39 protein-coding genes, 1 tRNA gene and 1 pseudogene are annotated in these 44,547 nt (G+C 66.6%); 22 read left to right on the forward strand and 19 right to left on the reverse strand.

The features are described 5' to 3' along the window. Positions 1-489: 489 nt before the first annotated feature. Positions 490-1,650 carry an ABC transporter substrate-binding protein gene (locus tag KBY93_RS11190; RefSeq protein ID WP_255094487.1) on the forward strand — a complete coding sequence of 387 codons (1,161 nt, stop codon included), beginning with the start codon at positions 490-492 and terminating at the stop codon, positions 1,648-1,650. Positions 1,651-1,722: 72 nt separating this feature from the next. On the opposite strand, the gene KBY93_RS11195 is transcribed toward KBY93_RS11190, so the two are convergent. The 4 genes from KBY93_RS11195 to acpP all read right to left on the reverse strand — a co-directional run bounded on the left by KBY93_RS11195 (position 1,723) and on the right by acpP (position 6,435). Continuing rightward, positions 1,723-2,823 carry a glycosyltransferase family 2 protein gene (locus KBY93_RS11195; RefSeq protein ID WP_255094488.1) on the reverse strand — a complete coding sequence of 367 codons (1,101 nt, stop codon included), beginning with the start codon at positions 2,821-2,823 and terminating at the stop codon, positions 1,723-1,725. Positions 2,824-2,858: 35 nt separating this feature from the next. Next, positions 2,859-4,871 carry a transketolase gene (gene tkt / locus KBY93_RS11200; protein WP_255094489.1) on the reverse strand — a complete coding sequence of 671 codons (2,013 nt, stop codon included), beginning with the start codon at positions 4,869-4,871 and terminating at the stop codon, positions 2,859-2,861. Positions 4,872-4,936: 65 nt separating this feature from the next. After that, positions 4,937-6,184: a beta-ketoacyl-ACP synthase II gene (fabF, locus tag KBY93_RS11205; protein WP_255094490.1), complete on the reverse strand. Its 1,248-nt coding sequence runs from the start codon at positions 6,182-6,184 to the stop codon at positions 4,937-4,939. Positions 6,185-6,192: 8 nt separating this feature from the next. Continuing rightward, entirely contained in the window at positions 6,193-6,435 is a 243-nt protein-coding gene (gene acpP, locus KBY93_RS11210; RefSeq protein WP_006172464.1) for an acyl carrier protein, read from the reverse strand. Between the two features lie 148 nt (positions 6,436-6,583). Between acpP and psaC the strand changes: the two genes are divergently transcribed. From psaC to KBY93_RS11230, 4 genes are all read left to right on the forward strand, one after another. Continuing rightward, positions 6,584-6,829 carry a photosystem I iron-sulfur center protein PsaC gene (gene psaC / locus KBY93_RS11215; RefSeq protein ID WP_006172463.1) on the forward strand — a complete coding sequence of 82 codons (246 nt, stop codon included), beginning with the start codon at positions 6,584-6,586 and terminating at the stop codon, positions 6,827-6,829. A gap of 148 nt (positions 6,830-6,977) precedes the next feature. Continuing rightward, positions 6,978-8,903: a glutamine--fructose-6-phosphate transaminase (isomerizing) gene (glmS, locus tag KBY93_RS11220; RefSeq protein ID WP_255094491.1), complete on the forward strand. Its 1,926-nt coding sequence runs from the start codon at positions 6,978-6,980 to the stop codon at positions 8,901-8,903. Between the two features lie 29 nt (positions 8,904-8,932). Then, complete coding sequence (locus KBY93_RS11225; RefSeq protein ID WP_255094492.1) at positions 8,933-10,195, forward strand: hemolysin family protein; 1,263 nt, start codon at positions 8,933-8,935, stop codon at positions 10,193-10,195. Between the two features lie 102 nt (positions 10,196-10,297). Next, on the forward strand, positions 10,298-11,305 hold the full coding sequence (locus KBY93_RS11230; RefSeq protein ID WP_094555355.1) for a Gfo/Idh/MocA family protein: 1,008 nt from the start codon (positions 10,298-10,300) through the stop codon (positions 11,303-11,305). On the opposite strand, the gene KBY93_RS11235 is transcribed toward KBY93_RS11230, so the two are convergent. Beyond that, the gene (locus KBY93_RS11235; RefSeq protein ID WP_255094493.1) at positions 11,266-14,589 is read right to left on the reverse strand and encodes a glycoside hydrolase family 15 protein; all 3,324 of its coding nucleotides are present in this window, start codon (positions 14,587-14,589) and stop codon (positions 11,266-11,268) included. The genes KBY93_RS11230 and KBY93_RS11235 overlap by 40 nt on opposite strands. 94 nt (positions 14,590-14,683) lie before the next feature. Between KBY93_RS11235 and KBY93_RS11240 the strand changes: the two genes are divergently transcribed. Then, positions 14,684-15,415: a WecB/TagA/CpsF family glycosyltransferase gene (locus KBY93_RS11240; RefSeq protein ID WP_255094518.1), complete on the forward strand. Its 732-nt coding sequence runs from the start codon at positions 14,684-14,686 to the stop codon at positions 15,413-15,415. A 43-nt stretch (positions 15,416-15,458) separates the two neighbouring features. Here KBY93_RS11240 and KBY93_RS11245 read toward each other — a convergent pair whose 3' ends face one another. Continuing rightward, a complete protein-coding gene (locus KBY93_RS11245) occupies positions 15,459-15,611 on the reverse strand; it encodes a photosystem II reaction center protein K (protein ID WP_094555354.1) in 153 nt (50 codons plus the stop codon). A 34-nt stretch (positions 15,612-15,645) separates the two neighbouring features. Further along, positions 15,646-16,791 carry a tRNA guanosine(34) transglycosylase Tgt gene (gene tgt, locus KBY93_RS11250; RefSeq protein WP_255094494.1) on the reverse strand — a complete coding sequence of 382 codons (1,146 nt, stop codon included), beginning with the start codon at positions 16,789-16,791 and terminating at the stop codon, positions 15,646-15,648. 53 nt (positions 16,792-16,844) lie between these two features. Between tgt and cobS the strand changes: the two genes are divergently transcribed. Beyond that, positions 16,845-17,624, forward strand: a complete 780-nt coding sequence (gene cobS / locus KBY93_RS11255) for an adenosylcobinamide-GDP ribazoletransferase (protein ID WP_255094496.1) — start codon at positions 16,845-16,847, stop codon at positions 17,622-17,624. Here cobS and KBY93_RS11260 read toward each other — a convergent pair. Further along, entirely contained in the window at positions 17,621-18,736 is a 1,116-nt protein-coding gene (locus KBY93_RS11260; RefSeq protein WP_255094497.1) for a sensor histidine kinase KdpD, read from the reverse strand. The two genes, cobS and KBY93_RS11260, sit on opposite strands and share 4 nt — an antisense overlap. A 405-nt stretch (positions 18,737-19,141) precedes the next feature. Between KBY93_RS11260 and KBY93_RS11265 the strand changes: the two genes are divergently transcribed. Next, positions 19,142-19,513: a DUF3155 domain-containing protein gene (locus KBY93_RS11265; RefSeq protein WP_094555351.1), complete on the forward strand. Its 372-nt coding sequence runs from the start codon at positions 19,142-19,144 to the stop codon at positions 19,511-19,513. Between the two features lie 63 nt (positions 19,514-19,576). Here the strand turns inward: KBY93_RS11265 and KBY93_RS11270 are convergent, their stop codons facing one another. Continuing rightward, positions 19,577-20,182, reverse strand: coding sequence for an alpha/beta hydrolase (locus tag KBY93_RS11270; protein WP_255094498.1), 606 nt, complete (start codon positions 20,180-20,182; stop codon positions 19,577-19,579). A 137-nt stretch (positions 20,183-20,319) separates the two neighbouring features. Between KBY93_RS11270 and purH the strand changes: the two genes are divergently transcribed. Both purH and KBY93_RS11280 read left to right on the forward strand, forming a co-directional pair. Then, positions 20,320-21,873 (forward strand): bifunctional phosphoribosylaminoimidazolecarboxamide formyltransferase/IMP cyclohydrolase, encoded by a 1,554-nt coding sequence (purH, locus tag KBY93_RS11275; protein WP_255094499.1) that lies wholly within the window; start codon positions 20,320-20,322, stop codon positions 21,871-21,873. 85 nt (positions 21,874-21,958) lie between these two features. Continuing rightward, a complete protein-coding gene (locus KBY93_RS11280) occupies positions 21,959-22,417 on the forward strand; it encodes a DUF4079 domain-containing protein (RefSeq protein ID WP_255094500.1) in 459 nt (152 codons plus the stop codon). Positions 22,418-22,436: 19 nt separating this feature from the next. Here KBY93_RS11280 and KBY93_RS11285 read toward each other — a convergent pair whose 3' ends face one another. The 4 genes from KBY93_RS11285 to sfsA all read right to left on the reverse strand — a co-directional run bounded on the left by KBY93_RS11285 (position 22,437) and on the right by sfsA (position 26,994). Next, positions 22,437-23,102, reverse strand: a complete 666-nt coding sequence (locus tag KBY93_RS11285) for a DUF1997 domain-containing protein (RefSeq protein WP_255094519.1) — start codon at positions 23,100-23,102, stop codon at positions 22,437-22,439. Positions 23,103-23,296: 194 nt separating this feature from the next. Next, entirely contained in the window at positions 23,297-24,493 is a 1,197-nt protein-coding gene (locus KBY93_RS11290; RefSeq protein ID WP_255094501.1) for a 4-hydroxy-3-methylbut-2-enyl diphosphate reductase, read from the reverse strand. A gap of 126 nt (positions 24,494-24,619) precedes the next feature. Continuing rightward, on the reverse strand, positions 24,620-26,080 hold the full coding sequence (locus KBY93_RS11295) for an ammonium transporter (RefSeq protein ID WP_255094502.1): 1,461 nt from the start codon (positions 26,078-26,080) through the stop codon (positions 24,620-24,622). A 107-nt stretch (positions 26,081-26,187) separates the two neighbouring features. Next, positions 26,188-26,994, reverse strand: coding sequence for a DNA/RNA nuclease SfsA (gene sfsA, locus KBY93_RS11300; RefSeq protein ID WP_255094503.1), 807 nt, complete (start codon positions 26,992-26,994; stop codon positions 26,188-26,190). 124 nt (positions 26,995-27,118) lie between these two features. On the opposite strand from sfsA, the gene murJ reads away from it, so the two are divergent. Continuing rightward, entirely contained in the window at positions 27,119-28,732 is a 1,614-nt protein-coding gene (gene murJ / locus KBY93_RS11305; RefSeq protein ID WP_255094504.1) for a murein biosynthesis integral membrane protein MurJ, read from the forward strand. Here the strand turns inward: murJ and KBY93_RS11310 are convergent. From KBY93_RS11310 to KBY93_RS11320, 3 genes are all read right to left on the reverse strand, one after another. Beyond that, positions 28,716-28,982: a cytochrome-c oxidase gene (locus KBY93_RS11310; RefSeq protein WP_255094505.1), complete on the reverse strand. Its 267-nt coding sequence runs from the start codon at positions 28,980-28,982 to the stop codon at positions 28,716-28,718. The two genes, murJ and KBY93_RS11310, sit on opposite strands and share 17 nt — an antisense overlap. A 94-nt stretch (positions 28,983-29,076) precedes the next feature. Continuing rightward, positions 29,077-29,367 carry a DUF3181 family protein gene (locus KBY93_RS11315; RefSeq protein ID WP_094555338.1) on the reverse strand — a complete coding sequence of 97 codons (291 nt, stop codon included), beginning with the start codon at positions 29,365-29,367 and terminating at the stop codon, positions 29,077-29,079. Positions 29,368-29,382: 15 nt separating this feature from the next. Next, positions 29,383-29,640 carry a hypothetical protein gene (locus tag KBY93_RS11320; protein ID WP_255094507.1) on the reverse strand — a complete coding sequence of 86 codons (258 nt, stop codon included), beginning with the start codon at positions 29,638-29,640 and terminating at the stop codon, positions 29,383-29,385. Between the two features lie 96 nt (positions 29,641-29,736). On the opposite strand from KBY93_RS11320, the gene KBY93_RS11325 reads away from it, so the two are divergent. From KBY93_RS11325 to KBY93_RS11350, 6 genes are all read left to right on the forward strand, one after another. Then, positions 29,737-29,810 (forward strand) — tRNA-Arg (locus KBY93_RS11325). Positions 29,811-30,000: 190 nt separating this feature from the next. Further along, positions 30,001-31,290, forward strand: coding sequence for a serine hydroxymethyltransferase (gene glyA, locus KBY93_RS11330; RefSeq protein WP_255094520.1), 1,290 nt, complete (start codon positions 30,001-30,003; stop codon positions 31,288-31,290). 143 nt (positions 31,291-31,433) lie between these two features. Beyond that, the gene (locus KBY93_RS11335; RefSeq protein ID WP_255094522.1) at positions 31,434-32,579 is read left to right on the forward strand and encodes an MraY family glycosyltransferase; all 1,146 of its coding nucleotides are present in this window, start codon (positions 31,434-31,436) and stop codon (positions 32,577-32,579) included. Further along, positions 32,554-33,870 (forward strand): competence/damage-inducible protein A, encoded by a 1,317-nt coding sequence (locus tag KBY93_RS11340; protein WP_255094508.1) that lies wholly within the window; start codon positions 32,554-32,556, stop codon positions 33,868-33,870. Before KBY93_RS11335 ends, KBY93_RS11340 begins: the two co-directional genes overlap by 26 nt. A 29-nt stretch (positions 33,871-33,899) precedes the next feature. Continuing rightward, positions 33,900-35,375 (forward strand): 3-isopropylmalate dehydratase large subunit, encoded by a 1,476-nt coding sequence (leuC, locus tag KBY93_RS11345; RefSeq protein ID WP_255094523.1) that lies wholly within the window; start codon positions 33,900-33,902, stop codon positions 35,373-35,375. Next, complete coding sequence (locus KBY93_RS11350) at positions 35,372-36,016, forward strand: 3-isopropylmalate dehydratase small subunit 2 (protein ID WP_255094509.1); 645 nt, start codon at positions 35,372-35,374, stop codon at positions 36,014-36,016. The genes leuC and KBY93_RS11350 overlap by 4 nt, the downstream gene beginning before the upstream one ends. Positions 36,017-36,019: 3 nt before the next feature. On the opposite strand, the gene KBY93_RS11355 is transcribed toward KBY93_RS11350, so the two are convergent. Then, positions 36,020-39,217 (reverse strand): DUF3769 domain-containing protein, encoded by a 3,198-nt coding sequence (locus tag KBY93_RS11355; RefSeq protein WP_255094510.1) that lies wholly within the window; start codon positions 39,215-39,217, stop codon positions 36,020-36,022. Positions 39,218-39,318: 101 nt separating this feature from the next. Further along, positions 39,319-39,438 (reverse strand): photosystem II reaction center protein I, encoded by a 120-nt coding sequence (locus tag KBY93_RS11360; RefSeq protein ID WP_006172424.1) that lies wholly within the window; start codon positions 39,436-39,438, stop codon positions 39,319-39,321. Positions 39,439-39,539: 101 nt separating this feature from the next. On the opposite strand from KBY93_RS11360, the gene KBY93_RS11365 reads away from it, so the two are divergent. Beyond that, positions 39,540-42,539, forward strand: a complete 3,000-nt coding sequence (locus KBY93_RS11365) for an alpha-mannosidase (RefSeq protein ID WP_255094511.1) — start codon at positions 39,540-39,542, stop codon at positions 42,537-42,539. Here KBY93_RS11365 and psbN read toward each other — a convergent pair. Beyond that, positions 42,508-42,648, reverse strand: coding sequence for a photosystem II reaction center protein PsbN (psbN, locus tag KBY93_RS11370; protein ID WP_255094513.1), 141 nt, complete (start codon positions 42,646-42,648; stop codon positions 42,508-42,510). The two genes, KBY93_RS11365 and psbN, sit on opposite strands and share 32 nt — an antisense overlap. Before the next feature lie 185 nt (positions 42,649-42,833). Between psbN and psbH the strand changes: the two genes are divergently transcribed. The 4 genes and pseudogenes from psbH (at position 42,834) to KBY93_RS11390 (ending at position 44,423) form a co-directional block, all read left to right on the forward strand. Further along, positions 42,834-43,034 (forward strand): photosystem II reaction center phosphoprotein PsbH, encoded by a 201-nt coding sequence (gene psbH / locus KBY93_RS11375; RefSeq protein ID WP_094555330.1) that lies wholly within the window; start codon positions 42,834-42,836, stop codon positions 43,032-43,034. A 55-nt stretch (positions 43,035-43,089) separates the two neighbouring features. Further along, positions 43,090-43,257 (forward strand): annotated as a pseudogene (locus KBY93_RS16285) (TatA/E family twin arginine-targeting protein translocase); the annotation flags it as partial. A gap of 245 nt (positions 43,258-43,502) precedes the next feature. Continuing rightward, positions 43,503-44,129, forward strand: a complete 627-nt coding sequence (gene pth / locus KBY93_RS11385; RefSeq protein ID WP_255094515.1) for an aminoacyl-tRNA hydrolase — start codon at positions 43,503-43,505, stop codon at positions 44,127-44,129. 36 nt (positions 44,130-44,165) lie between these two features. Then, the gene (locus tag KBY93_RS11390) at positions 44,166-44,423 is read left to right on the forward strand and encodes a DUF3146 family protein (protein ID WP_255094516.1); all 258 of its coding nucleotides are present in this window, start codon (positions 44,166-44,168) and stop codon (positions 44,421-44,423) included. Positions 44,424-44,547 lie beyond the last annotated feature (124 nt).

The following is a 44,547-nucleotide window of genomic DNA, read 5'->3' on the forward strand; positions in this document are numbered from 1 at the left end:
TCGACTGGCGAACGAGCCTGCTGCTGGAGCCCAGGCTGCCCGCCAATCAACTCATCAGTTTCTGGCCATCTTGCATGACTCTGACTATGCTGGCTTTGAATCTGCCGCGCAGCGGCTTAGTCCAACAAGCCCCTCGAGTGGTCAGGCCTCCATCTACTTTCTGCTGCGCCACCCTATGCTCCTTGCCTGCCACTCAGGGGCAGCGTTAGGCAGTAACGCCATAAAAACGGACCCAAATTCTCGGAAACCCAAATGATCACTTCCAACACCCTCTATAGGGTCGTCCGGGTTCAGCATAATAACAAGACTGGCAGCGCTCATACAATCGAATTGGGAGTGCGGCAATACCTAGTTTGAGGTGGATGGGTCAGATCGAGCGGACTTCTTTGCTGACAGTGGGGGCGGCTTGCTCAAAGATCCCTCTCTTTCAAGGCATGCTTTTCCTGATTTGGATCGGGGCGAGCCTTGAGGCCTCGTCAGAATGACCCGATGGCACGAAACCGAGCTTTCAACATCGATGTGGGCATCAGAGGTGTGCTGGTGGGCTGGGGCTCCGCCCTGGTTCTGGCACTGGGGTTCCCCGTTTCTGCCGGAGCGTTGGCGCCAGTTTTGCGGGTGGGAGTGGTGGATGGGGCGCCTCCGTGCAGCTACCGGGACGCAGGTGCGTGGCGGGGGCTGGCAATTGATCTATGGAGCCGGATTGCCACGCGCGAGCGTCTTGCTTACGTGGTCACGGAGATGCCCTCGGTCCAGGAGATGTTGGAGGGCACCCGCGACGGCAGGCTGGATCTGGCGGTGGGCTGCCTCAACGTGTCGCCTGATCGGCTGGAGCGTTACCGCTTCAGTCTTCCCTTCCAGGAGGATGGGTTGGCGGTGATGGTAGTGCAAAGCCGGCTTGATCTAGGCCGCTCATTCCTGGCTGCGCTGCTGACACCCGCGCTGCTGCAGCTGTTGGGCGGCTACCTGCTGGCGATTGCGCTTCTGGCGCTGCTGACCTGGAAAGTGGAGCGCTACCCCCAGCAGCCCCAGACCCTCAGCGACGGGCGCGTTCGCAGCTTCAGCAAAGTGTTCCAGGTGCTCGCGACCGGGCCGGGCAGCAATACCCTCGTGGCAACCACCCGGGGGAACACCATCGTGCTGGTGGCCTACGTGGTGAGGATCGTCTCAGCCTCTCTGCTGGTGGGCTATCTGACCGTGAATGTGGCACGGGAGGTGCAGGGCACGGCAAGCGGAGGGATCCGTTCCGAGTCAGATCTGCGCGGCCTGCGGGTGGGAGTGCGCAGCGGCACGGTGAGCGAAGCGTTGCTGAAGGAACTAAACGCCGCCAACACGGGCCCGAAGGTATCGATCCTGCCCCTGACCAGCATTCGTTCGGGGGTCGATCTTCTGGTTTCCAGGAGAGTCGATGCGTTGCTGGGCGACAACCTGCAGCTGAGCTATCTGTTGATCAATTCTCCGTTGAAAGGCTTTCTGCCAAGCCTGGCCCTGCAGGGCATTCGGCCTGAATCCCAGGCGTTTGTCTTTGCCCCTGGATTGCCTGAGGCCACTGCTCAACGGATTGATCTGGCGATCAGTGAACTAAAGCGCAGTGGCGTGGTGAGCTCCCTGCGACAACAAGCCACGACTGTTGTCAGTACCCCAACCCGCTGAATCGATCAGCCACGTCCAAAAGTCTTGCTTTGCTCAGCCCGATTTCTCCCCGCAAACCTCTGCTGAGCGCAGCTAAGGAGTGTTCCACACGAAGCGTGATGACGCCGCATAGTTCCACACGAACACCACCAGAATGCCGGCTAGTTGTGCCCAGAAGGTGTTGCGGGACACCAGGTTGTAAAACGTGGAGGCCACGCCCACATTGGCAAGCACCGGCAGGGAGGCCACCAGCAGGAACTTGAGCAGGCCCTTCAGCAGCGCTGTTCCCTGTTGGCGTTGGAAGCGGAAGGTGAGTGCGTTGTTGATCAGGTAATTGGAGCTGGCAGCCACCACCACCGCAATCGGCAGTGCTTGCTTGAAGACCAGCCCCGCGGTGCCCATCAGCGCCTGTACCACCAGCATCTGAACCGCCACTCCGCTCAGGCCCACCAGGGCGAAGCTGATGGCTCGGCGGGGAATCGAGCGCAGCAGCAGGGTGTGCAGAATTGACACCCCCAGATCCCAGACGATCGCCAGATCCAGCTTGGAATCACCAGCCACCCGGGCCTGGAAGTGCAGGGGAATTTCACTCACCCGCAGTGAACCGCGGCTGATCGAGAGCAGTTCGTAGAGAAATTTGAATCCATTCACATCCACCCGCCGCACATAGCGCAGGGCGGCCTCGGGCCGCAGGGCAAAGAAGCCGCTCATGTAATCCGTGAGCCGGCGGTAGCCCGGAAGGCTGAAGCGGGCAATGGTGTTGGCCCAGGTGGAGTTGCGGGTCCGCTTCTCACTCAGGCCATGAATGGCCGCCTCGGCGTGGAAGCGGCTGCCCACCACCAGATCGCTGCCGCTGCTCAGGAGAGCCTCAACAGCGGCTTCCACCGCAGCAGGCTCGTGCTGGCCGTCGCAGTCCATGACCACGATCACATCGCCGGTGGCATCGAGAATGCCCTCCTTTATGGCGCTGGCCAGGCCGGCGCGCCCCACCCGGCGGATCAGGCGCACACCGGCCTGGCCATGGGCCAGCTGTTTGACCAGATCCGCTGTGCCGTCAGCCGAGTCGTCGTCCACGAAGAGCACTTCAAGATCGAAGCGTTGCTTCAGTGGCAGCAGTTCCTCCAGGATCCTGGCGACGTTCTGCCGTTCGTTGTAAGTCGGCAGAACGATCGACAGGCGTTCCGGGGTGTCCATTGGCCCTGAACCCTGGCTTGTGGAGGGGGGGGTGCTCAGAGCGCCTTGGCCTTGGCGACCACGTTCTCCACGGTGAAGCCGAACTGCTCCAGGCAGACCGGCCCAGGAGCGGAGGCGCCGAAGCGGTCGATCGAAACGGTGTCACCGTCGAGGCCGACGTACTTGTGCCAGCCGAAGGAGCCGGAGGCTTCCACCAACAGGCGTTTGCGCACCGCGGAGGGCAGCACCGACTCGCGGTAGCCGGCGTCCTGCTCCTCGAACAGCTCCACGCAGGGCATGGAGACCACACGCACGTTGTGGCCCTCGCCGCGCAACTCCTTGGCTGCTTTGACGCAGAGATCCAGTTCGGTGCCGGAGCCGATCAGGATCAGCTCGGGGCTGCCGTTGCTGTCTTCAAGGATGTAACCGCCCTTGGCCACATGCTCGGGAGCCGAGTTGGGCTGGTTCACCATCGCCTGGCGGCTGAGGGCCAGCACCGTGGGCCGCTTGCGGTTGGTTACGGCCACCTGGTAGGCGCCACTGGTTTCGTTGCCGTCGCCTGGGCGGATCACCAGCAGGTTGGGAATCGAGCGCAGCGAAGCAAGGGTCTCGACCGGCTGGTGGGTAGGTCCGTCTTCGCCGAGGCCGATCGAATCGTGGGTGAGCACGTAGATCACGCCCAGCTCACTCAGGGCCGAGAGGCGCATGGCGCCCACCATGTAGCCGGCAAACACCAGGAAGGTGCCTCCGTAGGGAATCAGGCCGCTGTCGTGGTAAGCGATGCCGTTCAGAATCGCCGCCATGGCGTGCTCGCGCACACCGAAATGCAGGTAGCGGTTGGCTTCGCTGCCCTTCTGGAAACTCTTCTCCCCTTTGATGTCGGTGAGGTTGGAGTGGGTGAGGTCGGCGGAGCCGCCGATCAGCTCGGGCAGATCGGGACCGATCGCATTGAGAACGTTGTATGAATACTGGCGGGTGGCCAGTCCCTTGTCGTCGGGGGTGAAGCGGGGGAGCTTGGCGTCCCAGCTCTGGGGCAGTTCGCCGCGCAGCATGCGCTCGAATTCAGCGGCTTCGGCGGGGTGCTGGCTGCGGTAGGCCGCCAGGGTGTTGTCCCACTCGGCTTCCAGTGCTGCGCCGCGTTCGCGGGCCTTGCGCCACTGCTCATAGGCCTCCTCAGGCACCTCGAACGGGCCATAGCTCCACCCCAGCGACTTGCGGGTGAGATCGGCTTCCTCAGCGCCAAGGGCTGCGCCGTGCACCCCGGCGGTGTCGGCCTTGTTGGGGGAGCCGTAGCCGATGGTGGTGGTGACCTTGATCAGGCTGGGCTTGTCGGTGACCGCCTTGGCAGCTGCGATCGCCAGGCCGATCGCCTCGATGTTGGTGTTGCCTTCGGCCACGTGCTGCACGTGCCAGCCGTAGGCCTCGTAGCGCTTGAGCACATCCTCGGTGAAGGAAACCTTGGTGCTGCCGTCGATCGTGATGTGGTTGTCGTCGTAGAGGGCGATCAGCTTGCCCAGGCCGAGGTGACCGGCCAGGGAGGCGGCTTCACCGGAGATACCCTCCTGGTGGCAGCCGTCGCCCATGATCACGTAGGTGTGGTGATCGACCAGCGTGGTCCCAGGGCGATTGAATTTCGCCGCCAGATGGGCCTCGGCGATCGCCAGCCCAACCGCGTTGGAGATCCCCTGACCCAGAGGACCGGTGGTTACCTCAACCCCGGGGGTTTCGAAGGTTTCGGGGTGGCCGGGGGTCTTGGAGCCCCACTGACGGAACTGCTTGATGTCTTCGATCGAAACGCTGTCGTAACCGCTCAGGTGCAGCAGCGCATACAGCAGCATGCAGCCGTGGCCGGCTGAGAGGACGAAGCGGTCGCGGTTGAACCACTTCGGGTTGGCCGGATTGTGGCGAAGGTGCTTATCCCACAGGGCATAGGCCATCGGTGCCGCGCCCATCGGCAGGCCGGGGTGCCCGGAGTTGGACTTGTTGATCGCGTCGATCGCCAGGAAGCGAATGCTGTTGACGCAAAGGTTGTCGACGGACAGGGTGTCCACTGTGGGGGCGGCGACCATGGTTGGGGGGAGGAGTGGGGGGAGTGAGGCGTTCCGGGCGGCCCAGAGCTGGCAGTGCCAGCTCTTCAGCGCATCCGACGGAAGGCAAGGCAGACGTTGTGACCGCCAAACCCGAACGAATTCGAGAGCACGACGTTCAGTTTCTGTTCCCGCGCCTGATTGGGCACGACATCCAGATCACAGGCCGGATCCGGATTTTGGTAATTGATGGTAGGTGGTACGAGGTTGTGGCCTATCGCCAGGACGGCGGCCACGGCCTCGATCCCACCGCTGCCGCCGAGCAGGTGACCGGTCATCGACTTGGTCGAACTGACGGGAATCCGGTACGCGTGCTCGCCCAGAGCTGCCTTGATCGCCGCGGTCTCGTTGCTGTCGTTGGCCTGGGTGCTGGTGCCGTGGGCATTGACGTAGTCGACCTGCTCTGGCTCCACCCGGGCATCGGCCATGGCCAGCCGCATCGCTTCGGCGCCACCGAGGCCCCCTGGAGTCGGGGAGGTGATGTGATGAGCGTCACAGGTCATGCCGTAGCCCACCACCTCGGCCAGGATCTCGACCCCGCGGGCGCGGGCATTCTCCAGGCTTTCGAGCACCAGGATTCCTGCGCCCTCACCGATCACGAAGCCGTTGCGTTCGGCGTCGAAGGGGCGGCTGGCGGTGGCGGGGTCGTCGTTGCGGAAGGAGAGGGCCTTGGCACTGGCGAAGCCAGCCACCCCCAGGGGAGTGATCGCCGACTCAGCTCCGCCGCACACCATGGCGTCGGCCAGGCCGAGCTGGATCAGGCGGAAGGCATCGCCGATGGCATTGGATCCAGCGGCGCAGGCCGTGGATACAGCGCTGCTGGGACCCTTGGCCCCGAGCGCGATGGCGGTCAGCCCGGCCGCCATGTTCGGAATCATCATCGGCACGCAGAACGGGCTGACCCGGTCCGGTCCCCGGTCGGCGAGCACATGGGCCTGGCTTTCCATCATCAGCAATCCGCCCACACCGGAGCCGATCGCCACACCGATGCGGTGCTGCGTGCTCTCGTCGATCAGGAGTTGCGCCTGCTCAACCGCCTGCTTGGAGGCCACGACACCGAACTGACAGAAACGGTCCCAGCGCTTGGTCTCCTTGCGATCCAGCACATCGCTTGGATCGAAGTTCTTCACCTCGGCCGCGAATCGGCAGGCATGCCGTGAGGCATCAAACAGAGTGATCGGCGCCACCCCGTTAGAGCCGAGCCGCAACCCGTCCCAGTACTGGGAGACGTCGTTGCCGATCGGTGTGACCGCGCCGAGGCCCGTGACCACGACACGGCGGAGACCCTCCACCATCGACACCCTCAGGCCTGCTTATCCAGGATGTACTTGACGGCGTCACCGACGGTGGTGATGCCTTCGGCCGACTCGTCTGGGATTTCGATGTCGAAGGCCTCTTCCAGGGCCATGACCAGTTCCACCGTGTCGAGCGAGTCCGCGCCCAGATCATTCTGGAAATTCGACTCCGGCTTCACTTCAGCGGCATCGACGCTGAGCTGCTCGGCAACGATCGAACGGACTTTCTCGAAGATCGCTTCCTGTGACATGGCCGGTGTGAGGGAGGCCGCATCCTACGGGTCGCCCTGAACGCCTCCCTGGTCCGTATGAAAAAGGGTGACGGCCTGAGGCCACTGACGGTGGGCTTCCAGACGGTTTGAGTACTTTGACCGGACGCCGTTCGCTCTCTGGCCGGGCATGTCCCATTCAGTCAAGATCTACGACACCTGCATCGGCTGCACCCAGTGCGTCCGTGCCTGCCCTCTCGACGTTCTCGAGATGGTTCCCTGGGACGGCTGCAAAGCTGGCCAGATCGCCTCATCGCCTCGCACCGAAGACTGCGTGGGTTGCAAGCGCTGCGAAACCGCTTGCCCCACTGATTTCCTGAGCATCCGCGTCTATCTCGGGGATGAAACCAGCCGGAGCATGGGCCTGGCCTACTGAGGCCTGCACCCGCTCTGAGCACGTCCGCCCGGCTTGTCCGGGCTTTTTTTTGGCCGCCGGCATCGCTCACTCCTTCCGCCGCAATGCCGGCGGGCTAGGCGCGCGGGCGGTGATCCTTTAGAAACAGCCGAAGTCCGGCCCATCAGCCATGTGCGGCATCGTTGCGGTCATCGGCTCCCGTGAGGCGGCTCCCCTGCTGCTGGAGGGTCTGCGCCAGCTCGAATACCGCGGCTACGACTCCGCTGGCATCGCCACCGTCCAGGCGCCGGAGCCCGGCAGCGGCCACCTGTCCGGGCGTCTCACCCTGCTGCGGGCCGAGGGCAAGCTCGTCAACCTCACGGGCCGCTATGAGGCCCAGGGGGCCCTGGGTCACTGCGGCATCGGCCACACCCGCTGGGCCACCCATGGCAAGCCGGAGGAGCGCAACGCCCACCCCCATCTCGATGGCAGCGGCAGTCTTGCCGTGGTTCAGAACGGCATCATCGAGAACCACCGTCTGCTCAGGGAGTCGCTGCAGGCGGAAGGAGTTCACTTCCGCTCCGACACCGACACCGAAGTGATCCCTCACCTGGTGGCCCGGAAGCTCGGGGAGCTTCAGCGCTCGGGCAGCCAGCCTTCGCCGCAGCTGTTGCTCCAGGCGGTGCAGCAGGTGCTGCCCCAGCTGCACGGGGCCTATGCCCTGGCGGTGGTCTGGGCCGATACGCCCGGAGCGGTGGTGGTGGCCCGCCGCCAGGCGCCGCTGGTGATCGGTCTGGGGGAGGGGGAATTCCTCTGCGCCAGCGACACTCCTGCCCTGGCGGGCTTCACCCGCACCATCCTTCCTCTTGAAGACGGCGAAACGGCCCTGCTCACCCCGCTGGGCATCGAGCTCTATGGGCCGGCGGCTGAGCGGGTGCAGCGCGCCCCCAGCCTGCTGCAGGGCACCGAGCACGTGGCGGACAAGCGCAGCTTCCGCCACTTCATGCATAAGGAGATCCACGAGCAGCCCGAGACGGCGGCGCTCTGGGTGGCCCGCCATCTGCCCACCGAGTCGCCGGGAGTGCCCGGCACCCCGTCGCTGGTGGCCCTGCCGCTTCAGGATCAGCTCTTCGACGGGGTGGAGCGGATCCAGATCCTGGCCTGCGGCACCAGTCGCCATGCTGCCCAGGTGGGGGCCTATCTGCTGGAGCAGCTCGCAGGACTGCCCACCGCGGTGCACTACGCCAGTGAATTCCGCTACGCGCCACCGCCGCTGGCGCCCCACACCCTCACCATCGGCGTGACCCAGTCGGGTGAGACCGCCGACACCCTGGCGGCGCTGCAGATGGAGCAGAAGCGCCGGGAGCTGATCGCTGATCCGGCTTTTGCTCCCCGACTGCTGGGCATCACCAACCGGCCGGAGAGCTCCCTGGGCCGGCTGGTGCCCCACCTGCTCGACATCGGCGCCGGCATAGAGGTGGGCGTGGCCGCCACCAAGACCTTCCTAGGTCAGCTGCTCGCCTTCTACGGCCTAGCCCTCTCATTCGCCGAGCGCCGCTCCAGCCGCTCCCCGGCCCAGCTGCTCGAGCTGGTGGCCGGGCTGCGGGCCCTGCCCGCCCAGCTGCAGACCCTGCTGGAAGAGCAGGATCTGCTCTGCGCCGAGCTGGCCCACCAGTTCGCCGACACCCAGGATGTGATCTTTCTGGGCCGTGGCATCAACTTCCCGATCGCCCTGGAAGGGGCCCTGAAGCTCAAGGAGATCAGCTACATCCATGCAGAGGGCTATCCGGCCGGTGAGATGAAGCACGGCCCCATCGCCCTGCTCGACGCCCGGGTGCCGGTGGTGTCGATCGCGGTGCCCGGCACTGTTTTCGACAAGGTGCTCTCCAACGCCCAGGAGGCGAAGGCGCGCGATGCCCGGCTGATCGGCGTGGCCCCACGCGGCCCCGACACGGAGATCTTCGATGTGCTGTTGCCGGTGCCTGAGGTGGATGAGCTGCTCAGCCCCCTGTTGACAGTGATTCCGATGCAACTTCTCTCTTACCATATCGCCGCCCACCGCGGCCTTGATGTGGATCAACCTCGCAATCTGGCCAAGAGCGTCACCGTGGAGTGAACCCCTACCCGCCCGCTGCTCTTCTTCCCATGCGCCTGCTCGTTCTGCTGCTGGCCTTGCTGGCGCTGTTGGCCTTTTTCGCCGCAAGCGAGTTCGCCCTGATTCACCTGCGGCCCAGCCGGGTCAAGGTGCTCGCCGCCGACGGTCACGGCGGCGCCCTCTCGGCGGAGCGGCTGCAGCAGCGCCTGCGCCGGGTGCTGGTCGCCACCCAGCTGGGGGCGGCCCTGGCCATGGTGGCCCTCGGCTGGGGTGGCCGCGGTCTGGCGGTGCGGCTCGATCCTGGGGCCGAGCGCCTCTGGGTCGATGTGCTGGTGTTTCTGGCCCTGGTGGGGCTGGCCACAGTCGTCGGTGGCGTGGCGCCCAAGGCCTGGGTGATGCACCGACCGGAGAGCTCGGCCCTGCAGCTTGCACCCTTGCTGGAGTGGGTGATCCGCACCCTCTGGCCCCTGGTGATTCTGGTGGAGCGTTTCGCCAATGGACTGCTGCGCCTGCTGGGGCTGCCCCGCAACTGGGATGAGCTGGTGCCCGCCCTCTCCGCCGGCGAGCTGGAAACCCTGATTGAATCCAACAGCGTCACCGGTCTGCTTCCGGATGAGCGCAGCATCCTCGAAGGGGTGTTCTCGTTGCGGGACACCCAGGTGCGTGAGGTGATGGTGCCCCGTTCCGGCATGGTCACCCTGCCTCTGGAAGTGACCTTCGCCGAGCTGATGGAGGTTGTGCACGCCACCGCCCATGCCCGTTTCCCCGTCATCGGTCAGTCGCTTGATGACGTGCGCGGTGTGCTGGACCTGCGCCGCCTGGCCGAACCGATTGCCAAGGGCCTCCTGCAGGGCGACACTCCCCTGGCTCCCTACATCACCCCGGTGGCGCGGGTGCAGGAAACGGTGTCCCTGGCGGTGCTGCTGCCGCTGATCCGCAGCGGCCAGCCCCTGCTGGTGGTGGTGGATGAACATGGCGGCACCGAGGGCCTGGTCACCGTCGCCGACCTCACCAGCGAGATCGTCGGCGATGAGGACGATCTGATCACCATCCGCCAGAACCTGCAGCGGCTGCAGGACGACACCTGGCTGGTGGCCGGCGATCTGGAGATCTTCGAGCTCAACCGCCAGCTCAATCTCTCCCTGCCGGAGGCCGACGGCCATCACACCCTGGCGGGCTTCATGCTGGAGCGGCTGCAGCACATCCCGGCCCCCGGCGAGAGCCTGCGCTGGAAGGGGCACCAGTTCGAGATCAGCGCCATGGACGGCCCCCGCATCGAGCGGGTTCAGATCACCCGTCGCGCCTCCGACTGAGACGACTCCTCACCAGCGCTGGAGCCGCCGGAGCGGATGATCATTGATAATGCCTGGACTGGAGCGGCTGGAGATCACGTTGGCGGGTGTGCTGGTGCGGCGATGAGCAGCGATCCCATCACCCCGGTCAAGGTGGGGGTCATCGGCATCGGCAACATGGGATGGCACCACGCCAGAGTCCTGAGCCTGCTGCGGGACGCCGAGCTGGTGGGGGTGGCGGATCCCGATCAACGTCGCGGTCAGCTGGCAGTTGAGCAATTCGGCTGCCGTTGGTTCGAGAACTTCGACGACCTGCTCCCCGAGGTCGAGGCGGTCTGCATCGCCGTTCCCACCCTGCTTCACCACCGGGTTGGCATGGCCTGCCTCCAGGCCGGCCTGCATGTGCTGATCGAGAAGCCGATCGCCGCCAGCCAGGAGGAGGCCAGCGAATTGATTCAGGCCGCGGAACTGGCGGGGCGCCAGCTTCAGGTGGGCCATATCGAGCGCTTCAACCCCGCCTTTCGCGAACTGCTCAAGGTGGTGGCGAACGAGGAAGTGGTGGTGCTGGAGGCACGCCGTCACAGCCCCCATGCCGACCGAGCCAACGATGTGTCGGTGGTGCTTGATCTGATGATCCACGACATCGACCTCGTGCTTGAGCTCGCCGGCTCCCAGGTGGTGCGGCTGGCGGCGGCGGGCGGGCGCAGTTCCGACGGCCCGATCGATTACGTCAATGCCACCCTCGGTTTCAGCAATGGGGTGGTGGCTAGCCTCACGGCCAGCAAGATGGCCCACCGCAAGATCCGCAGCCTCAGCGCCCATTGCCGCGCCAGCCTGGTGGAAACCGATTTCCTCAACCGCCGGCTGCACATCCACCGCCGCGCCCACGAGTGGGTGTCTGCTGACCACGGAGAATTGCTCTATCGCAACGATGGCTTCATCGAGGAAGTGAGCACCACCTCGATCGAGCCGCTCTATGCCGAGCTGGAACACTTCCTGCTCTGCCTGCGTGGCCGCGAGGTTCCAGCCGTAGATGGCCAGCAGGCCTCCAGGGCCCTGATGCTGGCCAACCTGATCGAGCTGGCGGTGGATCAGCCCTCGCTCTGCATGGCCCTCGACGCACCCATCTGAGCGGCCGTCTCTCCGTCCCCATCCCCAGTCTCGATTTCGGTGAGGTCGCGCAGGGCCAGGATCTGCCAGCGGCGGCAACGGGCCGGTGAGGAGGTGTAGAAGAGATCCCAGGCCGCTGACTTCTGCTTGGCGTAATCCTCTCCGCCCAGCTCCGGGTGGGTCTGTTGCCAGCCCACCCGCACCGCGTGGCCGATCACCACGTCGAGGGCCAGGTAGTCGTCGAAGCGCACCTGGGGGTTGGCACCCACGAACACCACCAGCGAGAGCAGGGTCTCGGTGCAGAGCTGGCGATATTCAGGAGCTTCGATCTTGCTCAGCAGGTGGTCCACCAGGGCCGCGAAGTTGCGCTCACCCGGGGTCTTTTCCGAGAGCAGGGGCTCGCTCTCAAGGCGGTTGCGCCGCTCCAGCTTGTCGCCGATCACCAGCCCGCGGCAATGGTGGAGCAGATCCCAGATGCCGGCGTAGAAGTCGCGAGGGACCCGCTGCAGGGCTCCCAGGCGCTGGCGGTGCTGCATCCAGCCACAGCCGCTGCCCAGGGGCAGGTCGTCGAGGGGATCGGGCACCTCCCAGCGCACCCGCCCGCTCAGGTGGAGCTGCTCCTTGCGGCGCAAGGCCTCGCGGGCATGGTCCACATCTGCCAGCACCGTGCGCAGGCGCCGTCGGATGGCGTGGGGCGGTAAATCGCAGAGTGCTTCGAAGGCGTCGTCGGCGGTGAGATCCAGCTCGGCCGCCAGCTCGCCGGTGAGCAGGAGCAGCAGCTGCCCCAGCTGGATCGTCAGGCTGCCGCTGAGCAGCGCCTGCTCGGAGCGGGCCAGCCCGTCGAGGGCCAGCAGCAGCTCCTGCTGCAGCATCCACTCACGGCCGTCTTCACCGCTGAAGCGGCGGATCATGGCCCCGATCATGGCGCTGCCCTGGGGCTGGCTGATCAGCGACTCGTGGGTGTAGTTGCGGCCCACCACCACCTGCTTCTGACGCACCAGGATGTCGGTTAGGGCATCCTCAAGCTGGGGATGCACAAGCTGCATCAGTCCGGCGCAGCGCCGCACCACGTTCCAGTCACCCTCGGCCAGGCCCCGGCGGTAGATCTCCTCCACCAGCGCCTGCAGCTTCAGCGGTCCGGCGCTGGATGGGCCCTGAAGAATCGCGCTGCGCCCCAGCCGCTGCACCAGTTGCTCCAGCACTTCCGCCTGCTCGGGCAGAGAGGTGCTGCGCCAGAGCAGATCCGCCAGTCCGGGTATGGCGATGTCCTCCAGTTCCTGTTCCTGCTGGATCGTGAGCGGCTTCTGGCTGGTGCTGTGGCGCAGCACTGGGGCGGCCGGCTGGCTGCGCCTCGCCAGGGGCTGCTCCTGGGGTGGCGGCAGCTCCTCCCAGCAGACCTGATCGATCAATCCTTCGAGACGATCGAGCTGCACAGGTACCCCTTCCACCAGACCGCTGCGCAGGGCTTCACCCATGCGGATCAAGGTGGCGGGATCACGCTGGAAGGGACTGGCCGCCAGGGGGATCAACAGCAGGGGCAGGCCATCGCCGCGCCACTGCCGCTGGAGCAGCCGAAGCTCACTGGTCACGGTGTCAACCAGCTGCTCGGGGTCGTCCGCCAGATAGAAAGTGCCCTCCTCCAGCACCGAGGGCAGGAACGCCATCATCTCGTCGCAGCTGCCGTTCTCGCCACTTCCAGCGGGGCTGCGATACACCAGGGCCGTCGCCATGGTTTCCATGCGCACCGGCGGATAGCCACTGAGGCCAAGCCTGGCGTTCGCCCCCACCGAGGCCATGCGTCGGCCCAGTTCCCTGGAGCTGGCCACCCGCACCGAACCTTGAGGGCGGGTCACCGGCAGGCCGGCTTGCTCCAGCGCCGCGGCAATGGTGTCGTTCTCAGGCACCAGGGCCACCAGCACCCGCTCAGCGCCGAGGGGGGCCGGCAGGCGGCGGTGGCTGGGATCGATGTCCTCCGGACTCAACAGACCGTTGAGCAGCAGGTCCCCCAGCCAGGTGAGGCTCTGGGTCCAGAGCAGAGGCACGTTCTCATTGGCGATCCGTTCCTGGGTCCCGGGATGGAGTCGTTCCGCCTCAATCGCTTCGGCCGGCACCAGGTAGAGCTCGGGCAGTTCGGGCACGCCATCGACTTCCACACTCACCGCCTCAAGGCGTCGCCGCCAGTGCCAGGCCTCGCTCCAGCGCTCCTCGCAGCAGGCCGTGACCAGCTCATAGGCGAAGAACAGGGGCCACTCGCACTCGATGCCCTCGAACTGGGCCAGTTCCTCCGGTTCGTAGTGGAGCCGTTCGTGGTCCTCCACCAGGGTCTGGTGGCCGTCGCGGCGAAAGCGCTTGTAGCCGTAGGCGCCGCCGAGATCCCGGCGGATCTTGCTGCGCGTGCGCTCCACCAGCTCCGGGTCATCCACCGCCCAGGCGGGGTAGCCGATCACGGAGAGGCAGGCGCTGTCCACCTCCTTGCTGGCCGACTCCCGCGGCAGCAGGGCCTGCAGTGCCCGCCGCAGCCGCACAATCGCCGGATGGGGGATGTGCAGGCAGAAGCTGCCGTCGCCATATGGGCCGTAGAGATCGAGGCCCTCCAGGGACTCCAGGGCCGCCTTGACCAGGCCGATCGAGCTGGCGTTGCGCTCCGGTTCGCCGTGGTTGCCCTTGTCGCCCCGCTCCCAGATGCCGTAGTCGGCGATCCTGTAGGCCCGAGCCACGTAATACACCAGGTTCTGCAGGAAATCCCGCTCATGGCTGCTCTGCACCACCACCAGCCCGGACCGGGTCAGCTGGGCCAGTTGCAGCAGATAAAGGGCCGTGGCGTCGAGCTGCAGATGCCCCCAGCCGTCGTCGGGCACCACCGGGTTGCCCGTGCCGGTGTCGAACTTGGCATGGATGGCGTCGAGCCGGTCGAGGCTGCGCTTGAAGCGCTCCACCTTCGGTGCTTGGCGCATCATGGCGCTGAGCAGGCCGCGCATCAGTTGCAGCACCCGCTGGTTCAGCTCATGGCTGCGGGTGCAGGGTCCCTTCAGGCGGCGGTGGGCCTGGGCCAGCCCCCAGACGCACTGAATCGAGTAGACGCAATCCCGCACCCAGGCATCGCCGTAGTTGCCGTGCACGGTGTTGGCTGTGCTCGCCGGCAGCAGTCCGCTGATCGGATGCTGACGGGCCAGCACCACCCGCTCGATCTGGCTGTCGAGGTGGCGAAGCAGCTCGTGGGCGTCTTCGTCGCTGAGCTGGCGGGCGCCCAGTTGCTCCTGCAGGGGCGGCTCCAGGCCCCCATCGCGGGTCCACTCGCTCGTCATGGTCGGCCTGGTTGCGAGGTTGATGGAGGGATCTGCCCTGCAGATGGGTACTCTCCCTAAATTCTCCCCTGTGATGCGAAGGGACCTGGCCGTGATGGTGACGGAAACTCAGGTTCCTGGGGGCCTGCGCTCGAAGGTGCTGGGACTGCCGGTCGATGTCTGCTCAGATGTGGCGGATGCCGCGATCGGGCTGCATGGCCGCGGCGGCGGTCAGATCGTCACCCTCAACGCCGAGATGACGATGGCAGCGCTCGAGGATCCTGCACTCGGGGATGTGATTCGAGCCGCTGAGCTGGTCATCCCCGATGGGGCGGGGGTGGTCTGGGCCCTGGGGCGGCAGGGGCACCGGGTGAGACGCAGTCCGGGCATCGAGCTGGCTGATCGGCTGCTGGTTGAGGCTGCCGAGCGGGGATGGCGGGTGGCCCTGGTGGGGGCATCACCCACGGTGATGGAGCGTCTGCGGGAGCGCATGCTGCAGCGACTGCCGGCACTCGATCTGGTCGCCGCGGTACACGGCTATCAAGCCGATGCGGCCTGGCCGGGGCTGGAAGCCACGTTGCAAGCCAGCCAGCTCGATCTGGTGCTGGTGGCGCTGGGGGTCCCTCGCCAGGAAACCTGGATCCAGCGGCTGCATCAGGGCCAGGGCGGCCTCTGGATGGGGGTGGGCGGCAGTTTCGATGTCTGGGCAGGAACCAAAAAAAGGGCCCCCGCCTGGATGGGAGCCCTGCAGATTGAATGGTTGTACCGGTTGATCCAGGAACCGAGCCGTTGGCGGCGGATGCTGGCGCTGCCGGCTTTTGCCTGGGCTGTGCTGCGGGGCGGCTGAGGCGCTGCCCAAGAGGTGTGGTGTGCCTGCCTGATGCGACGGCTCAGCGGAAGCCGACGGATGCCTGCCAGACGAAAGCCAGCAGCAGGAAGAACAGGGGGATGATCGGCAGGATGTCGACCAGTGGGCCGAAGGCCTGATAGGCCTCGGGAAGTTCGGCCAGGGTGGTGGCGGAGATCAGCGCGGAGAAGACCATCCCTGAACGGCGAAAACGTGATATGGGCTGGACGCTACCACGTGTGAGCGGCCCCGGAGCCGGGCTCCCAGGGAGTGAAATCCTCTGCAAAGCAGCCCTCGCGGATGGCCGTCGCCATGGCTGTGCTGAAGCGAATCAGCTGGGTGAGGTTATGCAGGCTGAGCAGGATCCGGCCGAGCAGTTCGTTGCTGCGGAACAGGTGATGCAGATAAGCCCGGCTGTGACCGGTGCAGGCCGGGCAGGCGCAGCTGGCATCGAGCGGGGTGTGGTCGTGGCGGAAACGGGCGTTGCGCAGATTCCAGCGTTCGCCCCCCACCAGGGCGGTGCCGTGGCGGCCCAGGCGGGTGGGCAGCACGCAGTCGAACAGGTCGATGCCCTGGGCCACGGCGATCGCCATCTCCCGCAAGCTGCCCACACCCATCAGATAGCGGGGACGATCGCTGGGCAGCAGGGGCGCAACCTGGCGCACGATCCTGTGCATGGCCTCCACCGGCTCCCCCACGCTCACGCCGCCGATGGCGATACCGGGCAGGTCCATGGCACTCACCGTCCGTGCCGCCTGCTCGCGCAGGTGGGGGAAGGTGCCCCCCTGGACAATGCCGAACAGCGCCTGGTCGCTGCGGTCATGGGTGGCGATGCAACGCTCCAGCCAGGCGTGGGTGCGGCGGCAGGCCTCGCCCACGTCGTTTTCGCTGGCGGGATAGGGCGGACACTGATCGAAGGCCATGGCCACATCGGCCCCGAGCGCCATCTGGATCTGCATCGAACGCTCCGGTGTGAGGCTGATGCGGGCGCCGTCGCGGGGCGAGCGGAACACCACTCCCTCATCGTTGATGACATTGATGTTGCCGAGGCTGAACACCTGGAATCCACCCGAATCGGTGAGCAGGGGCCCATCCCAGCCCATGAAGCGGTGCAGCCCGCCGGCTTCGGCCACGATCCCCTCGCCGGGCTGGAGGTGCAGGTGATACGTGTTGGCGAGCACCATCTGGGCGCCGGTGGCCGCCAGCTGGGCCGGGGTCACACCCTTCACGGTGCCCAGGGTGCCCACCGGCATGAAGCGGGGCGTTTCCACGCGGCCATGGGGCGTGTGAAAGACGCCGCAGCGGGCCTGGGTACAGGGGCACTGGGCCGTGATCTCGAACCGGAAGGGGTCGGCCGCTGCGGCGGAGCGGGTCACGGCGACTGGAACGGTTCGGTGTTGAACTTAGTTCGTTCGCCCTGGAGTGGGCGATGAGGCCCCTTACGGCGCCTCCCTGGCTGCGCGATCTGGCCGGGGCCTGGATCTTCTACACGGTGCTGCCCGCCTGGCCACGGTTGCAGCCCCGCTTTGAGCGGATTGCCCGCTTCGCCCCGTGGATCGGCCTGCTGCAGGGCCTGCTGCAGGGCCTGCTCTGGTGCCTGGCGGAACCCTGGCTCCCGGGAGGGGCCCGCGTAGCTCTGGTTCTGGCCCTTGGCCTCTGGCTGACGGGCGGCATCCACGCCGATGGGGTGATGGACACGGCCGATGGCCTGGCGGCCGGCGAGCGGGCCCTGGAGGCGATGGACGACAGCCGGGTCGGGGCCAGTGGGGTGCTGGCCCTGGTTCAGGTGCTGTTGCTGCGGACGGCCGCGCTGCTCACCCTGGCGGAGTTGAACCTCGGTCCCCTGGTGGCTCTCGGCCTGGTCTGGGCCGGGGTGTGGGGCCGCATCGCCCCGTTGTTTGCCATGCACCTCTTCCCCTACCTGCGGCCCGCCGGCACGGCCGCGTTTCATCAGCGGCACTGGCTCGGCCTCGGCCGGGAGCTCAGGCCAGCGCTGGTGTTGCTGGTGCCGCTCACGCTGGTGGGTGCGTCGATGGGTTGGCCCTGGCAGGGCTTGCTGGGCCTGCTGCCGGCGTGGCTGGTGCCGCTGGGGCTGGGCCGCCGCCTGGGGGGTCACAGCGGTGACAGCTATGGCGCCTGCGTGGAATGGGTGGAGAGCCTGACCCTGCTGCTGCTGGCCCTGGCTGCCCTCGTGGCTGGGGCGGGCTAGGCGCTGGGCGGCAGCTCCAGCAGGAAGGCGTTGCCGGCGTCTGGGAGATCGCTGGCAGCGAGGTTGGGGGGGCAGAGCAGACTCAGTTCACCGCCCATGCTGCGGGCCAGATCCCTGGCCAGGGCCAGCCCCAGTCCCGTGCCAGGGAGGGCCTGGCCCCGCTCCCCCCGGATCCCCCGTCCGAAGATCGCCTCCCGCTCGTCCGGCGAGATCGCCCCTCCGCCATCCCAGACCGTGAGCCTGGGGCTTCCGCCAGACGCCATGGCGGTGTGCAGTCCCACGCTGCTGCCTTCGGGGCTGTAGCGGAAGGCGTTCTCCAGCAGGTTGGCCAGAATTTCGGCCACGGCGGCGCTGTCGCCCCGCCAGTCCGGCAACGAGCTGGGGCCCTGCCAGGGGCGGCCCTGCAGGGCCGCGGTGGCGGCTGCGCGCTGCAGCAGGGGCTCGATCCGCTCCTGCAGGGGTGCGGCGTTGCCGCTCTGGAGGGACGGCGGCAGCAGCAGGGGGCCTGAACTCTGGGGGCCGGACTGGAGCGCCGCTGGATCCGTGAGCCCGTCGATCGCTTCGATGTAACGGTGCAGCTGCTGCCCTTCCACCAGCAGGTTCTCCACCAGCGCGCGGTTCTCGGGATCGCCCTCGAGGCGTCGTTTGAGTAGCTGGGCAAAGGTGCGCAGGGCGGCCAGTGGGTTGCGCATCTGGTGCACCAGCAGGCGCAACTGCTGCTGCTGCCGCTCCAGCTGCTCGCTCAGCCGTTGGTGCTCCAGATCCAGCAGCAGGGCCTCGGTGAGGACCTGGGCCGCCGCCTGCAGCCGTGGATGGAGGTTGGCCGGCCAGGCACTCCCAGCCAGTTCCACCCGCAGGGCGCCCAGCAGGGTGCTCTGGTGGCGCAGGGGCAGCCAGCGGCGCTGCTCACTGGGCAGCAGCAGGCTCGCGTCTTCCTCTACGGGGGGAAGGGCCATGCGTTGTGGAGGCCAGTGGCCTGTCGGCATCAGAGCCGGCTTGCCGTCAGCGCGGGGAATGGCCAGATAGACCACCAGAGAGCGGATGTCGCTGCGGTCGGAGAACTGCTCTAGCTGCAAGCGCAGCAAGGTCAGGAAACGCGGCGACACCTGCATCGTGGCCTGGCCGGGAAAGCCTGCAAAAAAAAGTTCAGGGAACCGTGGTTGAAATCTGGGATTTTGCCTTAAGATTTACGTATCGACCACTACTTCGCGGTCCGCGAGCGGACCTCCAGATGCAGGGGCGAACGCATCGGTTGCACTTTTCTGCAAACGAGGCTACAGCAGAGAGAGACCCGTCCCTCCGCTGTTCGGAGGCATTCCCTGGGATGCCTCCGAGTTGCTTCTTATCTGGCGATTCCCTGAGCAGCTGCCAGCAGCCGCCCCAGGAATTCCGCTCCCGGTAGCCAGATGTCTGGACGTGCCTGCGCTTCCCCAGGGAGCGCTCAGCAGGTTTGTCTCGTCCTGCGAGACCGCCCCATCCTCTCCATCCCTCTCCATCTCCCCCTAGGGAGTTGTTTCATGTCCAAGAAGCGCAAGCGGATCAGTCGCCGTCGTCTCGCCGGTCAGCGCGTGCTTGCCCACGTGCCCACCCACAACCTTGAGACCGGAGAGCACAAGCCGGTCACCGCTGCCCGCCGCTACATCGCCGAAACCGGCCTTGAAGCGCCCGCACTGCTCAACGTCCGCCGCAACGAGCACACCACCGATCGTTTCTTCTGGGGTGAGAAGGGCCTTTTCAGCGCCCAGTACGCCGAGGAGAACCACTTTCTGTTCCCCTCCCTGCGCCTGATCGTCGATCAGGTCGGTGAGGACAACCTCTTCGCCGGCCTTGAGTCCACTGGCTCCGACGACTGGGAAGAGATGGAAGAGTACGAATACGCCTTCGTCTGAGGTCTGCTCCTGGGGCACCGACCCGATCAACCCCTGTGGATCCATGGATCCACAGGGGTTTGTTTATGGGCGTGGCTGCGGCCAGTGCCTCTGCAGGAAGGAGCGCAGAGCCGGGAACAGGGCCGGGTCAATGTTGTGGCCCCCTGGGAAGCCCAGTAACTCACTCTCCCCGCCGGCGCTCCGCCAGAGCCGCTGCAGCTCTTCGCTGGCGCCGTAGGGCACCACCGGGTCCGCTCGGCCGTGGGTAAGCAGGATCGGCGGTAAGGGGGATTGCGGGCTCCAGCCGGGGTGGGGATAGCCGCTGCAGCCGATCACCCCGGCCACCGGCAGATCGCCAGCCACATCCAGGGCCATGGCAGCGCCCTGGGAGAAGCCGAGAACAATGGTCTGCTCCAGGGGCAGGCTGTCCGCCAGGGCCTCCAGCCGCTGGCGCAGCAGCAGCCTGGCCTCCGCCAGGCCCGGCCACTCCGGCTGCTGCAGGTCATACCACTGGCGCCCGACTCCGTAGGGGTGGGGTTCGGGGGCGCGCAGGCTGATCACCCCTGTATCGCGGCTGGCGAGTTCCTCCCCCAGATCCAGCAGGTCGTCGGCATCGGCGCCCCAGCCATGCAGCAGCACCAGCCGTTGCTCGGAGGTGGCGGGTCCGCTGATCAGAAGGTCATCCGTCATGGCACTGGGGCTACTGGCGCGCTCGGGTGTTGGGTGCCGGCGTCAGGGCCGGAGCTGGGGCCATGGTGCTCTGCGGTTGGTGCTGTTGGGGTGCTGCTGCTGCGTAAGTTGTGGCCAGCACGCCATCACGACCTTCCATGGCCCCCACCGCGCTGCTGAGTGTGTCGGACAAGCAGGGCTTGGTGGAACTCGCCACGGCCCTGCACCACCGCCATGGCTACAGCCTGCTCTCAAGTGGCGGCACCGCGGCCACCCTGGCCGCCGCCGGCCTGCCGGTGACACGCGTGGCTGATCACACCGGATCGCCGGAAATTCTCGGCGGCCGGGTCAAGACCCTGCATCCGCGCATTCACGGCGGCATCCTGGCCCGCCGGGAGGATCCAGCCCACCGAGCTGATCTGGAGTCCCAGGCGATCACCCCAATCGATGTGGTGGTGGTGAACCTCTATCCCTTCCGCGAAACGGTGGCCGACCCAGCCGTCTCCTGGGAGACGGCTGTGGAAACGATTGACATCGGTGGCCCGGCCATGGTCCGTGCCGCCGCCAAGAACCATGCTGACGTGGCGGTGCTCACTGACCCCGGCCAGTACGGCGACTTCCTCGCGGCTCTGGCCGACGGTCGTGTCGATGCCTCCCTGCGCCGCCAGCTCGCCCTTGAGGCCTTCCGTCACACCGCCAGTTACGACAGCGCCATCAGCGGCTGGCTGGCGGAGAAACTGGAGCCTGCGGAGGCGGAGCAGGAGCTCCCTCTGCGGCTGGAGTTGCCCTTGCGCCAGCCCCTGCGCTATGGCGAGAATCCCCACCAGCAGGCCGGCTGGTACAGCGAGCCCGGGGCGGGCTGGGGCGGGGCCCGGCAGCTGCAGGGCAAGGAGCTCAGCTTCAACAACCTGCTCGACCTCGATGCCGCCCTGGCCACCGTGAGGGAGTTCGGCTACGGCGCCGACGTCAAACCCGCGGCTGTTGTGGTGAAACACACCAACCCCTGCGGTGCGGCCGTGGGCAGAAGCGCTTCCGAGGCCCTGCAGCGGGCCCTGGAGGCGGATTCGGTCTCTGCCTTCGGAGGCATCGTCGCCCTCAACACTGGGGTCGATGGGGCAAGTGCCGAGCGGCTCACCAGCCTGTTCCTGGAATGCGTTGTGGCGCCCGGTTACAGCGAGGAGGCCCTCGCGCGGTTGGGGGCCAAGGCCAACCTGCGTCTGCTGGAGCTGCCCGCGGCGGCAGTGGCGCTGGCGCCGCGGCGCCAGCTGCGCACCGTGCTCGGCGGCCTCCTGTCCCAGGACCTCGATGACCAGCCCGTCAGCGAAGCCGATTGGCAGGTGGTCAGTAAGCGGCCGCCCAGCCCGGCCGAGCTCGACGACCTGCGTTTCGCCTGGCGCCTAGTGCGCCATGTGCGCTCCAACGCGATCGTGGTGGCCAGGGCCGGGGTCAGCCTGGGGATCGGTGCCGGCCAGATGAACAGGGTCGGCTCAGCCAGGCTCGCCCTGGAGTCGGCTGGAGTTTCCAGCAAGGGAGCGGTGCTCGCCAGTGATGGTTTCTTTCCCTTCGCTGACACCGTGCGGCTGGCGGCGGAGCATGGGATCACCGCGGTGATCCAGCCGGGCGGCAGCATGCGCGACGGGGAGTCGATCCAGGCTTGTGACCAGCTCGATCTGGCGATGATCTGCACCGGCCGCCGGCACTTCCTGCACTGAACGGACGCGCTGCCGGCACGAAACGGCACAGCACAGGGAGACTATGGAACAGTAGTTTCGCTGCCAATGGCTCTACTCCGTGACCATGCCTGACACTCTTCCCTTCTTCCTCAATTTCCTGCACCCGTTGCTGATGTGGGCGTTGCTGGCCCTCTCCGGCTATGCCCTGTTCCTGGGCATCAAGGCCAAGAAGACCCGCACCGCCGATGCGGAGCAGCGCAAGGAGCTGATCAAGGGTAAGTTCGGTCAGCGCCACTTCCAGATCGGCTCGATCGTGCTGGCGGTGACGGTGCTCGGCAGCTTCGGCGGCATGGCCGTCACCTACCTCAACAACGGCAAGCTGTTCGTGAGTCCTCACCTGCTGGTGGGCATCGGCATGGTCTGCCTGATCGCCGTGGCAGCCTCCCTCTCGCCGCTGATCCTCAAGGGCAATCTGGTTGCCCGCAAAGCCCACGTCGGTCTGAACATGACCCTGATGACCCTGTTCCTCTGGCAGGCAGTCACTGGCATGCAGATCGTCAACAAGATCTGGACCGATCGCTGAGGCCCTGCTCAGAAGGTTGTCAGAAGGGGGCTCGGCGTCGGGGCGGGCATTCCAGCTCGTGGGTGGCGTGAAAGTCTTCCTGGACCTTCCAGGTGAGCTTGCGCGAGATCTGACGCACGATCTGACGCAGCAGGTGATCGCCGCTGGATTGGACCAGCTTGTCGGGAAGCAGGCCGATCACCGCTGGCAGCCGGATCCACACGCACAGGTCGAGTTCCCAGCGCACCTGGGTGAGGATGCCGGCCTCTGTCCCTGAATCAGGCTCGACCTCTGAATCCTGCTCCAGCTGCAGGGCGGCGTTGAATTCGACGTCGTAGATCTCCTGCAGGCTGGCGTCAGGGGCGCTCAAGGCCGCTGTGACGATGCGATAGATGCCTTCGCTCTGGGGCAGGAGCTCCAGCCCGATGGTGGGTTCCACCTCAAAGCCGAAATTGCCGAAGCGCCCCAGGGTCAGGGCATAGCCATTTGGCCCGAGCGGTTGCACCGTCATCGGGGCCGCGCAACGGCGGAACCAGCCATCGTGGTGGTCGAGATAGGTGGCTACGGAGTGGGACGGTGCCCGCATCTCCATGACATCGGCGAAGCGGCTGCTGTACCGGCGAACCCGAAGATCGTCGCTGTGGCGCAGGGGCAGGGCTTCTGCTGGCGGGCACTGAGCAGACTCCGGATCCTGGGCAAAGGCCACGGTTGTCGAGGCGTCGCGGGACAGAGCGGTGCTCAAAACTGTTCGATCTCCTCGAGGCCCAAGCAAGTACCCCGTGATGGCGGGAGACGATGAATCAATGTAACTGCAGTTTGCGTGGGCGACCGGGGCCGTTGTGACAGCCACGGAGCTGAGGGTTGGAAGGGGCTCCGTTCAGCCGCTCCCCGCATTCGCCTTCAGTTGCCGCAAAGCTCCATGAGGTGGCGGATCACGTCCTCAACCACCCGGTCGGGAGTAGAGGCGCCTGAGGTGATGCCCACGCGCAGGGGGCCCTCCGGCAGGAAAGGCGCCACCACCTCCAGATCGCCGCCAAGGGGCATGTGCTCGATGCGGTTGCCGGGCCCGATCCGCTCGGGTGTGTCGATGTGGAAGGAGCGGATGCCGCGGCTGATGGCGATCTCCTGCAGGTGTGTGGTGTTCGAGGAGTTGTACCCGCCGATGACGACCATCAGATCGAGCGGTTCATCCACCAGGGAGAACATGGCGTCCTGCCGTTCCTGGGTGGCGTCGCAGATGGTGTTGAAGGCCAGGAAGTGGTCGTTGAGCTCAGCCGGGCCGTAGCGCTGCAGCATGGTGCGCTCGAACATGCGCCCGATTTCCTCGGTTTCACTCTTGAGCATCGTCGTCTGATTGGCCACACCGACGCGCACCAGATCCAGGTCGGGATCGAAGCCCGGGGAGGACGCCTTGGCGAAGTGGGTGATGAAGGCCTCGCGGTCGCCCTTGCCCAGGATGTAATCGCAGACCATCTGGGCCTCGGCCAGATCCAGCACCACCAGATAAGTGCCGGCGAAGGAGCTGGTGGCGAGGGTTTCTTCGTGTTTCACCTTGCCGTGGATGATCGAGCTGAAGGCGTGCTTCTTGTGCTTCTCCACTGTGTTCCACACCTTCGAGACCCAGGGGCAGGTGGTGTCGACGATGTGACAGCCGCGCTCGTTCAGGAGCTGCATTTCCTGCACGGTGGCACCGAAGGCGGGCAGGATCACCACATCACCGACGCCCACCTCTGAGAAGTCCTTGACCCCTTCCTCGACGCGGATGAACAACACGTTCATGTCGCGCAGATGCGCGTTCACCGAGGGATTGTGGATGATTTCGTTGGTGATCCAGATCCGCTCGCTGGGGTAGTGCCGCCGGGTTTCGTAGGCCATTGCCACGGCGCGTTCCACGCCCCAGCAGAAGCCGAAGGCTTCAGCCAGGCGCACAGTGAGACGGCCATGGCGCAGCTCGTAGCCGTTGTCCCGCAGACCGGCGATCAGATCGCTCTGATAGGCCTGCTCGAGACTCCCTGCCACCTGCTCACCCAGACCGAAACCGCGGCGGTTGTAGCGCTCGGAGTGGTGCAGCGAGCGTTTGAAGGCGCGGGTGTCCATGGCGTCGCCGCAAGGCATGCAGGCGCCGACTCTATGGGCTGAGGGCCATGATCGGGCGGAAAAAAAGCCCCGGTGGGAACCGGGGCCAGTCACGACCATGCGGTCGGAACGGGAAGAGCCAGGGGCTCAGTTCGTCGTGGAGGCGAAGTCGGGATAGGCCTCCATCCCGTGCTCGGAGATATCGAGACCTTCGATCTCTTCTCTCTCTGTGACGCGGATGCCTCCGGAGAGACCTCCAAGGACAGACCAAATGATCCAGGAGGTGACCAGGGTGAATATCACGTAGGTGAGGGAACCAAGGATCTGAAGACCGAGCTGGGCAAAACCCTTGCCAAGGAGCAGGCCCTTGTCTGTGCTGAACAGACCTACGGCGAGGGTTCCCCAGATGCCGCAGGTGCCGTGCACCGACCAGGCACCGACCGGATCATCAATGCCGAGGCTGTCAACGAAACTGACGGAGAACACCACCAGGGTGCCGGCAATGAACCCAACCACCCAGGCGGCCGGCATCGAAAATCCATCGCAGCCAGCGGTGATCCCGACCAGACCGGCCAGGATGCCGTTGATCGTCATGGTGAGGTCGGGTTTGCCTGAATGCAGCTGGGAGAAGATTGTTCCAGCAATGCCCCCACCTGCGGCCCCGAGGGTCGTGGTCACGGCGATGTAGGGAACTGTTTCGTTCATAGACAGGACAGATCCCGGGTTGAAGCCGTACCAGCCGATCCAGAGGATCAGGCAGCCCAGAGTGGCAATCGCCAGGTTGTGGCCAGGAATGGCCTGGGTCTTGCCACCTTCGAATTTACCGATTCTGGGTCCCAGGATCATCGCTCCGGCTAGACCAGCGCAAGCACCAACGGTGTGGACCAAGGTGGAACCGGCGAAATCGATGAAGCCGATCTGGTTTAGCCAGCCGGCTGCATTCCACTTCCAGCTGCCCGCAATCGGATAGATGAGGGCCACCAGCACCAGCGAGAAGATCACGAACTCGCCGAACTTGATCCGCTCAGCCACCAGACCCGAAACGATCGTGGCGGAGGTGCCTGCGAAGGCCACCTGGAAGAGAAAATCGACTGACGGCACCAGGGAGGCGTTCTTGACCATGTCCGCTGTGACGGTTGGGTCGAAGAAGAGGCCGAGTGGTCCTCCTTTGCCATAGAAGAGCCAACCGGGAATCACCGGCTCGCCGTACATCAGCGAGAAGCCGATCAGCCAGTAGGCGCTCGCCGCCAAAGCGAACACGATCAGGTTCTTGGCGAGAATGTTGGTGGCGTTCTTCTGGCGGCAGAGACCGGCTTCGACCATGGCGAAGCCGGCGTTCATGAAGATCACCAGGATGGCGGCGATCAGCAGCCAGACATTGTTGATCAGGAAGGCCGGGGTGAGCTCAGGAAGCTCGGCAGCGTGGGCGGAGAGGTTAAACACCCCGAGGCCGAAAAGGGCCAGGGGCACACAGGCCAGCCAGGTGAGCGTGCGGGAATTGGAGAGCCCGCGGATGCTGCGCAGCAGCAGTTCGGGAGCCTCAAGCAGACTCGCCTCCTGAAGACGCCGCGGCCGGCGTCGCCCAGGGGCGTGAGGAGCAACTGTCATGGAGCGGAACGTCGCACAGGATTTTGCGGAGAGAGGATGGATCACGCCCAAGGGCGTTCCTACATGGCAAAAGTGCACGGTGCGGCACCAATCGCTGGTGGCGTTCGCTACAAAACCTCTGATCCGTTTGCGTTGGGAGGTGCCGGGGGTTCGCTGGGGATCAACTCGGCCACGCCGAGCCAGCTCACGCCCTCGGCGCTGAAGCGGTAGCGCAGGGGCAGTACCTCAACCCCTGCCGCCAGGGCCTCCCGGAACAACTCGCCGTAGCGGGGATCGGCCGAATCCCCCGGCGCGAAGGCCGTCACGTCGGCGCGGCTCAGGCAGGGAACGAGCAGGCCGCGGGCTTCTGGTCCAACGGCCATCAGCTCACGCAGGTGCTTCTGACCCCTCTCGGTGACCGTATCCGGGAACAGAGCCAGCTCCCCCCGGCTCCAGGTGGTGTTCTTGACCTCCAGGTAGATCGGCCGCGGGTCGGCGGCGGCGTCGGCAGGGCTCAGCAGCAGATCGATCCGGCTGCGACGGTTCTGCCCGTAGGGCACCTCGGCGCGGATCGAGTCGATCGGTCCCAGCCATGGCTCCAGGCAGCCCGCTTCGATCGTGGCCCGCACCAGCCGGTTGGGCAGGGCCGTGTTCACCCCCACCCAGCAGTCCTGGCCGTCACTGCCCGTCACCAGGGCCTGCTCCCAGCTCCAGGCCAGCTTGCGCTCGGGCCTGGGGTCGTGGCGCAGGCGCACTCGTTCTCCTGGAAGGAGCACCCCGGTCATGGGTCCGGTGTTGGGGCAATGGGCGGTCACCACCTGGCCGTCAGCCAGCTCCACATCGGCCAGGAAGCGTTTGTAGCGGCGCAGCAGCACCCCCTCCACCAGGTTCTGCATCGGCAGGATCAGGCTGGGGCAGGGCTTCGGATCCGGCATCAACTCGGGTGCTGGCCAGGGGGGCTGGCTCAGTCGCCCATATGCTGCCGCTCGGCCGGTCGCTATGGCTGCGGGCGGCGGGGTGGAGAATCCCCCGATGGATGGGGCCCAACGGCCTGACTGGATGGCGAAATCCCTGCGGCGCATCGCCCTGATCGTGGCGCTGGCCACGGCCCTGAGCAAGGTGGCCGGTCTGCTGCGACAGCTGGTGATCGCCGCCGCCTTCGGGGTGGGAGCCGCCTACGACGCCTACAACTACGCCTACGTACTGCCCGGTTTCCTGCTGATCCTGCTGGGGGGCATCAACGGGCCGTTCCACAGCGCCATGGTGAGCGTGCTGGCCCGCCGCCCCCGCGAAGAGGGAGCCCATGTGCTGGCAGCGATCAACACCCTGGTGGGGGTTGGTCTGCTTGGTGTGACCGTGCTGCTGGTGGTCGGAGCCGATCCGCTGATTTCCCTGGTGGGGCCGGGGCTGGGGGACGAGCGCCACGCCATCGCCGTGCTGCAGTTGCGCTGGATGGCGCCGATGGCCCTGTTTTCGGGCTTGATCGGCCTGGGCTTTGGGGCTCTCAATGCCGCCGACGTGTTCTGGCTGCCATCGGTGAGCCCGCTGGTGTCGAGCGTGGCGATGATCGGCGGCATCGGCATTCTCTGGTGGCAGCTGGGCCCGGCGATCACCCTGCCCGCCACGGCGGTGATCGGCGGCGTGGTGCTCGCACTCACCACCACCCTGGGGGCGCTGCTGCAGTGGCTGATCCAGCTGCCCGCCCTGGCGAAGGAGGGGCTGAATCGGTTTCAGCTCGTCTGGGATTGGCAGCACCCTGGCGTCAGGGAGGTGCTTCAGGTGATGGGTCCGGCCACGCTCTCCTCGGGGATGCTCCAGATCAATGTGTTCACCAGTCTGTTCTTCGCCTCGGGGATGGTGGGTGCGGCGGCCGGCCTGGGTTACGCCAACCTGCTGGTGCAGACACCGCTGGGCTTGATCTCGAACGCCTTGCTCGTGCCGCTGCTGCCGGTGTTCTCCCGGCTGACGGCCCCAGCCGACCGATCTGCCCTGGTCGGCCGCATCCGCCAGGGCCTGATGCTCTCGAACGCCAGCATGCTGCCGCTGGGGGCCCTGATGGTGGGTCTGGCCGGTCCGATCGTGGCCCTGATCTACAAACGGGGGGCCTTCGACCTGGGTGCGGCCCAGCTGGTGACGAGCCTGCTGATCGCCTACGGGATCGGCATGCCTGCCTACCTCGGCCGTGATGTGATCGTGCGCGTCTTCTATGCCCTCGGTGATGGCAACACGCCATTCCGCTTCTCCCTGGCCGGGATCGGCTTCAACGTGATCTTCTGCTGGTTGTTCGTCGGGGGCCCCACCCCCTGGGGGCTCCAGCTCCCGGCGTTCAACTTCGGCGCTGCCGGGCTGGTGATGGCCACGGTGGCGGTGAATGTGCTCACCTGCGCCGGATTGCTGCTGGCGCTGCAACGGCGCCTTGGCAGCCTGCCCCTGCGGGCCTGGGGGCGGGACAGCCTGCTGCTGCTGCTGGCCGCCCTGGCGGGGGGTCTGGCCGCCTGGGTGCTCTCCAGCTATGTGGCCTGGCCAGGCGGACTGCTGGGCCAGCTGCTTCAGTGCGCGCTGAGTGCCGGCCTGGGGCTGACTCTCTACGGCCTGATCGCCAGCTGGGCAGGGGTGCCCGAGGCCCGTGATCTGGTCCTGCAGGTGCGCACGCGCCTCAGCCGGGGTTCCTGAGGGTCACCCGGCGCTCCTCACGCACCTGAACCGGGATCTCAAGGTGGCTGCGTCCGAGCATCTGGGGGCCATCCACCGAGAAGATCCGGGCCTCGATACCGAAATCACGAAAGGCATTCTCCAGTTCCTGGATCAGGGCCTTCTCCACCTGGGCCTCGGCGTCGACGACCTTGCCGATCAAGCGGCCGCCCAGGGGGCCGATGCGCTGACGGACCACCTCTCGGGCATTGGTGACCTCAATGACCAGCATCCAACGCCTGCAATGGGTTTGAACCTTATCTGCTGCGCAACGTCCAGGCCGGCACTGTCGTGCTTCTTCAGCCGCTGCCACCCATCAATGGGGCTCAGCGCCCCAAGTTCTCAAGGACGTCCTCGAGATCACGCAACTGCCCCGGGGGGAGCAGACGGGCCAGGGGCAGGCGGCTGGAGCCTCCGCCGATCGGCACCTGGACCGCTTCAAGGGCCTGGCGGGCGCAGACGCCGGGCCCCTGATCGAGCCGGGCGGCGCATTCGATCGCCAGGGTCATCGCCAGACCGGCATCGCCCAGGTAGAGATGCCAGCTGGCCACCTGGATATAGAGGCGGTCAGCCAGGGCCAGGCTCAGCTCCTCGAGTTCAGGTCCCGTCAGGCTCACTGGACTTGGCTGCGCTCAGACCTCACCTTGGTCGAGGGTCTGGCTTCGTGGGCGCAGCCGCAACACGATGATGAGGTGCAGCAGCCAGCCCGCCCCCCAGGTCAGGCTCAGCCAGCTCAGGTGAACCCAGGGATGACGCAGCCCCTGCACGAACCACAGACCCGTGTTCAAGGCAGCGAACAGGCCGCCATGGAGGCAGAGGTTCACCACCCGCTCGTAGTGGCGGTAGGTGGGGTCGGCGGGGTCGGCGGGGCCGTACCAGCGGATCGGCATGGGGAGGGGGAACGCAGAGCCTGAGGTGGCTGTCTCGATTGTGCCCCGGCGACAGTTGACGAATGGCCCCCCCATGCGGTGAGAATGTTGAAGTAAGCGCTTGTAGCTCAGCGGATTAGAGCATCTGACTACGGATCAGAGGGTCGGGAGTTCGAATCTCTCCAGGCGCGCTTGTCAACCGTCCGACATCGGGCGGTTTTTTTTGGTTTTTTCTCCTCCAGTGGCGTTGACTCTGGCGTTGACGCCCCGGGCGTTGACCAGACCGCGCTCCCTCCAGCCATTTGGCCCTTGGCCAACCGGCCAGCTGCTGTGCGGGGATGATTTCTTACGATGGGAAGCTCGCGCCTTTCCGTCGACACCATGGTGGAAACCACCGGTACGCCCCTGAACCAGTCCCTGGCGGCCGGTGATCCCGCCATCGCCGCCCTGATCGGCCGAGAGCTGGAGCGTCAGCAGACCCATCTGGAGCTGATCGCCAGCGAGAATTTCACCTCCCGGGCCGTGATGGAGGCCCAGGGATCTGTGCTCACAAATAAGTACGCCGAAGGCTTGCCACACAAGCGCTACTACGGCGGCTGTGAGCATGTCGACGCGATCGAGGAGCTGGCGATCGCCCGGGCCCGCCAGCTGTTCGGGGCCGCCTGGGCAAACGTGCAGCCCCACAGTGGCGCCCAGGCCAACTTCGCGGTGTTCCTGGCCCTGCTCCAGCCCGGCGACACGATCCTGGGCATGGATCTGTCCCATGGCGGTCACCTCACCCATGGTTCGCCCGTGAATGTCTCGGGCAAGTGGTTCAAGGCCGTCCATTACGGCGTCGATCCCCACACCCACCGGCTCGACTACGACGCCATCCGGGCCCTGGCCGAGCAGCACCGCCCCAGGCTGATCATCTGTGGCTACTCGGCTTACCCCCGCACGATCGACTTCGCTGCCTTCCGCTCGATCGCCGATTCCGTCGACGCCTTCCTGCTGGCTGACATGGCCCACATCGCCGGCCTGGTGGCGACAGGTGCCCACCCCAGCCCCATTCCCCATTGCCATGTGGTCACCACCACCACCCACAAGACCCTGCGTGGGCCCCGCGGCGGACTGATCCTCTGCAATGACGCCGAGTTCGGCAAGCGCTTCGACAAGGCCGTCTTCCCCGGCAGCCAGGGCGGCCCCCTGGAACATGTGGTGGCGGCCAAGGCCGTGGCTTTCGGCGAGGCCCTGCAGCCCTCCTTCCGGGCCTACAGCCAGCAGGTGATCCGCAATGCCCAGGCCATGGCCGCGCGGATCCAGGAACGGGGCATCGCCGTCGTTTCCGGTGGTACCGACAACCACCTGGTGCTGCTCGATCTGCGCTCGATCGGACTCACCGGCAAGGTGGCTGACCTGCTGGTGAGCGAGGTCAACATCACGGCCAACAAGAACACCGTGCCCTTCGATCCTGAATCGCCCTTCGTCACCAGTGGTCTGCGCCTCGGCACCGCTGCCCTCACCACCCGTGGCTTCGATGCCGACGACTTCGCCGAGGTGGCCGATGTGATCGCCGACCGGCTGCTTCATCCCGAGGACAGCGTCATCGAGCTGCGCTGCCGCGAGCGCGTTCGCGCCCTATGTGAGCGCCATCCGCTTTACGGCCCGAGCCGCATTCCCCAGCCGGCCTGACCCTGACTGCCTAAGCTTTGCCCTCGGTGCGGTCCCTGCATGGCTCCCCCCGCGACGTTGCCGCCAGCGTTGCCCCGCCCCGGGCCGTGGTTCGTTAGCCGGTCGTTTCCACTCCCAGGTGACTCCATGCTTGCCCGTTGCTCGTGAGCGTGGCCGCCAGTCCGCTCGCCGCGGCCCTCTTCACCTTGCTGATCGCGGCGCTGTTAACGGCTCTGGTCGTGCCGCTGGTTCGCCGGATGGGGCTTCACTATGGCCTCTTCGATGCCCCTGATCCGCGTAAGCAGCACGACGTGCCGATGGTGCGGCTGGGCGGGATCGGCATGGTGGCGGGGTTTTCCCTGGCTCTGGCGATCACCTGGGCCCTGGGGGGCTTCGGCAACCTGGCTCAGGACCGGGACCAGCTGATCTGGACCACCCTGGCCGGTGCGCTCTGTTACTTCGTGATCGGCCTGGCCGATGATCTCTTCGCCCTGCCGCCCCTGCCGCGCCTCGCCGGCCAGGTGGCCGTGGCGGTGGTGGTCTGGGGCGAGGGGGTGCGCATTGGAGCGATCGATCTGCCTCTGGGATGGTTCGGTCTGCCGTCGCTGGCCTTTCCTTTGCCAGACAGCCTCAGCCTGCTGGCCACGGTGATCTGGCTGGTGGGCATCACCAATGCCATCAACTGGATCGATGGCCTTGACGGGCTTGCCGCCGGCGTGGGAGGCATCGCGGCGGTGGGGCTGCTCTCGGTGAGCTTCAGCCTGCAGCAGAGCGCAGCAGGGCTGCTTGCGGCCGCCCTGGCCGGCGCCTGCCTTGGCTTCCTGCGCCATAATTTCAACCCCGCCCGCATTTTCATGGGCGATGGCGGCTCCTATTTCCTGGGTTTTGCCCTGGCGGCGATCAGCATCGTCGGCCCGGCCAAAGGGCTCACCACCGTCAGCCTGCTTTTCCCCCTGCTGATCCTCTCCCTGCCTCTGGCCGACATGTCGGCGGTGATCATGGGCCGGCTCAGTGAGGGGCACTCCCCCTTTTATCCCGACCGCCGCCATCTCCACCACCGGCTGCTGCGGGCCGGCTTCAGCCATCGCCGCACAGTGGTGCTCATCTACGCCTTCACCCAGTGGCTGGCGGCACTGGCCCTGGTGGCGGCCAATGTGCAGCTGCGCTTCCTCTGGCTCGCGCTGGCCACCGCGGTGCTGATCGGCGCTGTGCTGGGATCCCGGCGCCAGCGCCGGTTATCGGGGGATTCCACAACCACCAATTCCTCCCCATCCTTCCCCTGTGATGCCGGCCGTGACCCGAAGCTCTGAGAGCGGGCCCAGCGGCGGCACCGAAATCCTCTGCATCGGCACGGAGCTGCTGCTGGGCAACATCCTCAACGGCAACGCCCGCTGGCTGGCGGAGCAGCTGGCGGGCCTGGGGCTACGCCATTACCGCCAGTCCGTGGTGGGGGACAACCGGGATCGCCTGATCGCCATGGTGCAGGAGGCCTCCAGGCGTTGCCGGGTGCTGATCTGCACAGGTGGTCTCGGCCCCACGCCCGATGACCTCACCACCGAGGCGCTGGCCGCTGCCTTCGCCACCCCGCTCGAGGAGCGGCCCGAAGTGTGGCGCGATATCCAGGCCAAGTTCGCGGCCCTGGGCCGCACCCCGTCGCCGAGCAACCTCAAGCAGGCCCTGCTGCCGGTGGGGGCCGAAATGTTGCCCAACCCGCTGGGCACGGCCCCCGGCATGATCTGGACCCCCAGGCCCGGCTTCACCCTGCTCACCTTTCCCGGAGTGCCCTCCGAGCTTCGGGCGATGTGGGCAGCAACCGCGGCGCCCTGGCTGCGCGGACATGGTTTTGTCGAGGGGGTGTTCGCCAGCCGGATCCTGCGCTTCTGGGGGGCGGGGGAGTCGCTCCTGGCGGAGCAGGTGGCCGACCTGCTGGATCTGACGAATCCCACCGTGGCTCCCTACGCCGGCACGGGTGAGGTGAAGTTGCGGATCACGTCCCAGGGACCCACGCTCCAGCAGGCCGAGCTGCTCCTGGCCCCGGTGGAAGCCGAGCTGCGCCTTCGGCTGGGGTCCTGGTTCTACGGAGTCGACGACGACAGCCAGGCCTCCCTCTGCCTGGAGCTGCTGCGGCGGAGGGGGGAGTCGCTGGCCGTCGCGGAGTCGTGCACCGGCGGTGGGCTGGGCGCAGCCCTGACGGCGGTGGCCGGTGCTTCGGATGTGTTCCTCGGCGGTGTGATCGCCTACGCCAACTCCGTCAAGCAAGCGCTGCTGGGTGTCCCCGCCGCCATGCTCGAGGCCCACGGGGCGGTGAGTGATCCGGTGGCGATCGCCATGGCCGAAGGGGTGCGGCGGGTCACCGGCAGCACCTGGTCCTTGGCGCTCACGGGCGTCGCCGGCCCCGGTGGTGGCAGCCCCGGGAAGCCGGTGGGGCTGGTGCACATCGCCCTGGCGGGGCCCCGGGGCAACGCCAGTGAGGGTGTGCGTTTCGGCGCTGGCCGCAGCCGCGACTGGATCCAGACGGTCAGCGCCGGCGAGGCTCTCAACCGCCTGCGTCTGCGTCTGCTGGCCGAGACGCAGGCTGATCTCCAGATCCCTTCGCCTTAGGCTGATTTGTCTTGGGCCTGGAGGGCACGGTGAGCGCCGGCACGCTGTACGACAAGGTCTGGGACATGCACCGCGTGGCGGAGTTGCCCGGAGGGTCCACCCAGCTGTTCATCGGCCTGCACCTCATCCATGAGGTGACCAGCCCACAGGCCTTCGCCGCCCTGAAGGAGCTGGGCCTGGGTGTGCGCCATCCCGAGCGCACTGTGGCCACGGTGGATCACATCGTGCCCACCACCTCTCAGGTACGTCCCTTTGCCGATTCCCTCGCCGAGGAGATGCTCTCCACCCTGGAGGGCAACTGCGCCGAGCACGGCATCACCCTGCATGGCCTCGGCAGCGGCCGCCAGGGCATCGTCCATGTGATCGCGCCGGAGCTGGGTCTCAGCCAGCCGGGCATGACTGTCGCCTGCGGCGATTCACACACCTCCACCCACGGCGCCTTCGGGGCGATCGCCTTCGGTATCGGCACCAGCCAGGTGCGCGATGTGCTCGCCAGCCAGAGCCTGGCGATGAACAAGCTCAAGGTGCGGCGGATCCTGGTGGAGGGCCGCCTGCAGCCGGGCGTGTTCGCCAAGGATCTGATCCTCCACGTGATCCGCAGCCTGGGGGTGAAGGGTGGTGTGGGCTACGCCTATGAATTCGCAGGATCCTGCATCGACGCCCTCTCGATGGAGGAGCGCATGACCCTGTGCAACATGGCGATCGAGGGGGGTGCACGCTGCGGCTACGTCAATCCCGACGCCACCACCTTCGCTTATATCAAAGGTCGGCCCTTCGCACCTGAGGGGATGGCCTGGGACCAGGCTGTGTCCTGGTGGAGCTCCCTCGCCAGCGGGCCGGACGCCGTGTTCGACGACGAAGTGCGCTTCGACGCCGGCACGATCGCCCCCACCGTCACCTGGGGGATCACCCCGGGGCAGGGGATCGGGGTCGATGAAACGGTGCCCACCCCTGAGCAGATGGCCGCCGAGGAGCGCCCGATTGCCGAGGAGGCCTACCGCTACATGGACCTGGCCCCGGGCACACCGATTCTCGGTCTGCCTGTGGATGTCTGTTTCATCGGCAGTTGCACCAATGGCCGCCTCAGTGACCTGCGGGCGGCTGCGGCAGTGGCCCGTGGCCGCCAGGTGGCTGCGGGGATCAAGGCATTCGTGGTGCCTGGCTCCGAGCAGGTGGCCGCCCTGGCCCGGGCCGAGGGGCTTGACCGGCTGTTTCAGGAGGCGGGCTTCGAATGGCGTGAACCCGGTTGCTCGATGTGCCTGGCGATGAATCCGGATCGGCTTGAGGGCCGCCAGATCAGCGCCAGCTCCAGTAACCGCAATTTCAAGGGTCGCCAGGGCTCCGCCTCAGGCCGAACTCTGTTGATGAGCCCGGCAATGGTGGCTGCGGCGGCTGTCACCGGCCATGTGAGTGATGTGCGCGAACTGCTGGAGAACCTATGCGTATTCGCCTCTGCTCCTGCCGAAACCAGGCCCGTGGCGATGTCACCTTCCCTGCTGCCATGAGCGACTCCCCCTTCCCTTTCGGCCCGATCCCCGTTCTTCAGGGCCGCGTCGTTGTTGTCAGCGGCGATGACATCGACACCGACCGGATCATCCCGGCCCGCTATCTCAAGTGCGTCACCTTCGAGGGGCTTGCCCAGGGGGCGTTTGCCGATGACCGCCTCGAGCTGGAGGGCTCCCACCCGTTCGATCGCCCCGAGCATCAAGGGGCCAGCATCCTGGTGGTGAACCGCAACTTCGGCTGCGGCTCCAGCCGGGAGCATGCTCCCCAGGCTCTGATGCGCTGGGGGATCCGTGCCGTGGTGGGGGAGAGTTTTGCCGAGATCTTCTTCGGCAACTGCCTGGCTCTGGGGATCCCCTGCCTCAGCGGTGATCACGCCACGATCCTGGCGCTGCAGCAGGCGGCCCTCTGCGAGCCGGATAGCCACTTCAGTCTGGATCTGGCCACGGCGGAGATCCATAGCCAGTCCCCTGGCGCTGCCGCCGAGTCAACCCAGCGGTGGAGCCTGGAGCTGGCGGCCGGCCCCCGGCAGATGTTGCTCAGTGGCCAGTGGAATGCCACTGGCCAGCTGCTGTCCCACGATGAGGAGCTGCTCCGGACGGCGGCACGCTTGCCCTACATGGCCAGTTTCACCTCGGTCTGAGGTTCAGAACGGGTTCCGGCCTGCTCCGCCACCAGCGCCACTGAGCTCGGGACGGTAGGGGGCGAACGGCACTCCTGTCCCCTTGAAGCCGAAGTCGTTCAGGCGGATCCGCACCCCGCCGATGCCCTCGTAGGGGCTGTAGAAAACGCTGAAGGCGTAGGCACGGCGCTGCCAGCGCAGTTCCACGTAGGACCCGGTCAATTCTCCGTAGTTCGGCGAGGCGGGGTCCACGTTGACGCCGATCCCCCCGTTGAACAGCAGCGGACCGACGATCTGCTGGGTGAGCCCGATCCCGACCGTGCCCAGATCGACCGCCGCGTCGAAACCGAAGGGGCTGAGGCCATTGCGCAGGGTGATGCCGCCGGTGACCGTCAGCTGGGTGAAATCGAAGTAGCGCTTGTTGAAGTGCCCCAGGGTGAGGGTGGGACCACCGGAGATCGAGAAGGTGTTCTGGTAGCTGCCGTCGCCGAAATAGGCCACGTTTCCAGAAAGATTCGTGTTCAGGGTCAGGCCAGGCACGAGCGGCTCGGGGGAGTAGCGCAGGGCCCCATCCGGCCTGGAGGGGAGGGCCCGGCCCCGCCAGAGCTCCAGGGAGCTGTTGAGTGATCCCACCGCGTTGGCTCGCCAGAGCTGGGCAAGATTCCTGGATTCCTCTCCATTGCTGAGGAATTCGTTGCTCTGGTAGTTACCCAGGCCCACCCGCCAGAAGTAGCGGTTGGTGAGCCTGCCCCAGTTCGGCAGGGTTTCTTCTTTCTCCAGGGAGGCGCCATAGGCCGAATAGATGTCCTGCTCGCCGAGGGATCCATTCCAGATCCTGAAGCGGTAGGCCCCGAACAGACGGGCCGTGGTGGAGCCCACCAGGGGGAGGTTGATGTTGCGATCCAGCTGGCCCCAGCTGCGGGTGCCGTTGGCGATGTTCTCGGGATTGAAGGTGGAGATGTCGAGATTCAAGCTGGTGTCGAACCCCAGCAGTGGCGTCTTCAGCCGGGCTTCCAGGCCGAAAAGGTCGCCCAGGGTGTTGTCCTGGCTCACCGAGGGGCCGCCAGCCTGGCCGCCTGGGATGGGATAGCTGTCGGTGGTGCCCTGGTAGGCGCGCTCGAGCATGAACTGGGGCTCCAGTTCCAGGGTTCCCTTCTCGCCGATCCGGATCGGCCGCAGGCGCCGGCCCACGTAGAAGCCGTCCCGGTCTTCCTGATCCACGCCCAGCACCCAGCGGTTCTCCACCTCCTGTTGCTTGCGGATGCGCGTGCGCGAGGTCACGGGAATGGCGAGGCGGTCTTCCAGAATCAGCCGGTTGCGCCTGGAGGTGATCAGCAGATCGCCGTTGGCGTCCTGGCTGACCACCACCTGATCCGCATCCATCCACGACTGGGCCGGCGTGAAGGGATCGTTGCTGAAGCTGGCACGGTCGCTGCGCCAGCCGTTGGCCGTCAGCACGATCCTCGCCGCCTGGTAGCGCAGATGGGTGAGGGTGCCCTGCACAGCCTGGCGGTTCCTCTCCGAGCGAAGTCGCCTCACCTGGGGCGGCCGGGACGGTCCGAAGTCACTGTCCTGATCGGTGGCCACGTCATCGTTGCCACCCGCCTGACGACGGCGTTCGATCACCAGCCCTTCCCGTTGTCTCACTCCAGAGATGCGCTGCTCGATCGCGGCGGCGGCGGCGGCGCGCTGACGCTCCTGCTCGCGCATGGCGCGGAACGACGCTGTCCACCCGCTCGGGGCGCTCTGGGCACCATCAGGGCTGCTGCCTGACGTAGATGGGTCTGGCGCCGGCACCGGTGCCTCGCCGCCCATGGCCACCTGCTCGAGGGCCTCCGGCAGGGAGCGGGGGCGATCTGGTGGCTCCGTTCCACGGTTGGGGCAGCCCTTGGCCGGCCGCAGATTGGCCTGAGGGTCTTCCTGCGGCGCTGGATCGCTGCCGAAGCGGTAACGCAGGCCCAGCAGGTAGGCGTTGCTGCCCTCCCTGACGCCGTTGTAGGTGCCGAAGGCGCCGGAGCGATGGTGAATCCGTCCCACCATCGACCATTGGGGCGAGAAGGATCCTTCGATCTCGAAGCCCAGATAGTTGAGGAAACGGGCCGACTTCTCCCGGTAAGTGTTCTCGTAGTTGCTGAGGTTGGTGTTGAGGCTCACCCCCTGTACGAAGCCCAGGCTCAGCCAGGGTTGGAGCCAGGCCCGCAGCCCGATCCCGCCGGTGAACTCGCCGAAGGTCTGGGCGGAGGTGGAGAGGTTGGCCACCTCGGAGGCCGTGAAGGGTGCGATGTAGCGCCCGCCCTTCTGGGCTGAGGCCCAGTGCCCGAGCGCATTGAAGTCCAGCTCCAGGGCGAAGGGGCCGGCCTTGATCAATCGCTTCTGGAGGCCAGCGCCCAGCACCCGCTCCGGCCGGAACACACCCTGGCCTAAGAAAGTCTGGCCGAAATCGGAGTGGAACATCTGCCCGCCCCAGAGGGTGGCGCTCCAGGGGTGGGGGTGCCAGTCGGGAATCTCGGGCAGCAGTGTCGGGCAGGCGATCGGCTGGGGCTCGGGGAGCGGCAGGGAGGGGGCCTGCTCAACGTCGAGATCCTCCAGGCTGGTTTCGAGATCGAGAACTCCGTAGACGTCCTCCATCTCCCCCTCTCCTTCGATCAGGCCGTAGCGGAGCATGCTGCCCTGCACGTACTGCTGGCCACGCCAGAAGCGCACGCTGCCCGTGGCGTAAAGGGTGCGGGTGATGGTGTCGTACTCGAGGCGATCCGCCATCAGCCGGCCGCCGGCCAGCACGGCCCTGGCATTGCCGCTGGCCACGTAGCGGTTGATCACCAGGTCGAACCCCTGTTGATCAGCGCTGATCTCCAGTTCCTTGGGAGGGGTTTTGACGGGAGGCTCTGAGGCGGCTGTTCCACTTGCTTCTGCGGGCACAGCTGGTTCAGCAGCTGCCGGTTCAGCCGGACTTGCGATCGGTGCGGTCTGGGGTTCGGCTTTGCTTGGTTCGCTGCTGGGTTCGCTTGCATTACCTTCAGCGCTGGCGCCGCCTGATCCCACTGGGAAACTGCTTGACTGCCCCCCAGGGACAAGCGTGTCGGCTTCGCTGACATCGGCTCCGCTCAGGAGTGCCGGTGGGGAATCTGAGTCCAGGGTCTGGGCCCGGCTCACCGCCGGTGTCGCCAGAGTTGCCGCACCCACCAGTCCGATGGTCCACCGGATAAGCGTTGCTGAGGGCACCACATCTCCAGGACCGCGGCCGATCCTGCCATGCCCCTGTTGATGCTGGTGCTCGGCTCAGGTGGGTTGATGCAGTGACCCCACCCTGAGCAGATGGCATTTCAGTCTTCGAGGTCCTTGCGGCTGGGGGTGCGGCTGGGATCGCTGGCCAGGAAGCCGAACACGAAGATGCCGATGAAGAAGAAAACGACCGAATAAACGGAGATCTTGAGGGCGAGCATGGTTCCGTCCGGCGGGTGACAGGCAGTGACAGGCGCCAGGTGGGGCCTGAACGACCCTGCGGCAGCCGCATCATCCTATGGGTCACTGATGGCCGGGATCGATGACGCAGGGCTTGGATCCCCAGCTTCCCCCCGAGATTGAAACGTTTCGATCACGTTCGAGACTGGACCTGCTCTCTGCCTGGCAGCGGCGTGGCGCTGATGGCTCCTGGCAGGGAGCCCTGGCCGACCCCTGGGCCCGGGTCCATCGCCCTGACTGGCACGCCCGTGGTCTGATCGCCTGGCCGCGGGGCGGGCAGACCCGTTGTCTGGTGCTGGAGCTGAGCTGTCCCTCCAGCTGGCGCGGCCGGGCTCCGGCCCTGGCCCGCCTGGCGTTGCGCTGGTGGGCCGACGCCGCCGAACTTCGGGTTGACGGACGCACGGTCCACCGCGGCGACCTGTTTGACAGCTCCTGCCGCTGGGCCCTGCCGCAGCGCTGGTGGCAGGGGGAGCCGTTGCACCTGGAGCTGGAGCTGCGCAGCCCGATTCACGATGATGGCGCCCTGATGCTCAGCCGGATCGAGGCGGAGCCCCTGGATCCGGCCGATCCGGACGGACTGCTGGCCGCCACCCGGCTGGAGCTGGAGCAGCTGCGGCGGGCCGGGCCGGGGAACCCCGGCGGCTTCCACCTGCTTGGCCACGCCCACCTTGACCTGGCCTGGCTCTGGCCCGTGGCCGACACCTGGCAGGCCGCCGAGCGCACCTTCCGCTCGGCCCTGGATCTGATCGAGCACCACCGCGAGCTCCATTTCGGCCATTCCACGCCGGCGCTCTACGCCTGGCTGGAGCGCTACCGCCCCGAGTTGTTCGCGCGAATCCGTGCGGCCATGGTCGCCGGCCGTTGGGAACCGATCAATGGGCCCTGGGTGGAGACCGATTGCGTGCTGGTGGACACGGCCTCTCTGCTGCGGCAGTTCCAGGAGGGGCAGGCCTACAGCCGCCGGACCTTTCCCGAGTGGGAGCACCAGCTGGCCTGGCTGCCCGACAGCTTCGGCTTTGCCGCCGGACTGCCAGCGGTGGCGGAAGCCACCGGTGTGCGCTGGTTCTGCACCCACAAGCTGGCCTGGAACGCCACCAACCCCTTCCCGCACCGGCTGTTTCGTTGGCGCAGCCGCTGTGGCGCCGAGGTGCTGGCCCTGATGAGCGCCCCGATCGGCACGGATGGCGATCCCCTGGCGATGGAGCGCTACAGGCTGGAATGGCAGAGGGCCACGGGCGACGCCGAGGCCCTCTGGCTGCCGGGGGTGGGGGACCACGGCGGCGGTCCCACCCGTGAAATGCTCGACCAGCTCGACCTCTGGCGAGACGACCCTGCCACTGCGCCCCAGCGGCACGGCAGCCTCCGCCACTACCTGCAGCGGCTGGAGCCCTTGAGCAGCCAGCTGCCGGTCTGGCGCGATGAGCTTTATCTGGAGCTGCATCGGGGTTGTGCCACCAGCCGCCCCGACCAGAAGCGCCACAACCGCACCCTGGAGCGGCTGCTGCGCGAGGCCGATCTCGTCACCGTTCTGCTCGGGGAGCCTGACGAGCGTCCGGAGTCGTCCGGCTGGCGCGATCTCCTCTTCCAGCAGTTCCACGACATCCTGCCGGGTACCTCCATTCCGGAGGTTTTCGAGCAGGCCGAACCCCAGTGGCGGGCGGCGCGGCGCGGGGCGTCCCGCCGGCGTGATCGGGCGCTGCGGGCCTGGCTGGAGTCCTCCAGCCGTCAGGCCCCCAGCCAGCCGGGGTTCAGCGACCTGGAACCGTGGTGGTGGGTCCAGCTGCAGCCCCTGCCGGCGGCTCCCCTCACCATGCGCCTGCCGGCTGGCAACTGGAGCCTCGGGGAGCAGACCTTGCCGTCGCAGCCAGCCCGATCCGGCGGTCACTGGGTGCAGCTGCCATCCCCTGGTGGTGTGGCGGCCCTGCAGCTCCTGCGTCAGCGCCAGCGGCCTGGGGCAAGTCTGCCGCTGGCCAGCTCCGACGCCTCGATCGTGAATCCGGTGCGGCTCGAGACCCTCGTCGCCGGCGAGCGCTGGCGGCTGGGCAATGGTCTGCTCTGGGCCCAGCTCGGCCCGCTCGGGCTCGAGCAGCTCTGGGGGGGCGATCACCGCCCCCAGTTGGCTGAGCCGCTGCAATGGCGGCGCTGGATCGACCGCGGTGAGTTCTGGGATGCCTGGGATCTGGCCGCCGACTACCGCCAGCACCCTCTGCCCCTTCACTGGGAGCCAGGGCCGGTACTGGCGGAGGTCGGTCCGCTCTGCAGCCGCCTGGTCTGGCACGGCCGCTGCGGTGCCAGCGCCCTGCGCCTCGATCTGCAGCTGCGGGCCAGCTGCCCCTGGCTGGAGCTCAACCTGCGGGTCGACTGGCGCCAGCGGCATGAACTGCTGCGCCTGGAGCTGCCTCTACAGCACCAGGCTGTGCGCTGGGCTGCCGACACCAGTGCCGGAGTGATCGAGCGGATCGCTGCGGCCGCCAATCCGCGGGAAGCCAGCCGCTGGGAGGTGCCGGCGATCAGTTGGCTGGCGAGCCAGTCCTCGACTGGCTGCCTGGCGGTCCTGCTGGATGGGCCCCAGGGAGTTTCAGGCAGCCCTGAAGCCCTCGGGGTCTCGCTGCTGCGCGGACCCACCTGGCCCGACCCCGGTGCCGATAACGGCCCCCAGCGTCTGCGTCTGGCCCTGATGCCCTGCCTGCAGGGCTGGCGTCAGGCCGGAGTGGCAGCGGCGGCAGTGCGCTTCCGCGAGCCGTGCTGGCTGCGGCCGGCCAGGGGTTCAGCCAAGGCCGGAGCTGAGCCGGGATCGGTGCTGCAGCTGGGTCATCCCGACCTGCGCCTGATCAGCCTTGTCTGTGATGGCGACCGCGACCTGGCTCGGCTGACGGTACAGAACCTCTCTCCCTGCCGTCAGCAGCTGGAGCTGGGAGGCGAGTGGGCGGTGCTGGAGCGGATCAATGGGGTGGGCGATCCGCTCACTGCGGCTGCCGGAGCGGAGAGTGGCGGGCCAGTGGTCGAAACCTCCACTCGCCTGGGGCCGTGGCAGCTGGCCAGCTGGCGGGTCAGTCGTCGTGGTCGTCGAACGGATCCGTGAGCTGTTTCGAGGGTGGCCCGAAGGCGGTGTACACGCCGTACCCGGTGAGGGCGAGGAGCGCTACCAGAACGGTGATCGCCACAGGGATGGCTGGAGAGGTTTCGCTCACGGGTTGTGTTGCTGGAGGACAGGCCGGACTCAGCCCGGGGTGCGGCGTCGAGGCAGCGAGGCGTTAGAGGCGATGCCTCCTGGGAGGCATCGGACCTAAACAACACTCGACGAGGGCTGCGCCGGCTGCCGCTCGACCCTTACAATAACGATCCAATCCCTTGTGCCAGAGAGGACACCACAGCCATGGCCCAACGCACCCGCCTGGGAGATCTGCTGCGCCCTCTCAACTCCGAGTACGGCAAGGTCGTGCCTGGCTGGGGAACCACCCCGGTGATGGGTGTCGCAATGGCTCTGTTTCTTGTCTTTCTGCTGGTGATCCTGCAGCTCTATAACCGTTCCCTGCTCCTCGACGGCATCACCGTCAACTGGAACGGCATGGGCTGATCGTCGGGATCGTCACTTCCCCCCGCTGCTGCCGTTTCCCTGAGGTCTCTCCTCCATGAACTTCTTCGGGATCGGTCTTCCGGAGATGGCGGTCATTGCCGCCATTGGTCTGCTGGTCTTCGGACCCAAGCGCTTGCCGGAGCTGGGTCGGACCCTCGGCCGCACCCTCAAGGGTTTCCAGTCGGCCTCGCGCGAGTTCGAGCAGGAGTTCCGCAAGGCTGTCGACACCGAAACCGTGGCCGCCAGCAGCCTTGGTTCTGAAGCCATAGCGGCCGAGTCCCTGGTCGCAGCTTCTGCTGATGCTGAGCGCAACGTTGCCGAGGCCAGCACAACTGAGATCAACCCTGCCGAGGTTGGCACAGTTGTCGAGGCCATCGCTCAGTCGTCTGAGCCGCCCAACGCCCCTGCATCCAGCTGAGCGTTGTTGCAGCACCCCGCCGCCTGCCTTTTTCCCGGCAGGTGCCCGCGATGAGCGCCATCTCTGTACCATCGGCCGACCTTCAGCTGCTCGTAGGCCTCGGCAATCCCGGCGAGAAGTACGCCCAGACCCGCCATAACGTGGGCTTCATGGCCCTTGATCAGCTCGTCCGCCGCGATGGAGTCACTTTTCGGGCAAATGGCAAGCTTCAGGGAACCATCGCTGATCTCGGCCAGGGACCAGATCGGCTGCGGCTGCTCAAGCCCAGCACCTTCATGAACGAGAGTGGCCGCTCGATCCGGGCCACGCTCGACTGGTTCGGGCTCCGTCCAGATCAGATGCTGGTACTGGTGGACGACATGGACCTGCCCCTGGGGCGCCTGCGGTTGCGCCGCTCCGGCAGTGCCGGCGGCCACAACGGCCTGCGCAGCACCATCTCTCACCTGGGTACCCAAGACTTCGCCCGCTTGCGCATCGGCATCGGTGCTCCGGCGCTGGAGCCAGCTCTGCGCAGAGCCCGTACGATTTCCCATGTGCTGGGCCGCTTCGAGGCTGACGAGTTGCCGTTGTTGCAACAGGTTCTGAACGAGGTGCTTGATGGTGTCAGCTGCATCCGCCGCTGGGGTTACGAAAGGGCCGGCAACCGCCTGAACAGTTTTCAGCCCACCTCTGCCTGACGCTGAATTGGCCCCACCGCCCCGCTCCCTGATCCCGTGAGCCCCCTGCCCGCCACCACCGCCCAGCTGCGGGTGCTGCATCAGAGCTTCAGCCATCAGTTACTGGAAGGCGAGGTGGCCGCCGGCGGCTTCCAATGGACCTTCTGCTGGGCCTTCGGCCGGGGCGAGCTGACGGTGGAGCCCTCCCTGGGCCGTGCCCTGATCCAGGACGCCCTGCTGCGCTTTCTGCTCCAGGTTGATTACCAGCTCGAGCCCGGCGGTGACTATGCCTTCACCGTGCGGGCAAAGTTCTAGGGAACATCTGAAAAACCGGCTAAAATCAATCCAGATCCAAGACTGAGACTGGAACGGATGGCCGCCCCCCTCCAGCTGGGCTTTACGGACTACGAGCAGATCTGCGCCAAAAAGAGGACGCGAC

This window comes from Synechococcus sp. J7-Johnson (assembly GCF_024345795.1).
Lineage (GTDB): Bacteria > Cyanobacteriota > Cyanobacteriia > PCC-6307 > Cyanobiaceae > Regnicoccus_A.

Bases quoted from the DNA above. Each gene is read 5' to 3' on its own strand.
- KBY93_RS11190 (WP_255094487.1), top strand. From the start codon at position 490: ATGGCACGAAACCGAGCTTTCAACATCGATGTGGGCATCAGAGGTGTG.
- KBY93_RS11195 (WP_255094488.1), bottom strand. From the start codon at position 2,823: ATGGACACCCCGGAACGCCTGTCGATCGTTCTGCCGACTTACAACGAA.
- tkt (WP_255094489.1), bottom strand. From the start codon at position 4,871: ATGGTCGCCGCCCCCACAGTGGACACCCTGTCCGTCGACAACCTTTGC.
- fabF (WP_255094490.1), bottom strand. From the start codon at position 6,184: ATGGTGGAGGGTCTCCGCCGTGTCGTGGTCACGGGCCTCGGCGCGGTC.
- acpP (WP_006172464.1), bottom strand. From the start codon at position 6,435: ATGTCACAGGAAGCGATCTTCGAGAAAGTCCGTTCGATCGTTGCCGAG.
- psaC (WP_006172463.1), top strand. From the start codon at position 6,584: ATGTCCCATTCAGTCAAGATCTACGACACCTGCATCGGCTGCACCCAG.
- glmS (WP_255094491.1), top strand. From the start codon at position 6,978: ATGTGCGGCATCGTTGCGGTCATCGGCTCCCGTGAGGCGGCTCCCCTG.
- KBY93_RS11225 (WP_255094492.1), top strand. From the start codon at position 8,933: ATGCGCCTGCTCGTTCTGCTGCTGGCCTTGCTGGCGCTGTTGGCCTTT.
- KBY93_RS11230 (WP_094555355.1), top strand. From the start codon at position 10,298: ATGAGCAGCGATCCCATCACCCCGGTCAAGGTGGGGGTCATCGGCATC.
- KBY93_RS11235 (WP_255094493.1), bottom strand. From the start codon at position 14,589: ATGACGAGCGAGTGGACCCGCGATGGGGGCCTGGAGCCGCCCCTGCAG.
- KBY93_RS11240 (WP_255094518.1), top strand. From the start codon at position 14,684: ATGGTGACGGAAACTCAGGTTCCTGGGGGCCTGCGCTCGAAGGTGCTG.
- KBY93_RS11245 (WP_094555354.1), bottom strand. From the start codon at position 15,611: ATGGTCTTCTCCGCGCTGATCTCCGCCACCACCCTGGCCGAACTTCCC.
- cobS (WP_255094496.1), top strand. From the start codon at position 16,845: ATGAGGCCCCTTACGGCGCCTCCCTGGCTGCGCGATCTGGCCGGGGCC.
- KBY93_RS11260 (WP_255094497.1), bottom strand. From the start codon at position 18,736: ATGCAGGTGTCGCCGCGTTTCCTGACCTTGCTGCGCTTGCAGCTAGAG.
- KBY93_RS11265 (WP_094555351.1), top strand. From the start codon at position 19,142: ATGTCCAAGAAGCGCAAGCGGATCAGTCGCCGTCGTCTCGCCGGTCAG.
- KBY93_RS11270 (WP_255094498.1), bottom strand. From the start codon at position 20,182: ATGACGGATGACCTTCTGATCAGCGGACCCGCCACCTCCGAGCAACGG.
- purH (WP_255094499.1), top strand. From the start codon at position 20,320: ATGGCCCCCACCGCGCTGCTGAGTGTGTCGGACAAGCAGGGCTTGGTG.
- KBY93_RS11280 (WP_255094500.1), top strand. From the start codon at position 21,959: ATGCCTGACACTCTTCCCTTCTTCCTCAATTTCCTGCACCCGTTGCTG.
- KBY93_RS11290 (WP_255094501.1), bottom strand. From the start codon at position 24,493: ATGGACACCCGCGCCTTCAAACGCTCGCTGCACCACTCCGAGCGCTAC.
- KBY93_RS11295 (WP_255094502.1), bottom strand. From the start codon at position 26,080: ATGACAGTTGCTCCTCACGCCCCTGGGCGACGCCGGCCGCGGCGTCTT.
- sfsA (WP_255094503.1), bottom strand. From the start codon at position 26,994: ATGCCGGATCCGAAGCCCTGCCCCAGCCTGATCCTGCCGATGCAGAAC.
- murJ (WP_255094504.1), top strand. From the start codon at position 27,119: ATGGCGAAATCCCTGCGGCGCATCGCCCTGATCGTGGCGCTGGCCACG.
- KBY93_RS11310 (WP_255094505.1), bottom strand. From the start codon at position 28,982: ATGCTGGTCATTGAGGTCACCAATGCCCGAGAGGTGGTCCGTCAGCGC.
- KBY93_RS11320 (WP_255094507.1), bottom strand. From the start codon at position 29,640: ATGCCGATCCGCTGGTACGGCCCCGCCGACCCCGCCGACCCCACCTAC.
- glyA (WP_255094520.1), top strand. From the start codon at position 30,001: ATGGTGGAAACCACCGGTACGCCCCTGAACCAGTCCCTGGCGGCCGGT.
- KBY93_RS11340 (WP_255094508.1), top strand. From the start codon at position 32,554: ATGCCGGCCGTGACCCGAAGCTCTGAGAGCGGGCCCAGCGGCGGCACC.
- KBY93_RS11350 (WP_255094509.1), top strand. From the start codon at position 35,372: ATGAGCGACTCCCCCTTCCCTTTCGGCCCGATCCCCGTTCTTCAGGGC.
- KBY93_RS11360 (WP_006172424.1), bottom strand. From the start codon at position 39,438: ATGCTCGCCCTCAAGATCTCCGTTTATTCGGTCGTTTTCTTCTTCATC.
- KBY93_RS11365 (WP_255094511.1), top strand. From the start codon at position 39,540: ATGACGCAGGGCTTGGATCCCCAGCTTCCCCCCGAGATTGAAACGTTT.
- psbH (WP_094555330.1), top strand. From the start codon at position 42,834: ATGGCCCAACGCACCCGCCTGGGAGATCTGCTGCGCCCTCTCAACTCC.
- pth (WP_255094515.1), top strand. From the start codon at position 43,503: ATGAGCGCCATCTCTGTACCATCGGCCGACCTTCAGCTGCTCGTAGGC.